This window comes from Pseudomonas persica (assembly GCF_900291015.1).
Lineage (GTDB): Bacteria > Pseudomonadota > Gammaproteobacteria > Pseudomonadales > Pseudomonadaceae > Aquipseudomonas.
This window is the reverse complement of record NZ_OLKL01000025.1, coordinates 57,672-111,905: the sequence shown is the minus strand read 5'-3', so window position 1 is coordinate 111,905 and position 54,234 is coordinate 57,672. Positions and strand designations below refer to the sequence as shown.

Genomic DNA, 54,234 nt, shown 5'->3' with positions numbered 1-54,234 from the left:
GCCCGACGATGCCGCCCGCGAGGCCGTGGCGGCGATCCACAACCCACAGGTGCGGGTGATCGACGCAAGTTCCGCTCACCGCACCACCCCAGGCTGGGTCTATGGCCTGCCGGAGCTCGACGAGCAGCAAGCCGAACGCATCGCGCACAGCAAGCGTGTCAGCAACCCCGGCTGCTACCCCACCGGCGCCATCGCCCTGCTGCGCCCACTGGTCAAGGCTGGCCTGCTGCCAGCGGATTACCCGCTGAACATCCACGCCATCTCCGGCTATTCCGGAGGTGGCCGCGCCGCAGTCGAACGGCATGAACAGCCCGGCACCGGCAAAACCCCGGCCCTGCAACTGTATGGCCTGGAACTGGCGCACAAGCACGTGCCGGAAATCCAGCAGCACGCCGGGCTGTCGGCGCGGCCGATGTTCATGCCCGGCTACGCTGCTTACCGCCAGGGCATCGTGCTGAGCATCCCGCTGCAGTTGCGCCTGCTGCCCGGCCAGGTCAGCGCCGAACAGCTGCAGGCTTGCCTGGAGCAGCACTACCAGGGTGCCCGCCACGTCCAGCTGATGCCCCTGCATCAGCACGGCGCAGCGGCGAACCTCGACCCCGAGGCGTTGAACGACAGCAACGACCTGCGCCTGGCGCTTTACGCCAACCCGGAGCATGGCCAGGTGCTGCTGACCGCAGTGTTCGACAACCTCGGCAAAGGAGCCTCCGGCGCGGCAGTGCAAAACCTCGACCTGATGCTCGGTGCATTACAGCTACAAGGCTGAGCGGCAAAACCGGTTAGACTGTACAGCCCGCGCCTGCACGGCGCGAGCTGACTATCTACCCGCCGGAGCCCGCCCCCCGATGTTCATCCTGAGCCGCCTCGACAGCGTGCCGCCTGAATCTTTCCAGAACCAGATCCGCGAGCTGGTGATCCACCACGTCGGCGAACTGAGCAGTGTCGCCATCAGCGCCGACAACCCGCTGTACCCGCTGTACCAGTACGGCGTCGGCATGGAGGTGCACCAGTACCTGCAAGCGCTGGACGGCACCCGCGGCCTGGCCGTGGCGCTGACCCTGGCGCTGGATGCCGAGGCACCGGACCAGTTGCTGGGCTTTGCCCTGTCGCTGCTGGCCGAGGACGATCAGCAGGCGTGCGCCCTGGCGTTCCTGGCCGTGCGCGCCAGCCATCGCCGCCAGGGCATCGCCCGCGCCCTGCTGGGCGACCTGCAGGCACGCCATGCCTGCGTCGAGCTGAATGCCTTTGCCAGCCAGGTGCCGTGGTTCGAGGCGATGGGCATGCAGGTGGTGGCCGCCAATGGGCCGCAGGTGCTGATGAGCAGTACCGGGCAGGCTAGCGGCGCACTGATCGGGCGGCTGGATATTGCGCCGATCTACCAGACCGCGGAAGTGATGCAGATCCATACCTACCTGCTCAACCAGCAGGGTGAGGATGCGATGATCGAGGCGGAACAGATGCGTGATGAGCGGCTGGACGAACTGACCGCCCAGGCCCAGGAGTGTGTACGGCAGCGCAAGACCGTGCATTGATCCAAGGGCCTGTTCGCGGGCGCGCCCGCTCCCACAGGGGTATCACAAGGCCAAAGGGCGGTAGGGTGCCTGTGGGAGATGGCCCAGCCCTTTGGTCTGCGCTGTCGCATAGAGAACTGAATTCGCAAGCGGTCCGTGCATCCTGTGGGAGTGGCTTTAGTCGCGAAGAATCCAACGCGGTGCATGGCACCGGCTGCGCCGGTGTTCGCGGCTAAAGCCGCTCCCACAGNTGTGGGAGATGGCCCAGCCCTTTGGTCTGCGCTGTCGCATAGAGAACTGAATTCGCAAGCGGTCCGTGCATCCTGTGGGGCTTTAGTCGCGAAGAATCCAACGCGGTGCATGGCACCGGCTGCGCCGGTGTTCGCGGCTAAAGCCGCTCCCACAGGGGCCCTGCTAATTCAACGAGTTATGTGCAGTTCTATGAGAGCGGGCAAGCCCGCGAAGAAGCCCCCACTGGCCCTTCAGCCATGCACCCAACGCCGATGCAGCCCACGCGCCAGGGCATCCAGCACAAACCCCAGTACCCCGATCAGCAGCACCATTGCCATCAGCTCGGAATACGCCAGCCGGTCACGGGTATCGAGGATGAAATACCCCAGCCCCGCACTCACCCCGAGCATTTCGCACGGCACCAGCACGATCCACAAAATGCCGATGGCCAGGCGCACGCCGGTCAGCACGTGGCCGATCACCCCGGGCACGATCACCTTGCACAAGGTCTCCCAACGCGTGGCACTCAAGCTGCGGCTCAACTGCAACCAGCGCGGGTCCAGTTGCCTCACCCCGGCCGCCGTGTTCAGCAAGATCGGCCACAACGCGGCAAACGCCAGCAGGAAGTAGATGGGCTGGTCCCCCACGCCCATCAGCATCACCACCACCGGCATCCACGACAGCGGCGAGATCATGCGCAGGAACTGGAACGCCGGCGTGGTCGCCGCCTCCAGGTGCCGGTAGCTGCCCACCAGCAAGCCCAGCGGCACCCCGATCAGCAGCGCCAGCAGCAGCCCGACCAGGATACGCTTGAGGCTGACCCAGATATGCCCATAGACCTCGCCCTGCCCCAGCAACTCGACCAGGCTTGCCAGGGTCGCCGCCGGCGAAAAGCGCGCCGACAGACCATCGGCCTGGCCGAACACCGCGACACCGGCCCACCACAACAGCAACAACCCCAGCAACCCGGCCAGCCCCAGGCCAGCATGAACGACATGCGTGCGCATCAGACCGCGAACTCCTCGCTACGCTCGAAATTGTCAGCGATGCCGAACACCGACGGCCCGCCAACGGTAGCGATGGCGTTGCGCACGAAGCGGTCGTCGACCAGGTCGCGGGCGGTCTGTGCCGGGTCCAGGCCGGCAAGGAACGCATTGTCGCCCTCGATCAGGGTGGTTTTCAGGCGCTTGACCAATTCTTCGGTGTAGCTGGGGAACGGGTATGGCTGGAAATCGATGCGCTTTTCGTCCCACTGCTGGTGGCGAATGGCGCCACTGGCAATATAACCGGCACGGTCCTCGGCAGCCGGTGCCAGCACTTTGCTGAGCACTGCGGGTTCATGCGGGGTGTACTTGTTGGGGCCGGCCTTGGACAACAACGCGGCGGCCTCGGCGCGGTGATCGCGGGTCCAGTGCTGGGCCTTGACGATGGCGTTGACTACCTTCTGCGACCACTGCGGGCGGTTGTTCAGGTCGTTCTCGTGCATGAACACCACGCAGCAGGCGTGGTTGCGCCACACATCGCCGGTAAAGCGCTGCACGCGGCCAACCTTGAGGTTCTCGGCCAGGGCGTTGAATGGCTCGGCGACGATATAGCCAGCGATACGCTTGCTGGCCAACGCCGGCGGCATGTCGGACGGTGGCAGCACCAGCAGGTTGACTTCGTTGCCGGCCAGTGGCGCATTGGCCGGTTTCGACACCGGGGTCAGGCCGTTGTCGTCGAGCATCTGCTGCAGCACCACGTTATGGATGGAGTACCAGAACGGGATGGCCACGGTCTTGCCACCCAGCTGTTTCATGTCGCTGATGTCCGGGGCCACGGTCAGGCCTGAACCGCCCACGTGGTTCCAGGCCACCACCTTGGCCGGCACCTTGCTGCCGTAGCGGGCCCACACGGTCATCGGCGACAGCAGGTGGATGACGTTGACCTGGCCGGAAATGAACGCCTCGATCACCTGCGCCCAGCTGCGCAGCAGCACCGGGCGCTCGGCCTTGATGCCTTCGGCCTCGAACAGGCCGTTGTTGTGCGCCACCAGCAGCGGCGTGGCGTCGGTAATCGGCAGGTAGCCGATACGCACCGGCGCGTCCGGCTCGACAGCGGCACGGGCCTGCAGGCTCGACAGCAGCGGCAGCGCACCGGCGGCCGTGAGCATGGCGCCAAGCTTGAGGAAATCGCGACGCGAAGAAGAGGAACAGCAGTCATCCATGCACATGGACAGCCTCCGACGGCAAAGGGGTTGGAGTAGGTTCGACTGTGCGGCTTGCCCGCCGAAGGGTTTTGAGGATTTCGATGCGCAAGGCGCCCAGTTCCTCGACCCGCTGCGTCCGTGGTTGCGGCAGGTCGATGTGCCACTGGCCGAGGGTGTGCGCTGGGTGGTTGCCCAGTAGCAGGACCCGGTCGGACAGCAGCAAGGCTTCGTCGATATCGTGGGTGATCAGCACCGCCGCCGTGTTGTGGGTAGCGATCAGTTGCAGCAGCAGTTGCTGCATGTCGGCCCGGGTCACTTCATCCAGCGCGCCGAACGGCTCATCGAGCAGCAGGACTTCGGGCTGGCGGGCCAGGCAGCGGGCCAGCGCGGTGCGCTGGGCCATGCCGCCGGACAACTGCGCCGGGTACTGGCCGCGGGCATGGGCCAGGCCCACGGCGGCAATCGCATGGTCGATGCGTGCGCGCCGTTCGGCAGCGGCCAGTCTGGGCTGGCGGGCGAAGTCCAGGCCGAAGGCGACATTCTTCTCCAGGCTCAACCAGGGCAACAGGCTCGGGTCCTGGAAGGCCACCGCCAGGCGTGGGTGCGGACCGTGCAGCGGCTGGCCGTGCAGGGTCACGCTGCCACCGCGGGGCTGCTGCAGACCGGCCAGCACCCGCAGCAGGCTGGACTTGCCGACCCCGCTGGGGCCGAGGATGGTCACTACTTCGCCCGGTGCCAGTTGCAGGTCGAACTGCGCCAGCACCGCCTGCCAGCCAGCCCCGCGGGGGTAGCCCAGGCTGATGTCGCGGGCTTCGAGCAACACTGGGCTCATGCCGCGCCCGCCTGGCGTTGCAGTTCGGCGCGCAGTTGCACCAGGCTGGGCGTGACGATCGGCACGAAGGCCGACTCGCGCCAGCGACGGGCAAAGCCTTCACCGTACTCGCTGAGGTAGGCCTTGCCACCACTGGCCTGCAACTCCAGTTGCACGGCGTCGGCAGCGCTTTCGGCCAGGGTAATGCGCAGCTTGAACAAGGCGGCCGGCTGCTGCTGGAAACGGCCATCGAGCAGGCCCTGCTTGAGCTCGCTCACGGTGTTTTCCAGGCGCTCGCTGAGCACCTGGCGTGCTTCGTCGAGGAACGAGGCACGGCCATGCAGGTGTGCCTGCACTTCCGCCAGCGCCCGCCGCGCCAGGCCAATGGCCATGCCGCATTGCAGCGCCAGGAACGCCGGGCGTACCCGAGGCAGGAATTCGCGGGCATTCTCGTGCAGTAACCAGCCACGCTGCAATTGCACCTGGTGGAAGGCCAGTGCCGCAGTGTTGCTCGACTGCAGGCCCATCAGTCGCAGGTCGTCGGAGCGCTCCAGGCCCTGTGCGTCGGACGGAATGGCCAGCACGAACGGCGCACCACCGGCTTCGTCTTCGATAGCCGCAGCTACCACAAAGCCGCTTTTGCGCAGGTTGGTCACCCAGTGCAGGCGACCTTCCAGGTGCCAGCCATCGGCTGCCGGGCGGCCACGCACCTGCAACGCTTCGATGCCGGACAGGAACTTCATGGCATTGGACAACCCGGTGGCGCCGGCCAGTTCGCCAGTCAGCAGGCGCGGCAGCAGGCGTTCGCGCAGGGGCTGGTTGGGGCTGTGCAACAGGTATTCGATGAAGGCGCGCTGCCCCCAGCAGACGAAGGCCGCTGCCAGCGAGCGGCTGGCGATCGCGGCGATGGCCTCGACCGCGTCGCTCACCTGCCCGCCCGTGCCGCCCTGGGCCGGCTCGATACCGATGCGCAGCAGCTGCGATTCGGCGATTTGCGCCAGCACCAGCTGAGGCTCGCACTGGCCCCGGTCAATGGCCTCGGCATTGGCATCCAGCCAGTGTCGAAATGCACAATCTTGCATGGTCTTGCTCCTTTTAGGACGCCGGGGCCGCTTTGCGGCCCGTTCGCGGCGCAAGGCCGCTGCTGCAACGACCGCATCATGGCCGCTGTCATATACGAGCTATGCAGAAGGTTGCCAGCGGTACTTGCCAAGCTCGTCGTTGAGCGGCGTCTGGGCGAACACATTAGCAAAGTTGCACAGGGTTGCGAGGCTCACGCCCAAGATCACCTCCAGGGCGTTGCCTTCGCTGAAGCCGACTGCGCGGAAGGCCTGAAAAGTGGCCTCGCTGACATTGCCACGGGTGGCGATCACTTCGCGGGCGAACGCGGCCAGGGCTTCATAACGGGCATCGGGCAGCTCGCCACGGGCACGCAGGGCATCGACCACCTCCTGTGGCAGCTTGGCCTTGTTCAGGGCCACCGCCGTGTGGCCGGCCACGCAGAAGTCACAGCCATGCTGGGTGGCGGCAATCAGTTGCACCACTTCGCGCTCGGCCAGGCTCAGTTCGGATTTGCCGTTGAGTGCCGAAACGGTCACGTAAGTTTCCAGTGCCGCCGGGGCATTGGCCAGCACGCCCAACAGGTTGGGGATGAAGCCGGAATTCTTCTGGGCGTTCTCGAGGAACGGGCGGGCCGCTTCCGGGGCGCTCTGCAGCGTGTGTAAAGTAATGCGCGAGGACATGGAGTGGTCTCCTTTGATGGGTGTCACTACAGTCTGTTGGTTATAAGAACTACCCTCCATATTCATCAGTCGCCTTTCCTTGCTCTTGAGTCTTTGCATTAGATGATTTCGTCCAGCTGCCTTGTCGATTGGTTATTAGAGGGCCTGGAGCTCGATGCCAGCCTGTTCCATGTGGGCCGCTACTGTGGCGGCTGGCACGCCAGCACCCAAGGCATGGGCCGGGCCAGCTTCCACCTGGTGGTGCAGGGGCATTGCTGGCTGCACATCGACGGGCAACCCGAGGCACTGCGCCTGGAGGTCGGCGATGCGGTGTTCCTGCTGCGCGACTTCGGCTATCGCCTGGCCAGCGAGCAGGACCCGGCCAGTGCCTGCGCCCAGCCGCGCCAGCGCATGCAGGCCATCGACGCCGAGGCAGTCGATGGCGTGGGGTTGGTGTGTGGTTTCTTCCACTTCAAACCGGGCTTGTCGGCGCTGATCGTCGACGGCCTGGCCGACTGGATATTGCTGCGCGCCGATGAACCGGCCGGGCATGCGGCGCGGGCACTGTTCGAGCTGATTTTGGAGGAATGCCGGCGCGCCGCCGGGCCGTCGCAGGCGTTGCTGGAGCGGCTGACACACTTGTTGTTCCTGTATGCGCTACGCCAGCAGGTGCATGCCGGGCAATCGCTGGGCGGGCTGGTTGCCCTTGCCCGGCAACCGGCGTTTGCCGGGCTGCTGGAGCAGTTGATCGAGCAACCGGGGCAAGCGTGGACGCTGGAAAGCATGGCCGCCTGCACCAGGTTGTCGCGGTCGGCGTTTTTCAAGCGTTTCAATGAACTGGCGGGGCAGTCGCCAGGGCAAGTACTGCTGGCGTTGCGCATGCGCCATGCCAGCCAGTTGCTGCGGGCGGGGCATACCGTGGAGCAGGTGGGGGCGCAGGTGGGATATCAGTCGGTGGCGGCGTTTACCCGGGCGTTTGCCAAGGCGGTGGGGATGCAGCCGGGGGCGTATCGGCGGCAGCATGAAGGGCGCTGACCTGCACTGGCCTTTTCGCGGGTAAACCCGCTCCCACAGGGGTATCACAATCTCTGAAACTTGTGGGGTACCTGTGGGAGCGGGTTCACCCGTGAAGAGGCCGGTACAGGCAACCGATTCAGACCTGACTGACCGGAATATCCCCTGCCCCTTTACCCTCCCGCCGCTCGCCCATCCAGGCATTGACCTTCTGCCCGAACTCGGCCGGCGCCTTGCGCCCGAACCGCCGCGCCAGATCGAGGATGGTCTGCTGCGCCAGGGCCTCTTCCATGCGCTTCTGCGCACCCAACATCACCGCATGGATCGCGCAGGTGCCCTCGGTCGCCCAGCCCGGCGGCGCACCCTCGAACAGGCTGCAACGCTCGCGAACTTCGCGGCAGTCGAAAATCTTCTTCGGTCCGTCGATGGCATTGACGATATCCAGCACGGTGATTTCATCCGACGGCCGCGCCAGTCGGAAGCCTCCGCGCACGCCCTCGGTGGCAGCCACCAGCCCGGCACGGGCCAGCTTGGTGAAGACCTTGGCCAGGTACTCCTGAGGCACCCCCTGCAACTCCGCCAGGTCGCGCACGCTGGACTCGCGCGAATCGCCCCGCTCGTCCACCAGGAACAGCAGGCAATGGATACCGTATTCAACGCCAGCACTGTAGAGCGACATATCTATCTCCGACCAGTCTTGTCGCAAATAATACGCCCGATGCAGCTGCGCCGCAAAGCGGGCAGCTACCGCCGATCGGCCTGCCTCGTCCATTCACCCCAGTGAATACGGCTATTCAAGCCAGAAACCGGTGACATGAAGTATCGCCCTCCTGACGAAAAGACTTGCGCATACAAACTACGACCAATAAAGTCGTAGTTATTCGAGAGGCATACAACCTGCCCTCGAAGACCCTCTTCGAACCTTGCGGAGCACCTTCATGAAATCGAACATCCTCATCATCGGTGCCGGCTTTGCCGGTGTCTGGAGCGCCCTGAGCGCCGCGCGCCTGCTAGACCAGGCCCGGCGCGCCGACATCAGCATCAGCGTCCTCGCGCCACAGCCTGAACTGCGCATCCGCCCGCGTTTCTACGAGGCCGACGTGCACGGCATGAAGGCCCCGCTGGGCGAGCTGTTCGAAGCCGTGGGCATTCGCTTCATCCCGGGCAACGCCGACAACATCGACACCGACGGGCGCAGTGTCAGCTACACCGACGCCCAGGGGCTCCGCCAATCGATCGCCTACGACCGCCTGATCCTCGCCGCCGGTAGCCAGGTCGCACGCCCGGCGGTGCCTGGCCTGGCCGAACATGCATTCGATGTCGACCAGATGGAATCGGCGATGCGCCTGGAGCAGCACCTGGTCGGCCTGGCCACCCTGCCCACTTCACCGGCACGCAACACTGTGGTGGTCTGCGGTGGTGGCTTCACGGGTATTGAAACCGCTACGGAAATGCCTGCCCGCCTGCGTGCCATCCTCGGCGCCAATGCGGCGTTGCGGGTGGTGGTGGTCGACCGCGGTGCGCAAATTGGCGCGGCACTGGGCGCGGGTATCACGCCGCCGATCGTCGCTGCCTGCGAACAGGCCGGGGTCGAGTGGAAGGCCGGGGCCTCAGTGGTGGCCGTCGATGCCGGTGGCGTTACCCTGGACAACGGCGACCATATCGCCAGCAACACCGTGATCTGGACCGTTGGCGTCAAAGCCAGCCCGCTGACTGCACAGGTTTGCGGCGAACGCGACAACTTCGGCCGGCTGAAAGTGGACGGCCACCTGAAGGTGCTGGGCCAGGACCATGTGTACGCCACGGGCGACACCGCCTGGGCCGCGGTGGACGAACTGGGCAATCACGCCCTGATGACCTGCCAGCACGCCATTCCCATGGGCCGTCACTGCGGCAACAACGCCGCGGCCGACCTCCTTGGCCTGCAACCGGTGGTGTATCGCCAGCCCAAGTACGTCACCTGCCTGGATCTGGGCGAATGGGGTGCGGCGTACAGCGAGGGTTGGCAGCGCGAACTGAAACTGCATGGCCAGGAGGGCAAAGACCTCAAGCGCCAGATCAACTCGGTGTGGATCTATCCGCCAGCGGCTGATCGCACCCTGGCCCTGGCCGCTGCCGACCCGTCGATCGCCATCGCCTGACGCAATGGTCTCTGAACTGCCGGGGCCACTTTGTGGCCCCAATTACTGCAGCAGTTTTCTATCAGTCACTGACACTCACGACCCGCCCCGCCTTCTCGGCAGCCTTGCCCCGAGTCGCCAGGCAGTAATACAGCGGCACCGTCACCAGCAAGCCGAACAGCCACGACAGGTCAGCCCCTTCGACGATACTGGAATACGGCCCCACATATAGCGACGTATTGGCAAACGGCAGCTGCACCAGGATGCCGCAGGCATAGGCAATGATCGCGTGGTGGTTGTAGCGGCCATAGATGCCGCCGTCGGCACTGAAGATCGAGGTGATGTCGTACTGGCCCTTCTTGATCAGGTAGAAGTCGATCAGGTTGATCGACGCCCACGGCACCAGCACCAGCAGCAGCGCCAGGATCAGGCCGATGAACTGGCCGATGAAGTCCGCCGAGGCATTCAGCGCCACCATGCCGCAGCCCACCAGAATCACCGAAGCCAGCACCACCCGCACCTTGATGCTCGGCGTCCACTCGGCGGCGAAGGTCTGGATCGCGGTGACGATCGACAGCACCGCGCCATACAGGTTGAGGGCGTTGTGGCTGATGATGTTGAGCAGGAACAGCACCATCAGGATCGGGCCCAGCCAACCGGTGGCCTGCTTGACCGCATCCATCGCATCGGTGCCTTCCGGCACGCACAGCACCGCCACCGCACCAAAGCTGAAGCACAGGATGGTGCCCAGGGTCGCGCCGAAGTAGGTGGCCCAGAACGGCTTGGCAATGCCCACTTCACGCGGCAGGTAGCGCGAGTAGTCGGAGGTATACGGCGAGAAGCTGATCTGCCAGATGGTACCCAGCGACACGGTGGCGATGAAGCCCGACAGGTTGAACGCGCCACGGCTGAAGAAGTCGGCCGGCAGCTCCCGGGCGAACATCATGATGAAGCCGGCCAGCAGCGCCGACCCCATCACCCAGGTACCGATGCGGTTGAGGATGTGGATGAAGCGGTAGCCGATCACGCCAATGGCGGTGGCACTCAGCGCACCGATCACGATCGCGCCGGGCATCGGCACGCTCGGGGTGATGCCGTGGATGGTCTTGCCCGCCAGGACGATGTTGGAAATGAAGAAGCCGACATAGATCAGCGCGGTGAAGAACACGATCAGCAAAGCGCCATAGCGGCCGAACTGGCCACGGCTCTGCACCATCTGCGGAATGCCCAGTTGCGGTCCCTGCGCAGAGGCAAGGGCAATGACCACGCCCCCGAGCAGATGGCCCAGCACGATGGCAACCAGGCCCCACAACAGGTTCAGGTGGAACACCTGGACCACCATGGCGCCGGTGACGATGGGCAGTGGCGCAATGTTGGTACTGAACCAGAGGGTGAACAGGTCACGCGCCTTCCCATGGCGCTCGGCAGGTGGAACGTAATCGACCGTGTGATTCTCGACAAACTGGTGTTGCGACGACGGTTGGGACATAGGACTCAGCTCGAAAGGTCATTTTTATCTTTGTAAGGAAACCGCATCCAGGCGGCCTCTCAGCTGCAGACCATATTATGGTATTCCAAACTTTTGACAACACTGATCCGCTGGAAAACCCGCCCACTGATCCGCTTGCGCACCCCATGCGACAAACCGTCTCACCGCTCAAACCCCCGTTATTCGTGGGCTTTAGCCGTTCATCGCGCAATACCCGTGCTTGAAAATTCCGCTTGCAAAATAGGTATTACGGTATACCATCAGACACATCAACGATAAAAACCGCGGACCACCGCAGCCCTTTCGAGGTACACCAGATGATTGACGCAACCGTCTACAAGCACGTCCTGGGCTCTTTCCCGTCCGGCGTTACCGTCATCACCACCCTGGACGACGACGGCTCGGTCGTCGGCCTGACCGCCAGCGCCTTCTCCTCCCTGTCGATGGACCCGCCGCTGGTGCTGTTCTGCCCCAACTACAGCTCCGACTCCTACCCTGTGCTGATCAGGCAGAAGCGCTTCGCCATTCACCTGCTGTCCGGTGAACAGCAGGCCGAGGCCTATGCCTTCGCCAGGAAGGGCAAGGACAAGGCCAGCGGTATCGAGTGCTCCCTGAGCGAACTGGGCAACCCGATCCTGGCCGGTGCCACCGCTGTGATCGAATGCGAACTGTGGCGCGAATATGAAGGTGGCGACCACGCCATCATGGTCGGCAAGGTGCACAACCTGATCGTCCCTGCAGAGGCGCCACGTCCGATGGTGTACTGCCGCGGCAAGATGGCCAGCCTGCCGGCCTTTGCCTGAAGCCTATTCTGAATCGAGACCGCTGGTGCCGACCCTGCCAGGTGCCAGCCCCTTTCAAGCGTTGAGGAAAGCCCCATGAAATTTTCGTTGTTCGTGCACATGGAACGTTGGGATGAACAGGTCAGCCACCGCCAGCTGTTCGAAGACCTGACCGAACTGACCTTGATGGCCGAGAACGGCGGTTTCAGCACCGTGTGGATCGGCGAACACCACGCCATGGAGTACACCATTTCGCCAAGCCCGATGCCGCTGCTGGCCTATCTGGCTGCACGCACCGACAAGATCCGCCTGGGCGCCGGCACCATCATCGCGCCGTTCTGGAATCCGATCCGCGTGGCCGGCGAATGTGCCCTGCTCGACGTGATCAGCAAGGGCCGCATGGAAGTGGGCCTGGCTCGTGGCGCCTACCAGTTCGAATTCGACCGCATGGCAGGTGGCATGCCGGCCACCGATGGCGGCAAGGCCCTGCGCGAAATGGTGCCGGTGGTGCGCAAGCTGTGGGAAGGCGACTACGCCCATGATGGCGAAGTGTACAAGTTCCCCACGTCCACCAGCGTGCCGAAACCTTACAACGCCGTACCGCCGATGTGGATCGCCGCCCGCGACCCGGACTCGCACAACTTCGCCGTGGCCAATGGCTGCAATGTCATGGTCACCCCGTTGATGAAGGGTGACGAGGAAGTGCTGGACCTGAAGAACAAGTTCCAGGCTGCCCTGGACAACAACCCGGGCATGCCGCGCCCGCAACTGATGGTGCTGCGCCACACCCACGTGCACAGCCCGGCCGAGCCGGAAGGCTGGAAAGTCGGCGCCCAGGCCATCTCGCGCTTCTATCGCACCTTCGATGCCTGGTTCGGCAACAAGACCACCCCGGTCAACGGTTTCCTCGAGCCAAGCCCGGAATCGAAGTTCGCCGAAGTGCCGGCGTTCGAGCTGGAGAACATCCGCAAGAACACCATGATCGGCACCCCGCAAGAGATCATTGCGCGTATCAAGTATTACCAGGAGCTCGGCGTCGACGAGTTCAGCTTCTGGTGCGACAACAGCCTGCCCCACGCCGAGAAGAAGAAATCGCTGGAGCTGTTCATCAAGGAAGTGGTGCCTGCGTTCGCCTGAATTCCCATCGCCTGAAACATTGCGGGACGCAGCCCGCTCACGTGGGCCCCTGTGGCCCGCGTGAGCGGGCTTTTTTTGGGGATTGATCCGTTGCCTGTACCGGCCTCTTCGCGGGTGAACCCGCTCCCACAGGTATGGCGCAGACCATGAAACCTGTGGGGTACCTGTGGGAGCGGGTTCACCCGCGAAGAGGCCGGTACAGAACGCCACAAAAAACCCGATACACAGCGCCTTTCGTCCCCTCGCAAGAGAAATTTCCAGCCACCTCTTGCACAACAAATATTATGGTATACCATCAGACAACAAGAACTGATAACCCTCACCAGGAGCCACCCATGAGTTTCGAAATCCGCAAGATCGTCACCTACTCCGAAGAGACCCGCATCGAAGGCGGCAAGGCCACCGACAAGCCGGTGACCATGGTCGGCCTGGCCGTCGTGATCAAGAACCCATGGGCCGGGCGCGGTTTCGTTGAAGATCTGAAGCCGGAAATCCGTGCCAACTGCTCGGACCTGGGTGCCCTGATGGTCGAGCGCCTGACTGCTGCCATCGGCGGCGCCGACAAGATCGAAGCCTACGGCAAGGCCGCAGTCGTAGGCGCCGACGGCGAAATCGAACATGCCTCGGCGGTAATCCACACCCTGCGCTTCGGCAACCACTACCGCGAAGCGGTACAGGCCAAGAGCTACCTGAGCTTCACCAACAAGCGCGGCGGCCCGGGCACCTCGATCCAGATCCCGATGATGCAGAAGGACGACGAAGGCCTGCGCTCGCACTACATCACCCTGGAAATGCAGATCGAAGACGCCCCGCGCGCCGATGAAATCGTCGTGGTCCTGGGCGCCTCCGACGGCGGCCGCCTGCACCCGCGCATCGGCAACCGCTACATCGACCTGGAAGAACTGGCTGCCGAAAAAGCCAACGCTCAATAACAACAACCAAGACGGGCCGGGGCGTGGCGTGCTTACCCGCCGCGCCCGACCTTCAAGGAGCGCCCTCCATGATTCAGCCTGTCGCTGAACGCACCTCCGCCGGCACCAGCTACCTGTCCGTCGGCCAGGGCCACCCCGTGGTACTGATCCACGGCGTGGGCTTGAACAAGGAAATGTGGGGCGGTCAGTTCGTTGGCCTGGCCAACGACTACCGCGTCATTGCCTACGACATGCTCGGCCACGGCCAGAGTGCCCTGCCGGCCGCCGACATCGGCCTGGAAGGCTATGCCGCCCAGCTCGCCGAACTGCTCGACCATCTGCAGATTCCGCAGGCCACGGTGATCGGCTTCTCCATGGGCGGCCTGGTGGCCCGGGCGTTCGCCCTCAACTACCCGCAGCGCCTGGCTGCACTGGTAGTGCTCAACAGTGTGTTCAACCGCACCCCCGAGCAGAGTGCCGGTGTTATCGCCCGCGCCGCCCAGGCGGCACAGCTGGGCCCCGACGCCAACGTCGACGCCGCGCTCGACCGCTGGTTCAGCCGTGAATACAAGGCTGCCAACCCGGCGCAGGTCGCCGCCATTCGCCAGGTGCTGGCCAGCAACGATCCGCAGGGCTACCACACCACTTATTCGCTGTTCGCCACCCAGGACATGTACCGCGCCGCCGACCTGGGCAGCATCCAGGTGCCGACGCTGATCGCCACCGGCGAACTCGACTCGGGCTCCACCCCGGCCATGACCCGCCAGCTCGCCGCCAGCATCCCTGGCGCGCACAGCGTGGTCCTCGCCGAACAACGACACATGATGCCGGTGGAAGCACCGCGTGAAGTCAACAAGATGCTGCTGGACTTCCTCGCGCAAGCCCGCACCCTCACCGAATCCGCCAAGGGGATTGTTGCATGACCCTCGTTCGTTTCCAGATGTGCATCGACGGCCAATGGCGCGATGCCCAGAGCGGCAAGACCTTCGACAGCCTCAACCCGGCCACCGCCCAGGCCTGGGCGCAACTGCCCGACGCCGACGAAGCCGATGTGGAGCTGGCCGTGCAGGCCGCCCAGCGTGCCTTCGACAGCAAGCAATGGCGCAGCATCAGCGCCACCGCGCGCGGCAAACTGCTGCGTCGCCTGGGTGACCTGATTGCCGAAAACAAGGAACACCTGGCCCAGCTGGAAAGCCGTGACAACGGCAAGCTGATCCGCGAAACCCGCGGCCAGGTCGGCTACCTGCCAGAGTTCTTCCACTACACGGCGGGCCTTGCCGACAAGCTTGAAGGCGGCACCCTGCCGCTGGACAAGCCCGACCTGTTCGCCTACACCGTGCACGAGCCGATCGGCGTGGTGGCCGGGATCATCCCGTGGAATAGCCCGCTGTACCTCACCGCAATCAAACTGGCTCCGGCCCTGGCCGCCGGCAACACCATCGTGCTCAAGCCGTCCGAGCACGCCTCGGCGACCATCCTCGAACTGGCCCGCCTGGCCCTCGAGGCCGGCTTCCCGGCCGGTGTGGTCAACGTGGTCACCGGCTACGGCCCCAGCACCGGCGCGGCGCTGACCCGCCACCCGCTGGTGCGCAAGATCGCCTTCACCGGCGGCGCCGCCACCGCCCGCCACGTGGTGCGCAGCAGCGCCGAAAACTTCGCCAAACTGTCGCTGGAGCTGGGCGGCAAATCGCCGAACATCATCTTCGCCGACGCCGATCTGGACAGCGCCATCAACGGCGCCGTGGCCGGCATCTATGCCGCCTCCGGGCAAAGCTGCGTGGCCGGCTCGCGCCTGCTGGTGCAGGACGAGATCTTCGACGCGTTCGTCGAGCGCCTGATCGCCCGCGCCAAGCGCATCCGCATCGGCAACCCGCAGGACGACGCCAGCGAAATGGGCCCGATGGCCACCGCGCAACAGCTGGCCGTGGTCGAAGGCCTGGTGGCCGCGGCCAAGGCCGAAGGCGCCAAGCTGCACATGGGCGGCAAGCGTGCCGAGGTCGAGGGTGACGGCTGGTTCTACGAGCCGACCCTGTTCGAGTGCGACAGCAACTCGATGACCATCATGCAGGAAGAGGTGTTCGGCCCGGTTGCCGCGGTAATCCGCTTCAAGACCGAGGAAGAGGCCCTGGCCATCGCCAACGACTCGCAGTTCGGCCTGGCCGCCGGCATCTGGACCCGCGACCTGGGCCGTGCCCACCGCCTGGCCCGCGACGTGCGGTCGGGGATCATCTGGGTCAACACCTACCGCGCCGTGTCGGCCATGGCACCGATCGGTGGTTTCAAGAACAGCGGCTACGGCCGCGAGAGCGGCATCGATTCGGTGCTGGCCTATACCGAGCTGAAGACCGTGTGGATCAACCTGTCCACCGCGCCGATGCCCGACCCGTTTGTGATGCGCTAAGAGGTAGCACGAGATGATCGAACCAGGCATCTACAAAGACGTGATGGGCTCCTTCCCGTCCGGCGTCACGGTGGTCACCACCCTGGACGCCGACGGCGGCATCGTCGGCATCACCGCTAGCGCGTTCAGCGCGCTGTCGATCGACCCGGCGCTGGTACTGTTCTGCCCCAACTACGCCTCCGACACCTACCCGATCCTGCGTGACAGCAAGCAGTTCGCGATTCACCTACTGTCCGCCGACCAGACCGCCGAGGCCTATGCCTTCGCCGGCAAGGGCAAGGACAAGGCCAAAGGCATCGACTGGCACCTGAGCGAGCTGGGCAACCCGCTGCTGGCCAAGGCCACGGCGATCATCGAGTGCGAACTGTGGCGCGAGTACGACGGCGGTGACCACGCGATCATCGTCGGAGCGGTGAAAAACCTGGTGCTGCCGGCCGAGCCGGTGACCCCGATGGTGTACCACAAGGGCAAGCTGGGCGCCCTGCCGCCATTGGGCTGAGAGACTTCATTGGCTTCTTCGCGGGTAAACCCGCTCCCACAGGTACAGCACAGGATTCAGCCTCTGTGGGATCCCTGTAGGAGCGGGTTTACCCGCGAAGAAGCCCACACCGATACCCTGTTTTTGCCGGAGGTACTGCATGAGCACTGAAAAGTACGAAAAAGGCCTGCAGATCCGCACCCAGGTGCTGGGTGCGGATTACGTGAACCGCTCGATCCAGAATGCCGACGACTTCACAAAGCCGTTGCAAGAGTTGGTCACCGAATACTGCTGGGGCCACGTCTGGGGCCGCGAAGGCTTGTCGCTCAAAGAGCGCAGCATGATAAACTTGGCCATGATTTCCGCGCTCAACCGGCCCCACGAGCTCAAACTGCACATTCGCGGCGCCTTGCGTAATGGCCTGAGCCGTGAACAGATTCGCGAGATCCTGCTCCAGGTCGGCATTTATTGCGGCGTGCCCGCGGCGGTGGACAGCTTCCGCCTGGCCCGCGAGGCGTTCGCTGAGGCCGATGCGGAGTCAACCCGTTAACACCGGGCTGTTCGAACCCACGCAAGGAGCACCCCAGGTTCGTGGTGCTGTTGCGGTTGCGGCCGGGCAGCCTCTTTAAGAGCGCACTTGATGAAACGCCAGCCACTCGACGACAGCTTCAAGGTCAACCGCAACCCCGTTACCCTGCGCGAAATCGTGCTCGACAAGCTGCGCGCCGCGATCATGAACTTCCACCTGCTGCCAGGCGACCGCCTGGTCGAGCGCGACCTCTGCGACCGCCTTGGCGTCAGCCGCACCTCGGTGCGTGAAGCACTGCGCCACCTGGAATCCGAAGGTCTGGTGGAATTCGCCGACGCCAAGGGCCCGCGCGTGGCCATCATTACCCTGGAAGACGCCCGCGACATCTACGAGCTGCGCTGCGTGCTCGAAGGCCTGATCGTGCAGCTGTTCACCCTCAACGCCAAGGCCAAGGACATCCGTGCCCTTGAGCGCGCGCTGGAGGTCAACCGCGAAGCCCTCGAAGAAGGCGAGCTGCAACAGGTGCTGGATTCGGTACAAGGGTTCTACGATGTGCTGCTGGAAGGCTCCGGCAACCAGGTGGCGGCCCAGCAGCTGCGCCAGTTGCAGGCGCGCATCAGCTACCTGCGCGCCACTTCGGTGTCGCAGGAGAACCGCCGCGGCGCCAGCAACCGCGAAATGGAAAAGATCGTCGAGGCGATCAAGAGCGGCGACCCGCTGGTGGCCCACCAGGCCTCGGTCGACCACGTCCGCGCTGCCGCCAAGGTGGCCCTGGACTACCTGCGCCAGAAGCAGGATGACAACGTCAAGGTGCGCGACATGGTCGAGCCCCTGGCCCTGAAGGATCCACGCATATAAGCCACGCATAGGCCACTGATCATGCCCACCGCCCCGCGCTACTGCCCACACTGCACCAAGGAACTGGCCCGGGGCGTTCCCACAGGCGACACCCACGAACGCCTGCACTGCACCGGCTGCGGCTATATCCACTACATCAACCCGAAGATCATCGCCGGCTGCATCATCGAGCGCGATGGCAAGTACCTGCTGTGCCAGCGCGCCATCCCGCCTCGCCCCGGCACCTGGACCTTGCCGGCCGGGTTCATGGAGGCCGGCGAGACCACCGAGCAGGCGGCCCTGCGCGAGGTCTGGGAAGAAAGCGGCGTACGCGCCGAAATCGTCTCGCCGTACTCGATCTTCAGCGTGCCTAGAATCTGCGAGGTGTACATCATCTTCCGCGCCATAGCCACCGAGGAAACCGGGCAGTACGGGGCGGAAACGCTGGCGTACAGGTTCTTCGAGCCGGACGAGATCCCGTGGGAGGAAATCTATTACCCGGCAATCCGGCAGATTCTCGAGCGCTATATCCTCGAGCGGCAGGCCGGGGTTTATGGCATCTACATGGGCAATGACGACACTGGCAAGGTGCACTTCATTCGCTAGCCTGTAGCGGCCTCTTCGCGGGTAAACCCGCTCCCACAGGGATAGCACTTTGCTCGAGGTGCACACCGCACCTGTGGGTGCGGGTTTACCCGCGAAGAGGCCCGTACAGCCACCCAAAATTCTCGCCAAACGTCTATTCTGCATGCACCCTAAAGGCCTTACGCAAAAGGACCAGCAGAGCACATGGCAAAATGGCTAGACGGCGGCGGGCTGATGGCCGAGCGCATCCGCAACCACGATTGGGCCGCCACCCCGCTGGGCCCGCTACAGCACTGGCCCGACCCGCTAAAGACCAGCCTGGCCCTGTGCCTGGCCTCGCGCTTCCCACAAGCCGTGCTTTGGGGCCCTGATCTGCTCACCCTGCACAACGACGCTTTCTCACAGATTCTCGGGCAAAAGCCCTCAGCCCTGGGCATCCCCTTCCGCGCCGTTTGGCAGGAAGCCTGGGCCGACATCGGCCACATGGCCGACCGCGCCCTGGCCGGCGAGGCGGTGTACATCGAAGACTTCCCGCTCACCATCGACCGCAGCGGTGGCCCCGAACGGGCCTATTTCACCTTCTGCTACAGCCCCATCCGCGACCATGACGGCGAAGTGCTGGGCATGCTCGACACGGTCACCGAAACCACCGCCAGCGTGCTCGCCAATCAGCGCCTGAACTTCCTCGACGACCTGGGCCGTGCTGTGGCCGACGCCACCGACCCGGACCAGATCCTCGCCATTACCACGCGCATGCTGGTCGAGCACCTGCAACTGTCGAGTTGCGCCTACGCGGTGATGGACCCCGACGAAGACGGCTTCACCATCTGCGGCGACGCCGTGGCGCCCGGCTCGCCGCATCTTGTGGGGCAGTACCAGTTGCACGATTTCGGCAAGCTGGCGCTTAGCCGCCTACGCAGCGGCCTGGCCTTGGTAATCCATGACAACCTGAGCGAGCTGCCCCCGGAGGAAGCTGCCAGCTTCCAGGCCATCGGCATCACCGCGACCATTTGCATGCCACTGATCAAGGGCGGCCGACTGACCGCGCTGATGGCTATACACGACAAGGCGCCACGGCAGTGGACCCACTATGAACAAGTGTTGATCAGCGAAGTCACCGAGCGTTGCTGGGCGCATATCCAGCGAGTACAGGCCCACGCCGAAGTTCGCGAGGCCATGGCGGCACTGGCGGCGCTGAATGCCACCCTCGAACAGCGCGTCAACGAGCGCACCAGCCAGTTGCTGCACACCGAAGCTGTGCTGCGCCAGACCCAGAAGCTCGAAGCCATCGGCCAGCTGACCGGCGGCGTGGCCCATGATTTCAACAACCTGCTGACCATCATTCGCTCGTCGTTGCATTTTCTGCAGCGCCCCAACCTCGACGCACAGCGCCGCGAACGCTACCTCAAGACCATGTCCGACACCGTCGAGCGCGGTACCAAGCTGACCGGCCAGTTGCTGGCCTTCGCCCGCCGCCAGGCCCTGAGCCCGCAAGTGTTCGAGGTCGGGCCACGGCTGGAGGCCATGGCCGACATGCTCGACACCGCCACCGGTGCGCGGATCCAGGTCGAGCTGCAGTTGCCGCAGGCGCCTTGCCATATCCGCGCCGACCTCAACCAGCTGGAAACCGCGGTAATCAACCTGATGCTCAACGGCCGCGATGCCATGGCCGGCGAAGGCACCTTGCAGCTGCGCCTGCAGGCCGACCAGCGCCTGCCTGCCCTGCGCGGCCATGCGCCCCAGCCGGGCCCGTTCGCGGCGATTTCGGTGAGCGACAGCGGTATCGGCATTGCCGCCGAATTGCTGGAGCGCATCTTCGACCCGTTCTTCACCACCAAGGCCCCGGGTGAAGGCACCGGACTGGGGCTGTCACAGGTGTTCGGTTTTGCCAAACAGTCCGGGGGCGATGTGCAGGTGAACAGTGTCCCGGGCCAGGGCACCACATTTACCCTGTACCTGCCCCAGGTACCGCCGCCTGCGGCCTAGGCGGTCAACGCCGTCCTTCGGCCAGCATGCGCACGGCCAGGCCCGCCAGCACCGTGCCCATCAGCCAGCGCTGAACCTGCTGCCACAGCGGGCGGCCAGCGAGGAACACGGCGATGGACCCGGCCATGATCGCGATCAGCGCATTGACCGAAACGCTGATGGCGATCTGCGTCGATCCCAGCACCAGCGACTGCAGCAGCACGCTACCATGCCCCGGCTCGATGAACTGCGGCATCAGCGACAGGTACATGACGGCGATCTTGGGGTTGAGCAGGCTGGTGGCAAAGCCCATGGTGAACAGCCGCCGCGGGCTGTCGGCCGGCAGCTCGCGAACCTGGAACGGCGAACGGCCGCCAGGTCGCAGCGCCTGCCAGGCCAGGTACAACAGGTACAGCGCGCCACCGATGCGCAGCGCGTCGTAGGCAAAGGGCACAGCCATCACCAGGGCGGTGATGCCCAGCGCGGCGCAGAACATGTAGATGACGAAGCCCAGGGCCACTCCACCCAGCGAAATCAGCCCGGCCTTGCGGCCCTGGCAGATCGAGCGGGAGATCAGGTAGATCATGTTCGGCCCCGGGGTCAGGACCATGCCGAGGCAGATGAGGGCGAAGGTGAGCAGTTGCGCGGTTTCGGGCATGGAGCACGTCCTGGTTGTGCGTTGAAGTGGTGCGAGTTTATCCGAGGCTTGGTCTGTCGTCTGTACGGGCCTCATCGCCGGCAAGCCAGCTCCCACAACTACCCCGCACGACTCAGGCCCTGCAGTGGACCTGTGGGAGCTGGCTTGCCGGCGATGAGGCCACTGAGTTCAGCTGATTTGGCCGGCTATCAAGCCCAGGGCCACGGTGATCATCGCCCCCCCCGACACCCGCCCGACCAGTTTCGCCGCCCCTGGCCGGGAGCTCAGCACGGCTTTGGCACCATAGCCGACCAGCGAGTAGATCACCAGCGAACTGCACAGGTGCACCAGGCCCAGCAGCAAGATCTGCAACGGCACCGGCCAACTCGACTGCGGGTCGGTGAACTGCGGCAACAGCGCCAGGAACAGCAGGAACACTTTCGGGTTCAGGCCGCTGACGCAAAACCCCTTCAATGCCCAGCGCGAACCCGACTCCCCCGCCCCATCCTGCCCGGCCGCGGGCAGTGCCGGGCTCAGCAACAGGTTGCCACCCAGCCACAACAGGTAGCTGCACCCCGCCAGGGTCAGCAAGGTCAGCGCCAGCGGGTGGCCGGCCAGCAGGCTGCCGACCCCGGCAGCCACCACCAGGGTCGCGAGGAAATGCCCCGACAACATCCCCGCCACCGCGGGCATCACCCAGCGCCCGCGCATGCCGGCCGAAATGGCATAGGCCCAGTCCGCGCCGGGGGTAATCACGAACAGCATCGACACGGCCCAGAACGCCGTCAGAACACTGAGAGCCACTTGAATCGTCCTTTTTCCACTGCTTGGGGATGACGAAAGATTACGGATTCCGCCGAGGGATTTTCTTCCGTATATTCCCCGCCAACCCTCAATGACTGGAAGATCCTTCTCAATGGACAGAACTGATCGAAAAATACTTGCCGAGCTGCAAAAAGATGGTCGGTTATCGGTGACCGAGCTGGCTGACCGTGTGGGGCTCAGCCTGTCGCCCTGCCATCGGCGCCTGAAGGCACTGGAGGAATCCGGGGCGATTCTTGGCTATCACGCCCGCTTGGCGCCAAGCGCCCTGGGGCTGAACTTTGCCGCGCTGGTGTTCGTGACCCTGCGCGAAGTCACCCGTCAGCCGGTTGCGGACTTTGAAGCGGCGCTGGCCGAGATCCCGCAGATCGTCGAGGCGCAGCGGCTGTTTGGCGACCCGGATTACCTGCTGCATGTGGTGGCCAAGGATTTGCCGGCGTTCCAGAAGCTGTATGACGAGCAGCTGACCAGCATTCCCAATGTGAAGCGGTTGAGTTCGACGCTGGTGATGAAAGAGGTGATTCAGGATCGGTTGTTGCCGATGTAGCGTTGCTGCTGTACCGGCCCGTTCGCGGGCTCGCCCGCTCCCACCTCGACCGCATCGATTTCAAGTCAGCCTTAGGTTTTTTAAGGCTTATGGGTACATATTTACTAATTTCTCGTTATCCCCGCGCCCCGCATCATCGCTCCAACAAGAACGCGTCGCCCTTCGTCGGCACGCCCCCGGGCAGCTCCCGATGCCCTATCTTGCCTTGGAGTCAGTCATGACCAGTGCAGCCAATTCGGCACCCCTCATAGAAAAACACACGATCGGCTACGTCCCCCCGCAAGACCGCCATGGAAAGGTAAGGGATCTGTTCACACTGTGGTTCGGCGGCAACATCGCGCCGCTGCCCATCGTCACCGGCGCACTGGGCGTGCAGCTGTTCCACCTGAACCTGGTATGGGGCATCGTCGCCATCCTGGTCGGCCACCTGGTTGGTGGCGTACTGATGGCGCTGCACTCGGCCCAGGGCCCGCAGATGGGCATCCCGCAGATGATCCAGAGCCGCGCCCAGTTCGGCTCGCTCGGTGCGCTGCTGGTGGTGGTGATTGCCGGGGTCATGTACATCGGTTTCTTCGCCTCCAACATCGTCCTCGCCGGCAAGTCGCTGCACGGTGTGGTCGATGCCGTGCCGGTACCGGTAGGCATCGTCATCGGTGCGCTGGGCTCGGGCATCATCGGCATCATCGGCTATCGCTTCATCCACGTGCTCAACCGCATCGGCACCTGGGTGCTGGGTATCGGCATCGTGGTCGGCTTCGGCTACATTTTCAGCCACGTGCAGAGCGACGACTTCCTCACCCGCGGCGGCTTCAACCTGGCCGGCTGGCTGGCTACCGTGTCGCTGGCGGCGCTGTGGCAGATCGCCTTTGCGCCCTATGTGTCGGACTACTCGCGCTACCTGCCGGCTGACGTGAAGGTCAGTTCGACGTTCTGGACTACTTACCTGGGCTCGGCCCTGGGTTCGAGCCTGTCGTTCATCTTCGGCGCCGTGGCGGTGCTGGCGATCCCGGCCGGCATGGACACCATGGACGCGGTCAAGCTGGCCACCGGCACCCTCGGCCCGATCATGCTGGTGCTGTTCCTGCTCAGCGTGATCAGCCACAACGCCCTTAACCTGTATGGCGCAGTGCTGTCGATCATCACCCTGGTGCAAACCTTCGCCCACCGCTGGATCCCCACCGCCAAGAGCCGAGCCGTGCTGTCACTGGTGGTACTGACGGCCTGCTGCGTGGTGGCGGTATTCGCCTCGGCGGACTTCATCGGCCACTTCGTCGACATGGTGCTGGTGCTGCTGGTGGTGCTGGTGCCGTGGACGGCGATCAACCTGATCGACTTCTATGCCATTCACAAGGGTGAGTACGACATCCAGTCGATCTTCCAGGTCGATGGCGGCATCTATGGACGTTACAACCCGCAGGCGCTGATCGCCTATGCGCTGGGCATCGTGGTGCAGATCCCGTTCATGAACACGCCGCTGTATGTCGGGCCGATTTCCGAGCACATCAACGGCGCTGACCTGTCGTGGCTGGTGGGGCTGGCGGTGACCTCACCGCTGTATTGGTGGCTGGCCAGCCGGGACAGTGCCTACCGTCGTCGACAGATGAATGCCAAGCTGGCCATGGGGCGGTGATTGTACAATGCGTCATGTGTACGGCAGCTAGACGCCTTCGGGCAGCAGGCTACGATCGAACATGAACGCCCGTGCGCCCTTCGGGGTGTACTGGTACAACTGCTGCGGCCGCCCCAGCCTAGGCTGGTTCCTCTCCCCGGTATCCCTTACCCACCCGTGTTCGCGCAAGCGCTCCAGGCGTTTGCGCAGCGAGGTGTTGTTCACCGCCTGCCCCAGGCACGCCTGCACTGCCCCCAGCGCATCCAGCACGGTGAATTTTTCCGCCAGCAAGCACAGCGGCAGGCTGCTGTATACCGTCTTCGCCGCCAGCCGCTCACGCGCGCGCTCGACCAGCAGGTTATGGTCGAACGGCAACAGCACCTTGCGCCCTGACACACTGTCCAAATCGAAAAACGCCAGTTGCTCACCCTCGACCTGCTGTTGCGGGTCGAGCAGGGCCAGGTAATAGGTACTCAATGACCAGCCTCGCGGATCGCGGAAGGCATTGCCTTCGGTACCCACCTGCTCCAGGTAACGCGGAAGTACCCGAGCCTTCTCCCGCAAGGCCCGCTCGGCGGCGCCTTCCAGGCTGGTGTCAGGGGTGCGACCATTGACGATGACGCCCGGCAAGGCCCACTGGCCGGCATGTGGTTCACGCTCACGACGGTGCAACAACACTTGCAGCTGCTGGGCTTCGGCGGCCATGCGCAAGGCGACGATATCGACGCTGGCCAGGACTTCGGTGGTACTCACAGGGTGGCTCCGTTCTTGAACGCTTCTATATTTCACCAGGCTTATTAAGTAGCACAAGCCTTTAATCCTGATGGAAAACAAGCTTGACACACTTATTCCACCAGATGAATTATATAAACATTCCAGCGAGGAGCACCGCCATGAAGATCGCCAGTTTCGATGTCGACGCGCAAAACGGTTTCACCGCCAATGTGCCGCAGGAGCTACCGGTCCCCGAAGGCGACGAAATCGCGGCTGATCTGAACACCATGGCGTTGCGCGCCGACCTACGCCTGGGCAGCAAGGACGCCCACCCGGCCAATGCCGCCTGGGTTGTCGCCGACCCCGCGCACATGCTGCAACCCCTGCAACTGGCCAATGCCGACCTGACCTGGGTCAGCCACTGCGTTCCCGGCACACCAGGCTTCGAGTTGCTCCCCGGCCTGCCGGCCCCAATCGACTACGACTATTTCGTGTGGAAAGGCGTCGAGCCCGACCTGCACCCCTACGGCGCCTGCTACCACGACCTGGCCGAGCGTCGCTCCACCGGGGTGATCGAGTACCTCAAGGTGCAGCAGGTGGGCGCGGTGATCGTCGGTGGCCTGGCCCTGGACTATTGCGTCAGGACCACCGCCCGCCAATTGCGCCAGGCCGGTTTCCAGGTGCTGTTGTACCTGCCGGCCTGCCGCGCCCTTACCCAGGCAGGTGCCATCGAGGCGTGTGGCTCCCTGGCCGCCGAAGGCGTGATCCTCTGCGGCGACGAAGCCGCGCTGGACTACCAGCTCTCTCTGATCAAGGAAGACCGCCCATGAGCGACAGCGGACAGTTTCGCCAATTTTCTCTAGACCCAGTGCCGGGATGAGAACTTCGTGGCTTATCTGAAGCATGTGTTTCAGGTGGGTTGATCATGCCTGTACCGACCTCAAGAACGGTGAGAAACCTGTGGGAGATGGCCCAACCCTTTGGGCTGCGCTGTCGCATAGAGAACTGAATTCGCAAACGGTCCGTGCATCCTGTGGGAGCGGCTTTAGCCGCGAAGAATCCAACGCGGTGCATGGCACCGGCTGCGCCGGTGTTCGCGGCTAAAGCCGCTCCCACAGGGGCCCTGCTAATTCAACGAGTTATGTGCAGTTCTATGAGAGCGGGCAAGCCCGCGAAGAGGCCGGTACAGTCAATCCACTTCTTGCAGACCGACACATAACTCAAGAAACCGCGTCGCCGCCCGTGACGGCGAAGCCGCATGCGGCACCAGGATGGAAAACCGCCGCACCAACGCCTGCGGCACAACCTGCAACCGTTGCAACGCCCCATCCTCATGCCGGATCGACATCGCCGACACAAAACCGATCCCCATCCCGGCCCGCACCGCCTCCTTTACCCCTTCCACTCCGGCAATCTCCAGCGCCACGCGCATCGCCACGCCACTGCGGGCAAATGCCCGCTCGACGATCTGCCGCACACCCGAGCCGCTCTCGCGCAGCACCAACGGGTAGGCCCCCAGCGATGCCAGTGTCTGCCGGTCACTGCCAGCCAGCGGATGACCACGCGGCACGATAGCCACGATCTCGTCTTCCCGCCACGCCGTCACCGCCGTACCCAATGGCAGGTCCTGCCCAGGCGGCCCTTCGATCAGAGCGATATCGACACTGTCCAGCGCGGCGACGATTTCCGCCGTATTGCCGTTGGCAGTGCTCACCAGCACCTGCGGGTAGCGGGCATGGAAATCGGCGATCAGGTACGGCAGCAGGTAGCTGGCCGGCGTGGTACTGGCGCCGATGCGCAAGGTACCGCGCTCCAGCCCGCGCATGGCCTCGCGCAATGCCTGGGCCTGGCGGAAGGTTTCGCGCAGGCGCTCGGCATGGGCCAGCAACTGCTCGCCGGCTGCTGTCAGCCGCACACCACGGCCGGCGCGCTGATAGAGGGGCTCGCCGAAGGCCTCCTGCAGCAGCTTGAGCTGGCCAGACACCGCTGGCTGCGACAGGTGCAGGGCCTGGGCTGCATGGCTGATGTTGCCGTGCTCGGCGACGGTGGCGAACGTTATCAGTTGTTCTGGGGTCATGATTGAAAAATATCAGTTTTACGGATATTTTCCATCCTAAATTACGATTTTTTATAAGCTTATAACCAGATTAACGTAGGCGATGTCGAAATACCTTTCCGGAGGACTCACATGGCCACGGCTCCGTCCAATCCCGCCTTTGCGCCTACCCTCTCCACCCGAGGGCGGCTCAACGGCATCCTGTTCGTCGCGCTGTTCGCGCTTGCGGTAACCCAGCTGGCCGCCGTGCCCGCCATCGCCCAACTGGGTATCAGCCCGCTGATCGTCGGTATCGTTGCCGGTGCGCTGTATGGCAATGCACTGCGTGACGGCGTACCGGCGAGCTGGGCGGCGGGCATCAACTTTTCCGCCCGCGGCCTGCTGCGCATTGCCGTGGCCTTCTTCGGCCTGCGGGTAAGCCTGCAGGAAATCGCCGAAGTCGGCTGGTCTGGGCTCATCGTGTCGCTACTGGTGGTGTCCAGCACCCTGCTGATCGGCCTGTGGTGCGGCATGAAGCTGTTCAAGCTGGACCGTGATACCGCCTTGTTGACCGCGGCCGGCAGCGCCATCTGCGGCGCCGCCGCGGTACTGGCCTTCGAATCGGCCCTGCGCAGTGCGCCGCACAAAAGTGCCATGGCAGTCGGTAGCGTGGTGCTGTTCGGCACCCTGTCGATGTTCCTCTACCCATTGGCGATCAATGCCGGCTGGCTGCACCTGGACACCCTGGGCGCCGGGCTGTTCCTGGGTGGCACCCTTCACGAGGTGGCCCAGGTGGTCGGTGCGGCCAGCAACGTCAGCCCCGAGGCCACGCATATCGCCACCATCGTCAAGATGACCCGGGTGATGCTGCTGGTACCGGTGCTGCTGGTGGTGGGCCTTTGGATCAGCCGCACGCGCCAGCCGGGCCAGGCACAGGGCAACGGGCGCATCGCCATGCCCTGGTTCGCCTTCGGTTTCCTCGCGCTGGTGCTGGTGAATTCGCTGCAGGTGCTGCCGGGTAGCGTGACGCAGGCGCTCAACAGCCTGGATACCTTTGCCCTGACCATGGCCATGACCGCGCTGGGGATGGAGACGCGCTTCAGCCAGATTCGCCAGGCCGGGCCACGGGCGCTGGCGACCGGGGCGATTCTCAACCTTTGGCTGGTGGGGGGTGGGCTGGCGATTACCCTGGGTGTACAGAAGCTGTTGGGCTGACTTGAGACCAGGTTGGCTTCTTCGCGGGCTTGCCCGCGAAGAAACCAATCTGGTCGCAAGCTTTTTCCGCGCCCCCCTCGTTGCCGCCCGCATTTCTCGGTATGGTGTTGTCAAAGAAGGATGTTTTACCCGCACAGGAAAGACTTAGATGCCCCAACGCCATGTCATCAATGCATCCGTCAGCCCCAAAGGCAGCCTGGAGACGCTGTCACAACGTGAAGTGCAGCAACTGAGTGAAGTCGGTACCGGTAGCCTTTACACCCTGTTCCGCCAGTGCGCCCTGGCCATCCTCAACACCGGCGCCCATGTCGACAATGCCAAGACCATCCTCGAGGCCTATCAGGACTTCGAGGTACGTATTCATCAACAGGACCGCGGCGTGCGCCTGGAGCTGCTGAATGCCCCGGCCGACGCCTTCGTCGATGGTGAAATGATCGCCAGTACCCGTGAAATGCTGTTCAGCGCCCTGCGCGACATCGTCTACACCGAAAGCGAGCTGGCCAGCCAGCGCATCGACCTGGAAAGCTCCCAGGGCATCACCGACTATGTCTTCCACCTACTGCGCAACGCCCGCACCCTGCGCCCGGGCGTGGAGCCGAAGATGGTGGTGTGCTGGGGTGGCCATTCGATCAGCAGCGAGGAATACCAGTACACCAAGAAGGTCGGTCACGAACTGGGCCTGCGCAAGCTGGACGTGTGCACCGGCTGCGGCCCGGGCGTGATGAAGGGCCCGATGAAGGGCGCCACCATTGCCCACGCCAAGCAGCGCATGCACGGCAGCCGCTACCTGGGCCTGACCGAGCCGGGCATCATCGCCGCCGAAGCGCCCAACCCGATCGTCAATGAGCTGGTGATCCTGCCGGACATCGAGAAGCGCCTGGAAGCCTTCGTCCGTGTCGGCCACGGCATCATCATCTTCCCCGGCGGTGCCGGCACGGCCGAGGAGTTCCTCTACCTGCTGGGCATCCTCATGCACCCGGACAACCAGAACCTGCCGTTCCCGGTGGTACTCACCGGCCCGCGTAGCGCCGAGCCGTACCTGCAACAGTTGCACGCCTTCGTGGGCGCCACCCTGGGTGAAGCGGCGCACCGCTTGTACCAGATCATCATCGACGACCCGGCGGAAGTCGCCCGGCACATGGTCGAAGGGCTCAAGGCGGTGAAGCAGTTCCGCCGCGAGCGTAACGATGCCTTCCACTTCAACTGGCTACTGAAGATCGAGGAGAGCTTCCAGCGCCCGTTCGACCCGACCCACCAGGCCATGGCCGACCTGGACCTGCGCCGCGAACTGCCGGCCCACGAACTGGCCGCCAACCTGCGCCGGGCCTTCTCCGGCATTGTCGCGGGCAACGTCAAGGACAAGGGCATCCGCCTGATCGAGGAGCATGGGCCGTATCAGATCCGTGGTGACAGCGCCGTGCTGGACCCGCTGGGCCGGCTGCTGCAGGCATTCGTCGACCAGCACCGGATGAAGCTGCCCGGCGGCGCGGCGTATGTGCCGTGCTATCAGGTGGTGACCTGATTTTCGCTGTCTGAATTGCAAGTTTGTCGTCATGCCCTGTGGGTTGGCCATCGATAGCCTGAGTGCCGAGCTGACTGACCTGCAGAGGTTCGACGATGAACACCGTCCTTACTGCCATCTTCACATAATGCCCGTCACCTCCCTCCGCAAGCCCTTCGCTCGGCCTCCTGAAGTCGCATCGGCGGCTGAGGGCGAAATGTCAGATTGACATCAGCAGGTCAATTGCACCACACCAACCGCTGTCGAAATGACAACGCCCTGGCGCAACCTCCCAATCTGCAAGGGCTGGCCAGCTGGCACGAAAGCTGAACCATTCGCTTTCGCCACTACTTGCCTTGCGGAATGACGCTCATGAAAAATCTAATCCTCCCTCTGGCGATGACCCTGTCCATCGCCCTGCCCGTCTGCGCCGCCGAGGTGCTCTCGGAAAGCCCCGACAACACGGTGGGCTATGGCGCGGGCGGCGTCAGCGGCCTGATGGTCGGCGCCGCGCTCGGTGGCCCATTCGGCGCCCTCGCCGGCGCTGCCCTGGGCGCATTTGGCGGTGCCGCCGTGCAACAAGGCAGCGGCCACAGCGACCCGGCCTATGTGGTGCGCCATGACGACGGCAGCACCCAGCGCTATCGCTCGCCCAATGCGCGCTTCAAACCCGGTGATCAGGTACAGGTGAGTGGTATTCGTCTGGTCCCGGCGCAGTAAGCCGTAACCCGGACAAAAAACTCACCAGTTGCCGCCCGTGTGAACTCAAACGCTCCCAGTCACGGCAGCACAGGCGCAACTCCAGAGTGGCCCAGCTTTACGCCAGGGCCACCCGACGCACCGGGAGCTCCTGCTCGGCGCACACGGCGGCTGTTTCAGGCAGCATGGCCACGCCTGCGCGCTGCGCCACCAGCTGCGCAGCCCTGGCCCTGTCGTCGGCAAGCCAGAACCGGCTGTATCAGAGCACCCGTTTGATCAACGGTTCCAACCGGCTGTAGCGCAGCCGCCGCAGGAACCTGCGCACTTCCTTGGGGTGTTCGGCCTTGCCCCCCAGCGCCTCTGCCGAGCCGATCTTCGGCGCATGCCGGCGCAGCTCGGCCAACTCTGCTTCCCGTGGCGCCAGCCATTGCCCTTGCGGGTCATCGATCAGCAGGCCGTTCTCCAGGTCCAGGTTGAAGCCGCGCGGGTTCAGGTTGTTACCGGTCAGCAACGAATAGCGCTGGTCGATCCACACGCCCTTGGCATGGAAGGTATGCCCGGGGTCGTTCCAGATCCGCACCTGCAGCTGGCCACTGGCAATCGCGGCGTGGCGACGTCGGGTGAAGGCGCGCAGGTTGTCTTCGTACAGGTAGGGCAGCGCGCCGCTGGCACTGAACGGCTCGCCGGGGGCGATATAGAAGTCGTTGGCCGTGCGGTCACCAACGATCAGTTCCACCCGCACACCACGCGCCAGAGCATGGTCGAGCTCGCGCATCAGCACCCGGGGCGGGTTGAAATACGGCGTGCTGATAATGACCTGCGTGCGCGCCGCCGCGAGCAAGGTGCACAACGCCCGGTTCAGCGGGTTGCCACGGCCCACACCCAACAGCGGGATCACCCGCAGGCCATGCCCCGCCACGCTGAGCGGAGCCGCATAGGCCATGCGCCGCAGCCGCGCGCGCAAGCGCCGGATGTCGCTGCGCAGGCTGCGGGTTGAGGGTGGCGCCGGCAGGTCGAGGCGCGGCGTGGCGGTGTGGTGCAGCAGGCGTCGCACCAGGTCGACCATGGCGTCGGCCAGCGCCGGCGACTGGAACAGGTGGTAGCGGTCCAGGCGGTAGCGGTCGAAACGGTGCAGGTACACGTTGTTCAGGCTGGCACCGGTGTAGATGACGCAATCGTCGATGACGCTGCCCTTCAGGTGCAACACGCCGAACAGCTCGCGGGTCTGCACCGGTACGCCGTGGATGACGATGTCCAACCCATGGTGCTGGCGCTGGGCCTGGTACCAGGCGGCATTACCCGGCTGACGCCCGGCGCCCAGCAGGCCGCGCCGGGCACGGAACCAGTCGACCACGATGGTGATTTCCAGCTCCGGCCGCGCGGCTTTGGCCTGGTACAAGGCATCCAGCACTTCCTGGCCGGCCTCGTCTTCCTGCAGGTACAGCGCGACGATGACGATGCGCCGGGTTGCGCCGCGGATGCGCTCGAGCAGGCAGGCGCGGTAGGCCTTGGCATCGGGCAGCACCAGGATCGACTCGGCCGACATGGCGAAGCCTGGCAATGCCGCCAGCATGGATTCGGGGTTCACAAACGATCACCTTCTGTGTGCAATCACTGTCGTGCATCAGCTTGCACAGGAAGATCGAAATGGTCCAGCCCCGCACTGTGGTTCTCGGCAAAGGGTCGCGGGTTGAAGTGCAAAAGTTGTACAACTTGTTGTTGCCGCTGCGAACTTTTTCCTGTTTACCGGTCTATGTGGGAGGCACAGAAAGGTAGCGGAACGTGAGACAAGGTTCGCCGACCACCTGCTGGCCAGATGGCTCAATTGTTATCAGAGGTTGGCTTCGCTCATGAAAATACGTGTCGCAAGGTTGATGCTGCTCGGCCTGTTCTCGTTCGCGGCGATGGGCACGGCGTCGGCAACACAAATGAAGGCGCCCGTAGTGGCTCCCCCGGCGGTTCAATCCCCGTTGCAGCCTGCCGACAACCCCTGGTCCAGGGTGGCCAGTGTGGCCGATGCACAGCCGGCCACGCTGCTGGCCCACGATGACGACCGCTGGCATGACCACCGCAGCGACTGGCGCCGCGAACAGTGGCGCCGCGAGCAGGCCCGCCGTGATTGGGAACGCCGGCGAGACTGGGAGCGCCGCCGCGACTGGGAACGGCGCCGCGATTGGGAGCACCGCCATGAGCGGGCCATGCATCACCGCTACAATGATGACCACCGCTACTACCGCCGTTGATCGTAAGCAGCCCGCGCGATCCCTGCAGGAGATTGCCCAGCCCTTTAGGCTGCGCTGCCGTGCAGAGAACTGAGTTCACAAACCATTCGCGCACCTGTGGGAGCGGCTTTAGCCGCGAACACCGGCACAGCCGGTGCCATGCACCGTGTTGGATTGTTCGCGGCTAAAGCCGCTCCCACAGGGTACGCGCACCACTTGCAAACTCAGTTCTCTACGCGACAGGATCTCCCTGCACCGTCTGCGCCAGTCGGTCAGGCGGGTGTATCCGCTGCTGCTTCGGCCTCCATCTTCAACCGGTCGGCCTTGCAAATGTACTTGGGCTTGCGCGGCGCCAGTTTGGCGCTGGCCTTCTTGGCATGCGCCTGCAATAGCTGCTTGATCTTCTTGCGACGGTTCATTCTCACTCGACCTGTCAGTACGGTTTGACGAACACATCATACCTTGCCTGGGCCAGCGTCTCGTTGACGTTATTTTCACACCTGGCAGATTAGCTTCACGCCCTTTCCGGTCACGGGTACATCCGCTGGCCGCCGAGCTACGACGAGGCATACGTGTCACACACTCCATCCCCCTCCTCGCCCAAGCGCGTGGACTGGGCCGGCCTGGGCTGGCTTTTGCTGTTCTTCTGGTACTTCTCGGGCGTGACCCAGGCGTTGCTGCTGTTCAGTGGTACCACCGGGTTCGCCGGTTTTCGCGATGCATTGTTCCTCAGCAGCCTGTGGCTGGCCCCGGTGCTGCTGCTGCCTCGCTTCACCCGCGCCACAGCCGCGCTCATCGGCCTGGTGCTGTGGGCCGCTTCGCTGGTGGGCCTGAGCTACTTCGGCATCTATCGCCAGGAGTTCTCGCAAAGTGTGATCTTCGTGATGTTCGAGTCCAACACCGCCGAGGCCGGTGAGTACTTCAGCCAGTACTTCAGCGTCTGGCTGGGCCTGGCGTTGCTGCTGTACACCCTGGTGGCGGTGCTGCTGTGGAAGCGCGTACGCCCGGTCAGCCTGCCGCCGCGCAGCCGCCTGCCGGTAGTCGCCCTGTTGCTGCTGGCCAACCTGGTGTACCCGTTCTACAAGCAGATGGTCACCCAGCAGCGCAGCTTCGCCGACGCGGCCGAAAAGGTGCAGCAGCGCATGGAGCCCGCCGTGCCCTGGCAACTGCTGGTCGGCTACCGCCAGTACCGCCAGCAGCTCGACAACATGCAGGAACTGCTGGCCCGGAACGCCGCGTTGCCACCCCTGCAAAACCTGCATGACAGCAGCGGTGCAGCGCCACGCACGCTGGTGCTGGTGCTGGGCGAATCGACCACCCGCGAGCACATGCACCTGTACGGTTACAACCGCGACACCACGCCCAACCTCGACGCACTGGCCGCTAGCGACAAGAGCCTGACGGTGTTCCGCAACGTGGTGTCGCCACGCCCGTATACCATCGAAGTGATGCAGCAGATCCTCACCTTCGGCGACGAGCAGAACCCGGACCGTTTCCTCACCGCCCCGTCGCTGATCAACCTGATGAAACAGGCTGGCTACAAAACCTTCTGGATCACCAACCAGCAGACCATGACCAAGCGCAACACCATGCTGACCACCTTCTCGCAGCAGACGGACGCACCGGTGTACCTCAACAACCAGCGCAACCAGAATGCCAGCCAGTACGACGATGTGGTGCTGGCGCCGTTCGAGAAAGCCCTGCAGGACCCGGCGCCGAACAAATTCATCATCGTGCACCTGCTGGGTACGCACATGGACTATCGCTACCGCTACCCGAACGACTACGCGCACTTCAACGATCGCCAGGGGGTGCCCGGCAAGCTGACGGCCGACCAGGTGGAAACCTACAACTTCTACGACAACGCGGTGCGCTACAACGATTACGTGGTATCGAGCCTGATCAAGCGTTACTCGGCCAGTACCCCCAATGGTTTCCTGGTGTATCTGTCCGACCATGGCGAAGATGTATACAGCTCTGGCGACCACGACCACCTGGGGCGCAACGAAGGCGCGCCGACCCGGCCGATGTACACCATCCCGTTCCTGCTGTGGACCTCGCCCAGCTGGCAGGCCGAGCACCCACGCGACTTGCCGGCAATGGCCGAGCGCCCCTACAGCAGCTCGCACCTGATCCATACCCTGTCCGACCTGGCCGGGCTGAGCTATGACCGTTACGAACCGGCCAAGAGCCTGGTGAGCCCGCAGTTCGTGGTGGCCCCGCGCTGGATTGGCGACCCGTACCGCAAGGATGGCTTGCGCGAGTTCGACCACCTGCCGCTGGACAAGGTCGAGCAGGAGACGGTCAGTAGTGGCAAGACACAGGGTGCTGAAAGCCTGAACTGACTGTTTTGTAGTCGAGATTGCCGGGGGCGCTTTGCGCCCCTATCGCGACACAAGGCCGCTCCCACAGGTACCGTGCATCGGTCAGCCCATCAGCCAGGTTGGGCACAGCTGCCCTGCCTGGCACTCCCCCGCACTGCCTCGGCCAGTTTGCGCAGGTTGGCTTGGTGGGCATTGACCAGGCTGGCGATGCTGTTGTCCGCCGGCGTCTGCAGCGAGGTACGGCAGGTCAGCTCGGCCTCACCCGCGCGCATCAGGCGCCATACCGCTTCCAGCGAGGCGTAGCGCCCCGGCACGGTATCGAAGCGCTGTACATCCACCCGCAGCAACGCCTTGCCACCCCCCACAGGCCCGCCCAACTGGTCCTGCAAGGCGCTGCGGAACTCATCCACCAGGTTGGCCCCCCACCACTCCGTCTCGAGGATGGCCAGGCCACTCTGTCCTTGCCGCACCACCAACTGCGGGCGGTCCACCTGCGGCGGCACGGCCACCCTCGCCACCTGGATGCGCTGGCCGCTGTCGCGCACCGGCTCGCTCGGTACCAGCGTGTGATAGTTGTTCGGGCTACTGCTACAGCCCCACAGCACGGCCAGCAGGCCGGCGCCACACACATTGCGCAGTCGATGCATCGGCGGTCTCCTCAGGGTTCAAGGTCTGCAGCACTGGCCGCTTTCGGCCGGCCACGTATCAGCGATTCGGGGTGCCGGCCCAGGTAATCGGCAAGGTCACGCAGCGAACGTGACATGCGCTCCAGTTCATCCAGGGTTTCACCCATCCGTTCGCGCTGTGGCGAGTCCTCGGAGATGGCCGAATTGGCCGTGCGCAGGGTCTCATGCACTTCGTCCAGCGCCACCTTCACGTCCGGCAGCGTCTGGCCATTGAACTGCTTGAGGCTGGCGCGCAACTCACGCAAGCTGCCGTCCAGGTTGTTGGCGATGCTCTCCAGCGGCAGTTTGCTGATGCGCTCCACTACCCGCTGCAGCTGTTCTTGCAACTGCTCCAGGCTGCCCGGCAATGTGGGGATGGTGATGGGGTTGGCGGTCTTGTCGAAGGCCACCTTGGGGGCATCCGGGTAGAAGTCCAGGGAAATGAACATCTGCCCGGTGATCAGGTTGCCGCTGCGTGCCTGGGCCCGCAGCCCGTGCTCGACGAAGGTGCCGATCAGCCGCCGTGCGCCGTCCATGTCGCCTTCGGCATGCTTGAACACGGCCAGCATCTTGCGGTGCACCGGCCCCAGCCGCTGCGGGTAGATCACCGCATCGACCACCACCGGAAAGCTCTGCCGGGTGGCATCGTAGTCGAGCTGGACCGAGGTGACCCGGCCAAACTCCACCCCCTTGAACTCCACCGGGGCTCCCACCGACAGGCCGCGCATGGCCTGGTCGAAGCGCAATTGCAGGTACTGCGCCTGGCCACTGGGCGGTGCCAGGGCGGTATCGCGGTCGGCAAACAGCTGGAAGCGCGCCTGGTCGGCAGCGGGCTCGGCTTGCGGGGCGAAGTCGGGCGAGCCAAAGGCCAACCCGCCCACCAGGATCGACGACAGTGATTCGGTATCGATCTTCAGGCCGTTGGCACCGATCTGCATGTCGACACCACTGGCGTTCCAGAAGCGGGTATCGGCGCTGACGAAGCTGTCGTAGGGGGCCTGCACGAATACGCCAATCTCCACACCCTTGCCATCGTCCTGCAGGGCAAAGGACACCACCTCACCCACCGGAATCTTGCGGTAGTAGATCGATGAGCCAATATCCAGCGACCCCAGGTCGCTGGCGGTCAGGACAAAGCGCTTGCCCTTTTCGTCATAGGTGATTGGCGGTGGCAGCTCCAGGCCGACAAAGGACTTCTCCGGCACGTTCGACTCGCCGGAATCCGCCCCGATGAAACTGCCCGACAGCAGCGTGTCCACGCCGGACACGCCGCCCACCCCAATGCGTGGCCGCACCACCCAGAAGCGCGCCCCCTGGGTGGCGAACGCGCGGGCGTCGTTGGACAACTGGACCTTGGCGACCACGCTCTTCTTGTCGTCGGCCAGGTCCACCGTAGTGACTTCGCCAATCACCACGCTGCGGTATTTGACCTGGGTCTTGTGCGCCACCAGCCCTTCCCCGGTGTGAAAGGAAATGGCGATGACCGGGCCCTGCTGCATCCAGTTGCGCACCACCAGCGAAGCGCCGATCAGGATCGCCAATATCGGCACGATCCATACCAGCGACACACTCCAGCGCCGGGTGCGCACTTCAACCTGCCCCGCGCCCTCGCGCTTGTCAGTCTGTTGCACCATCAATACGGCCTCCCTCGTTGGCCCGGCTATCCCAGATCAGGCGTGGATCGAAGCTCATCGCAGAAAACATGGTCAGGACCACCACCATGCCGAAAAACAGGATGCCCACTCGCGGCTCGATGGTGCCCAGCCCGCGCAGTTGCACCAGCGCCGCCACCAGTGCCACCACCATCACATCGAGCATCGACCAGTAGCCGATCAACTCGACAAAGCGGTACAGCTGCGAACGCTGCCGGCAGGCCCAGGTGGAACCGCGCTGGGCGGTAAGCAGCAACAGCCCGAGCGAGAAGAACTTGATGGCCGGCACGCCGACACTGGCAATGAAGATGATCAGCGCGATGTCCCAGGCACCGGCCTCCCAGAACTCCAGCACGCCACCGCCAATGGTGCTTTCGCTGCCGCTGCCAAGCATTTCAGTGTGCATCACCGGCAGCAGGTTGGCGGGAATGTAGAAAATCAGCGCCGCCAGCAGAAACGCCCAGCCGCGGCTGATGGCATTGGCCTTGCGCCGGTGAATAGCGGCACCACAGCGGTCACAGGTGTGCGCGTCGCGGCCCAGTTCGCAGGCCTGACCGCAGCCATGGCACAGGCAAAGGCCCATATCGTCGGCGTTGGCCGGGGTATTCATACCTGTTCCCACAAGTCGCGGATGTCCTTGCCGGCGATATGGATAATCAGCATGCTCAGCGCGGCCAGGGCCAGCAAGCCGATGCCGGGGATCACATCGAGCAACCCCGCCAGCTTGATCACCGCCACCATCGCCCCCAGCAGGCATACCTCCAGCATGCTCCATGGCCGCAGGCTTTCCAGGCTGCGCATGCACAGGGCAAAACCGGGGGCGCGCTGGCCGGCCAGGGCGAAACTCAATAGCCAGCACAACACGGTAATCTGCAGCACCGGGGCAAAGATGATCGACAAGGCCATGACCAGGGCGATGAAGGTGATACTGCCGTGGCTGAGGATCTGCACCGAGTCCCATAATGTCGCCGAGTGGGTCAGCCCTTGCATGCCGATTGTCATCACCGGGTAGAAGTTGGCGAACACCAGCAGGATGCCACCCGTCACACTCAGGGCCAGCCGCTGCTGCACGGTCAGCGAGGTGTGCCGGTACAGCACGCCGCCACAGCGCTGGCAAACGGCGCGCTGGTGCTTGAGCAGCGGCGCACGGTGGTACACCGTGTCGCAGTACTCACAGATGATCAGGTGCTGGGTCTGGCTCATGGTGCGTCCACAAGTAGCCCGGATCCGGGCCAGGATACGCTGGCGAGCAACGCTTGATATCCGGTTTAGACCATTTGGGCAAAACTGCCATCCACTGCAGCACAGGCGAACTATCCTGTGAAGCGGGATCCCGCCCGCTGGAGGTGTGCCATGCGTAGGTTCACGTGGAGTTACCTGCTGGTGCTGCTGTACGCGGCATCGACAGCCCAGGCGCAGTCGGTGGTGCCGCTCAAGGGCCAGAGCAGCCAGCAGATGCAACTGGATATCAATGATTGCACTACCGTCGCGACCAATGCCGCGAACAGCGCCGCGACCTCCAGCGACCCCCATGTCGGTGGCCGCGTGCGCGGTGCCGCTGCCGGCGCGGTTGCCGGTGCGGCAGGCGCGCAGGTGCGCGGCAACCAGCACGACGAGTTGTATGACCGGGTCGGTGACGATGCCAAGCAGCAATACCGGCAGAACCGCGCCGGTGAAGTGGCCGCCGCCGGTGCTGCGGTCGGTGGCATGCGCCAGCGTCAGGACCGCCGTCAGGACCGACGCGGCCAGGACGACGCGAAAGCCCAGGCCCATGCCAGTGCCTACGCCGGGTGCCTGCAAGGGCGCGGCTATCAGGTCAACCCCTGAGCAACAGGCACGCCATGCCACGACAGGAGGAAGCATGGCGTGCCCGTTTCAGAACCTGGCCAGTTCTTCCCGGCAGAACTCGACGAACAGCTGCGCCGGCTTGGTCAGTTGCACCCGCTTCAACCACGCTGCCGCCAACCCTGACAGCGCCACTGGCTCGGCGATATCCAGCATGGCCAGGCGTTGCCCGTCGTAGGTGTACTCCGAATGCGGCCGCGTCACCAGCAGCGAAAAGCCGAAGCCCTGCCCGACCATCCCACGCACCATTTCGATCGACGGCGAACTGAAGACAATGTTGGGCGTCAGGCCCATTTCGTTGAACAAGCTGACGAAGTAGGTGCGGCTGGGGGCAACGTCCAGCAGGATCATCGGCTCCGGGCACAGGTCGCGCAGCGACACCTGGGCCTGGCCGGCGAAGCGGTGGTTCTCGGGCAGCAGCACATAGGGCTTTTGCGGCGACATCAGCGGCTCGGCCTCGATGGTGCCGTCCAGGTCATGGTCGTAGAGAAACGCCAGGTCGAAGGTACCGGCGGTCAGACCCTGGATCAGGTCCTGCTGCTCGCCATCGCGCAGGCGGATATCCACCCCCGGGTAACGCTGGCGAAAGCCGGCGATCAGCCGCGGCAGGTACAGTGGTGCCACGGTTTCGAAGCAGCCGATGTCGATTTGCCCGGCCACGGTGTCGTTGTCGGCCAGGGCATTCTGCTCGAATTCGTGGGCCATCTGCAGCAGCGACTTGGTCTTGGCATAGAAACGCTTGCCGCTGGGCGTCAGCGACACGCCCTGGGCGTGGTGGCGGATGAACAGCTGCACGCCGAAGCTTTCCTCCAGGCTCTTGATGGCCGTGGAGATGGACGGCTGGGCGATGTACAGCTGGCGTGAAGCCTCGGCCACACTGCCGGCCTCCACGGTGGTGACGAAGTACTTGAGTTGTCGCAATGTGTAGGCCGCCACGGGCACCTCTCTGACGCCGGTCTGGGCGCGCTGGGATCATGCCTGTCACTTTACCCTTGGCAGCGGCTGGGTGGGGGTTGGGTAATGAAGGATTTACCTATGGCTTGAGCAGGTTTTTACGAGGGGACGCCGTGCGCCCCCCCTTTTGCTTTACTCGAAATCGATATTCGCGACGACACAGTCATCACCGATCAGTTTGTGCCCTGGCGCGCAGGGCATGCCGCACACAGGCCCTACTCCACGCTTGTGCCTGGACAGCTTCACCTGAGGCTCTGCATTTTCCAACTTATCGTCGCCGAGAGTGTCTGGCAGTTCGTTCATCGGTTCTTCTTGCATGGGGTTCACTCCTGGGTTGGGTTGTGTGGCCCGATCAACGCTACAGACCGTTGCGCCACCAACCCATCTGGAACTTTGCCCACGCAGAGGCGTTCTGTCAGCACAGCAAGGCCCGCTGGTCAAATACCCCTGATTGTCTTTACTAGTACTCATCGGCTCCAGGCATAGGGTGTGCGCTTATGAAGATCGTGGTCACCAGCATCCTCGTCGACGACCAGGCCAAAGCCTTGGCTTTCTACCACTACGTACTCGGTTTCGAGCCCAAGCATGACATCCCCATGGGCCGACACCGCTGGCTGACCCTCACCTCGCCCAACGACCCCAACGGTGTCGAGCTGCTGCTGGAGCCCGACGTTCATCCGGCAGCCAGGGCGTACAAGGCCGCGCTCAAACAGGACGGCATCCCCGCTACCTCGTTCGGCGTGCGTGACATCAAGGCCGAATACACCCGGCTGTGCGCTGCGGGTGTGCAGTTCACCCAGCCGCCCACCCCCATGGGGCCGGTCACCGTGGCGGTGTTTGACGACACCTGCGGCAACCTGATCCAGATCGCCCAAAAGCACTAGCGCTGTTCACGGCCCCACGGGCAGGCGCAGGGTTGCGCGCAACCCGCACGGTAGCTGGTTGCGCAACTGCACGCTGCCGCCCAGGCGCGTGATGATGGTGCTGACAATCGATAACCCCAGCCCGGCACCATTGGCCGAGCCCTTGCTATAGAAACGCTCGAATACTCGCTGTTGGTCGGCCGCGGCGATGCCCGGCCCTTCGTCGTCGACGCTGACCAGCAGGGCCTGCCCTTCGCGCTGCAGCGTCACGGTGACCCGACCGCCCACCGGCGAATGGTCCACGGCATTGGTAACCAGGTTCTGCAAGGCAATGCTCAGCGCGCCAGCGTCGGTGTGCACGTGGTAGTCGCCGGCGGCGATGTCCAGCGAAGGCTCCAGCCCGCGCTCCAGAATCCAAGGGGTCAGCTCGGCCAGGGTCTCGGCCACCACACCCTCCAGGTCCACCTGCGGCCAGTCACGCCGGCCTGGCCGGGGCTCCAGGCGGGCCAGGGTCAACAGCTGGTTGACTACCCGGGCAAGGCGGTCGACACCGCCCATCAGGAACTGCAGAGCCTTGTCCCGCTCGGCATCGCTGGCCGCATTGAGGGCGTTCTGCGCATGCAGGCGCAGGACGGCCAAGGGCGTGCGCATCTCGTGGGCGGCGTCGGCGATGAAACGGTGCTCGCGGCGCAGCAGATCGTCGATCTGCCCGAGCAGACGGTTGATCGCCGCCTGCATCGGTTCCAGTTCCTTCGGCAGCGGTACCAGTTGCAACGGCTCGAGTGACTCGGCGTGGCGGGCACGGATCACCCTGGCCATGTTCTGCAACGGCCGCAGCCCCCAGCCAATGGCCGCCCACACCAGCAAGGCCAGGGCCAGGCTGCCGAACAGGAATGGCAACAGCGTGTGCCGCACGATGCGCTCGATCAGGTCGTCACGCACGTCGTTACGCTCGCCCACCCAGATCACCCAGTGTTTTTCCGGCACCGGCAAGACGAAACTGCGCCAACGGCGCCCATCCACCACCATGTCGGCAAACCCCGGAGTCCGAGGCGGCTGCCCCAACTGCGGGGCGCTGGGCGTGTGTACCAGCAAGCCGTCGTCGTCGGCCCATACCTGGAAGGCCAGCTTGCTCTCGTAGCGGTGCCCCACCTTGTGGTGCCCGGCCTTGCTCAAGGCCTCGTCGAAGGCGCGATACAACTCGCCACGGCTCTGCTCCTGCACCGGCAGACTCAAGATGCCCTGCAGTAGCCGGGCATTTTGCGCCAGGTGGGCGTCGTACACCTCGTTAATTTCGTGGCGGCTGTCGTGGTAGTTGTACAGCGCCAGCAAGCCGCTGCCGACCAGCAACAGCAGCATCACCCGCCACAATGTGCGTTGGCGCAGCGAGCTCATGCCTTGCCTTCCACCAGGTAGCCGATACCGCGCACGGTACGGATCAGGCCGTTGAACAGCTTCTTGCGCAGGTGGTAGATGTTCACTTCCAGGGTATTGCTCTCCGGCTCTTCATCCCAGCCATACAGCAACTGGGTCAGGCGTTCGCGAGTGAACACCTTGCCCGGCTGGGCCAGCAACTCGTGCAGCAGCAGGTATTCCTTGGGCGTGAGTACCACCGGCTGGCCCTGGTAGTGCACCTGTTGGCTGACCGGGTCCAGGCATACCCCGGCGTGCTCGATCAACACCCGCGCACGGCCACTGCTGCGCCGCAACAAAGCCCGCAAGCGGGCCTTGAGTTCGTTGAGGTCGAAGGGTTTCACCAGGTAGTCGTCGGCGCCGGCATCCAGCCCGGCGATGCGGTCGTCGGTGGCGTCGCGGGCGGTCAGCACCAGCACCGGCAGGCTCTTGCCGGCCGCGCGCAGACGCCGCAGCAGCTCGATGCCGTCCAGGCGCGGCAAGCCCAGGTCGAGGATGGCCAGGTCGAACTCCTCGTGGCACAGGGCATGCAGGGCGCTGGCGCCATCCTGCAGCCAGTCGAGGGTATAGCCCTCGCGGCGCAGGCCGTCACAGATACCTTCCCCCAACGCAGCGTCATCTTCAACCAGCAGCAGGCGCATGCTCAATCCTGTTTGTCCTTGATCGCTTTGAGTAAAGCAGCTATTTCACCGCGGCGGCCCTGGTCCGCCAGTTCCCGCCCGGGCCGGGGCGGTGCCTGCAACGCCTTTTGCAAAGCGGCGCGGGCTTCGTCGTAACGGTTCTGCCGGTACAGATGATCGGCCCAGAAGTAGTTGCTGTCGATACCATCGGGGTTGATCGCCAACGCCTGGCGCAGCATGGCTTCGGCCTTGGCCTGGTCACCGAAGCTCAACGGCCAGCCGGGCACCTGGTCGTACAGTGCGCCCAGGCTGGTGTAAGCCGAGCCCTGCAGCGCCTTGGGGTCCATGGCCAGGGCCTTTTCCAGGCTGGCGCGGGCAGCCTTGACCTTGCCCAGCGCGCCCAGCCCGCCGGTGGCACCGGCCCAGCTGCTGTTGACGATGCCGTCCCAGATCAGCGGTTCGGCCGAGCCAGGGTGCTGCTGCACCAACGCCGCCGACTGTTCCGCCAGGGCCTCGAACGCCCCGGCACGCTGGGCTTCGGGCAGGTTGTAGCGGATCACCGCCCAACGCTGCTGGATGGCATTGAGTTGCTGGGTGCCGTTCTGGTCGAGGGCCCAGGTGAACGGGGCGATGGCCAGCAGACTGGCCAGTATCAGGCGCTTCATTTGCTCGACTCCTTGCTGTGCCAGTTGCTGTAGCGGCGGATCAGCGGCAATTGCTTGCGCAGGGCGCGGTCGACCACGCCCGGCAGCATGCCGTTAAGGCGCACGAAAAGTTTTTCCGGCCAACCCAGGTACAGTTCGCTGCGCTCGGCCTGCACCGCGGCGAGCACTGCCCGGGCGACATCCTGCGGGTCATCGACGCCCACCTTCAGCGCCTGGTTCAGGGCCTGCGCGGCGCTGCTGTTCATCGCCGTGCGGGTGGTGCGCGGTGCGGCATACAACACGTTCACCGAGGTGTCGGCCAGCTCGCGGCGCAGCGCCTCGGAAAAGCCGCGCAAGGCAAACTTGCTGGCGCAGTAGGTGGCATAGCCCGGGTAGCCGATCGAGCCGTAGATCGAACCCACGTTCACCACCAGCGCACTGGGCTGCTCGCGCAGCAGCGGCAGGCACAGGCGAGTGAGCTGCACGGCGGCCTTGATGTTGAGGTCGAACAACTCGTCCAGGGCCGCCTCGTCCATCTGTTCAAGCAAGGCGAAGCGGTTGACCCCGGCGGCGTTGATCAACAGGTTGCAACAGCCCATCGCCCGCGCCGCTTCCAGCACGTCGCGGCGGCCTTCGGCGCTGCGCAGGTCGGCCTGCTGCCAACGCAGTTGTCCGGGGTAGCGCGCCATCAGCCCGGCCAGCTTGCCCTGCTGCCGGCTTACCGCCAGCACCCGGGCGCCGGCGCTGCACAGTTGGTCCGCCAGTTCCAGGCCGATGCCACCGCTGGCACCGGTGAGCACCGCCACGCAATCAGGCAAGCGCATGCTGTGCCTCCCGCTGCGTGGCACGCGGCAGCCCTTCGAACATGGCGGTGTACAGGCGATACACCACCTTGGCGGCGTGGATTACCGCCTGCTGGTCCTCGGGCTGGTCCAGACGGTTCATCAGGCCACGGTAAGTGGCCATGTGGTCCTGGTCCAGGGCGCCGTGGGAACTCAGGTAGCTGAACGCCTGGTCCGGCAGGCCAAGGCTGCTCTGCAGGGTACCGGCAGCCTGGGTCGCCAGGGCAATGCTGGTGCCTTCGAGCACATTGACCATGCCGAACAATCCGACCGGGTTGCCACGGGCAATCTGGTCGTAGAGAAATGCCACCATCAACTCGATGGGCAATGCCGGGCGGCCGCCCGCCACTTGGTGCGGGTCACCTCCGCAGGCGGCGATGTCATCGAGAATCCAGCGCTCATGGCCGTACTCCTCCTCGATGTACTCGCACACTGCGCCGCGCAGCCACTCCAGCCGCACCGGCAAACGGGCCCCGCAGGCCATCATCAACGGCACGGTGTGCCGCACGTGGTGATAGGCCTGGGTGAGAAAGGCCACATAGGCCTCGAGGCTGGCCTTGCCGGCCAGCGCGTCACGGATGACCGGGACGCTGAACAATGCCGTACGCTCGTCGGCGGTTTCCTGTTGCAGCATATCGAAGAAAAGCATGGCAACCTCGTGGGTCATTGAAGATCGGATAACAGGGACTGGTAACACCGCAGGATCTGTTCGCGGCGTGGCCGGCCGTTGGCGGTCAGGGTTTGCCCGGCGGCACTCAAGGGCTCGGGCAGGCGCCGCCAGGCATGTACCCGGGCATAGTCCGGCAGCCCGGCATTGGCCTGGCGGACGGCCCGTTCCAGGGTGTGATCATCGGCCTGCGGGTCCAGCGGCCATACCAGCGCCAGGTTGTGCTCCAGGCCCTCGCCGTGGACGAACGCCTGGGCGATCACCCCGCCCTGGGTCAGTTCGGCCTCGACCCACTCGGGGTTGACGTTGCGCCCGAAGCTGGTGCTGTACTGGTGCTTCTTGCGCCCGGCCAGGTACAGGAAGCCGTCGCTGTCGAAGTGCCCCAGGTCACCGGTCGACAACCACGGTTCGCTGAAGGCTGGCTCGCCCAGGTAGCCGAGCAACGCCGAGCCGGCCACCTGCACCTCGCCATCTTCGGCAATGCGCACCTGTACATGCGGCAGCGGCCGCCCGACACTGCCCGGGCGCTGGCCGCCAGGGCGGTTGAGGCATACCACCGAGGCGCATTCGGACAAGCCGTAGCCCTCGAACACCGGCAGCCCGACGGCCTCGGCACGGGCCAGCAAACTCGGCGCCACCCGTGCGCCGCCCACCGCCACGAAGCGCAACGGGCCAACCCGCATCAGGCCGCGTTCGATGGCGGTGACCAAGCCAAGCAGCAGTTGCGGCACCAGGATCAGGCTTTCGGCACCGCTCAAGGCGATGGCGCCCAGCAATTGCTTGAAGTCGACCTGACTGGCACCGCGAAAACCCAACTGCGCCTGCGGGTACAAGGCAATGCTCGCCCCGGCCAGCAGGGCCGCGTACAGGCCCAGGTTTTCCAGCAGCACCGCCAGCGGCAGGACCGCCAGGTACTTGCCTGGTGCCGTAGGCCGGCTGGCGGCCTCCAGTTCACGCGCTACCCGCAGCATCGCATCGGCGCTCAGGCATACGCCCTTGGGTGCACCGGTGCTGCCGGAGGTGTAGGTAATCTTCGCGGTACCCGCTGGCAAGGGCACGCTGACTGACGGCTGGCGGCTCCAGAAGCGCTCACCGGCACTGAAGCCGCTGGCGTGCAAGTCGTCAGCGAAGGCCTCATCGGCCAGCGCCAACAGCGCCCCGCTCTGTGCCAGGCAGTGGCGCCGCTGGGCACTGCTGAAAAACGCCGGCAGGATGACGATGGGGCGCGCCGCGAACAGCGCCGCCAGGTCCCAGAACAGCGCCTCGGGGCCGTTATCCAGGGCCAGGGCGAAGGTGCCCGGTGGCTGCGCGCTCAGCCAGGCCTGGCGTTGCTCGACCTCGTCCAGCAACTGTTGATAGGTGAATGGCCCGGCAAGGCCCAGCAACGCCGGTTGCGCCCCTCGGTGGCGGGCATGCAGTTGCAACACTTCCCTGAACAGCTGGCATTCATGCGGCATGGCCGGCCTCCTGCAGGCTCGCGGGCAAACCCAACCGCTCGAACACTCCGCCGCGGGCCAGGGCCTCATGGCCGTAACCGATGCTACCGACGAACACCTGCGGATGCTGCGCGTAGTAACTGCCCCAACTGCCGGCGTCGCCGTTCAGCCGACCAGGGTCGGCCACCGCCAGCGCCGTGGGCACCAGGCCCAGGCGATGAAAGCTGTTGACCAGGGTCGCGGCCCCGGTAAAGGCCACCCACTGCAAGCCGCGGGCGGCCAGCAACCAGGTCACGGCAATGATCATGATCCGCGCGCTGCCGGCGCTGAGCGCGGCAAGGTTACCCACTTCGACCAACTGCGCACGGCTCACGGGGCTTGCCGACAGCCGGGTCACGGCCACCTCCAGCGGTTCATCCAGGTAACGCTCGATGAAGGTCGGGCCACTGCTGGCCAAGCGTATGCCAGCGGCCGCCACCAGACGCCCATGGCTGTCATGCAAGCCGAGCAGTTCGGGCAGGTAGTGCTGCACGTCGGCGTGGTGCGCGCAGGCAAAGCGAGCATGAATGAACTGCTCCATCTCATCGCGCCCCGGTTCCCCCGGCTGGTTCAGCTTCAAGTGGGCGAGGCGATCGCCGTGGCTGCCGATAGCCAGTGGAAACAGGCTGTTGATGTCTGCCTGGGTCATGGCTGTCCCCCTTTCAAGTCCAGTGTTGGGGGCAGTATCCGGGGGTAATCTGAAGCCAATCTGAAGTGCTACATTTGCCATTGCCCTCACGCGCACCAACAAGGAAAACAGATGCGCCACGAATTCAGCGAAGTACTCAATGACCTAGTCGACTACTTTCTGCTCGGCGATATCCAGCTGCTCGAGCGCTTCAAGCAGGAACATGAGCTGCCCGACGACCTGGCCCATGCGTTCACCCACGGCGACAGCGGCGACCAGGCCGTGCGCGAAGGTATCGTGCTGCCGCTGGCCGGGGTCGATAACCTGCCCTACCGCATCCTGTTCACCCTGGACAGCCACACCCCGGCCCTGCGCGAACCCGGCAGCCGCCTCAAGCACCGCCGCAATGGCTATGTGCTGCAGGTCGAGCACGGTGCGCTGATGCTGTACACCTGGCGCATCCTGCAGCACTTCACGCCCAAGACACTCGGTGACCTGATGGCGCGCTACCAGGTGCCGGGGCGGCCAATCATCGAGCTGGACAATGGCTGGTATGACGTGGAGGTGCTGGCAGGTGCGCTGGTGCGGGACAGGCTGTACGAGCCGGCGTTCGAGTTTGTGCTGAAAAAGCGCTGGGGCCGGGGCGAGGCTGCCGGGGTGGATACCGGGTATGCCTTTGGGTTGCGTGGGTACTTTGACTGATTGGGTGCCTGTGCAGGCCCTTTCGCGGGTTAACCCGCTCCCACAGGTTCCCCGCTGCCCTCAGGTGCAGTGATATCCCTGTGGGAGCGGGTTTACCCGCGAAGAGGCCAGTCCTGCCTATTTCAATCTCAAGTGTGGTTGATATCCCGGTCCTTGGTCTCCGGCAGGAAGAATATACCCAGCACTGCCGTCATCGCGGCAATCACGATCGGGTACCACAAGCCGTAATAGATATCCCCGGTCGCCGCCACCATGGCAAACGCCACGGTCGGCAGGAAGCCGCCAAACCAGCCGTTGCCGATGTGGTAAGGCAGCGACATCGAGGTGTAGCGGATACGCGCCGGGAACAGCTCCACCAGCCAGGCGGCGATCGGCCCGTAGACCATGGTCACATAGACCACCAGCAGGGTCAGCAGCAGCAGCACCATCGGGTAGTGGATCTTCGCCGGGTCGGCTTTCTCCGGGTAGCCCGCCTCTTTCAACGCCCCGCTCAGGGTCGCGGTAAAGGCGTCGCTCTGCGCCTTGAAGTCCGCTGCCGCCAGGCTGCTGCCATCAAAGCTTGGCAAGACCCGTTCACCAATACGGATCTGCGCCACGCTGCCAGCTTCGGCCGCTTCGTTGGTATAGGGTATGGCCCGCTTGGCCAGCAGGCTCTTGGCAATATCGCAGGAGCTGGTGAATTTGGCCTTGCCCACCGGGTCGAACTGGAACGCGCACTGCCCAGGGTCGGCCATCACCACCACCGGGTTCTGCTCCTGGGCGACGAACACGTCCGGGTTGCCGTACTGGGTCAGTGCCTTGAAGATCGGGAAGTAGGTCAGTGCGGCGATGATGCAACCGGCCATGATGATTTTCTTGCGGCCGATGCGGTCGGACAGGCTGCCGAAGAAGATGAAGAATGGCGTGCCGATCAGCAGCGAACCGGCGATCAGCAGGTTGGCGGTTTGCGGCTCGATCTTGAGCATCTGCAACAGGAAGAACAGCGCATAGAACTGCCCGGTGTACCACACCACAGCCTGGCCGGCGGTACCGCCGAGCAGCGACATGATCACCACCTTGAGGTTGTCCCAGCGGGCAAACGATTCGGTCAACGGCGCCTTGGACGCCTTGCCTTCAGCCTTCATCTTCATGAACACCGGCGATTCGTTGAGCTGCATGCGGATGTACACCGAAATCGCCAGCAGCAGGATCGACAGCAGGAACGGCACTCGCCAGCCCCAGGCCTCGAACACCTCGTTACCCATGGCGGTGCGGCAGGCCATGATCACCAGCAGCGAGAGGAACAGCCCCAGGGTAGCGGTGGTCTGGATCCAGGCGGTGAAAAAGCCGCGTCGGCCCTTGGGGGCATGTTCGGCCACGTAGGTGGCCGCGCCGCCGTACTCGCCACCCAATGCCAGGCCCTGCAGCAGGCGCAGGGTAATGAGGATGATCGGCGCAGCCACGCCGATCGTGGTGTAGCTGGGTAGCAGGCCCACCACGGCGGTGGACAGGCCCATGATGACGATGGTGATGAGGAAGGTGTACTTGCGCCCGATCATGTCGCCCAGGCGGCCGAACACGATGGCGCCGAATGGCCGCACGGCTAAGCCGGCGGCAAAAGCCAGCAAGGCGAAGATGAACGAAGTGGTTTCATTGACCCCGGCAAAGAAATGCTTGGCGATGATCGCCGCCAGTGATCCATACAGGTAGAAGTCGTACCATTCGAAGACCGTGCCCAGGGACGAGGCGAAGATGACCTTGCGCTCCTCCCGGGTGATACCGCGTTGGGGCGCGCTGCCCGTGGATGTGCTGTCGAGAACCGCCATGGGGTGCCTCCGTCTTGTCGTTGTGCAGGCCGGGAGCACCTCATACCTGTTTCACCATCGCACCCAGGCCCAGGGGGCTTGCTTTGGTTACGCGAAGCACGACGAGGCAGGCCGCCTCGGATCGCAGCAAGGTTACTGAAGCATAATAGGCTTTGCCGGGATATCCATTCGTCCGGCCACGCGCAAGAGGGCGGCATGAACGACAAGGCAACACAGGGATGGCAAGGCGATATCTGGTTGGCAGGCGATCACTGCCTGCTGCTGGCGACGCTAGGCCGGACCGCCAGCCACGAGCACTACGCGCATCAGGTGTTGATCGGCCTCGGTGCGGATGTCGAGGTTTGCCTCGGCGGGCAGCGCTACAGCGGCCCGCAAATGGTCATTCCGTCGCAGCAACCCCATGCCATTCTCAGCCATGGCGTACCCTGCATTACCCTGTTCGCCGAGCCGCTGGCGTTCGAACTGGCAGACCTTGCCCTGGCCTGCGAGCAGGCCGGCAGCAGCCCCGAGCAACTCGCCGCGAGCCTGCGGCACTGGCCCCGGCGCCTGCTCGACCCGCGCCTGGTGAAAGCGCTCGAACGCATTCGCAGGCTGGACGAGCAAGCCTTGCCGGCCAAGGAACTGGCCAGTACCGCAGCGCTGTCGATCAGCCAGCTGGAGCGCCTGTTCAGCGGCACACTGAAGCTGTCGGTACGGCGCCTGGTACTGTGGCAACGCCTGCGCGTGGCCCTGCAACTGGCGCTGGGCGGCGCCAGCCTGACCGAGGCGGCACTGGTGGCGGGGTTTGCCGACTCGGCGCATTTTACCCGCAGCGTTCGCCGTCAGTTCGGCCTGAGCCCAGGTACTGCATTGCGCCAGTTGCGCCTACGCACGCTCGGCTAGCGCCTGGCGCAGCGCCGCCGGCAATACGGCAGGTGAGTCAGCGTTGCCGTTCACCCAGGGCTCACGCAATTGCGCCAGGTACGCCTGCGGATAGTCCGGCCGGTCGCCGATGCCCATGTCGTCGTCCGCCAGCGCATAGCCCGGCAGGTACAGCGCCGTACCCAGCAAGCGGTCCCAGATCGGGAAGAACAGCGCGAAGTTGACGTCGCCGGTGCTGCCGTACTTCAGGTGATGCAGGCGATGCACCGGTGCCCAGGCGAACACGTGGCGCAAGCCACCGATGCGCATCGCCACGTTGCTGTGCTGCAGCAACAGCTGGATCGACACGCTGAACGCCAGCAGCGTCGCCACCTCGATGGGCAGGCCGAGCAACAGCAACGGCAAGGTTCCGCCCAGGGTTTCGAGCATCTGGTGCACAGGGTGCTTCATCAAGCCATTGAAACCGTACAGACGGGTGACACTGTGGTGCACGGCATGCAGCCGCCACAGTAGTGGGCTGCGGTGGCTGGCGTAGTGCACCAGGGTGATGCCCAGGTCCGCCACGACGATGGCCAACAGCAACTGCAAGGCCAGCGGCCATTGGCCGGGCCACAGGTTGGTTGCCGGAAGCCAGCTGGCCAGCAGCGGGATGGTTGCCACACTGGAGAGGGTCAGGCACTCGTTGACCAGGGCATGGCAAAGGTCACGCCGGCCCTCGCCTCGTGTCTGGTTCCAGGCGGGCTTGTAGGGGATGAGCCGTTCGCAGGCAAAGGACAGCAACACAGCGCTGGCCAGCAGTGGCAGCAGCCATAACGGGCGGGCCGCCAGCGACAGTGCGGCGGCAATGAAACCGAAGAAGAACAGCGGGGCATAAAGTGTGCGCATGGGCGACTCCAGGCAAGTTGGAGCCGCCAGTGTTGGCCCGGGGGCCAGGTGGGCGATTGAACGAACGGCGCATGTGAGGCCACGCGTCCCTTGTAGGAGCACGTCGGTTTCAAGAGCACCTTCAGCGCAAGAACTGCGCCTGCAGCGGCGGCCATTCCAGGGCGAACAGCTTGCCTTGCGCGGTGTCGATCCAGTGCTCGCGGGTGTGCCGGTTACTCATGGCGCCTCCGCTGCCGGTACCGGCCCCTTCAGCTCGACCTGGTTGCCATCCGGGTCGTAACAGTACAGCGACAGCCCCTCGCCTTCCGCGCCATAGCGCTTTTCGGCAGGTTCAACCTTGACCCCCGCAGCTTGCAGGTAGGCCGTCAGTGCCGGCTCGTCGAACGGCTCGATGCGCAGGCAGAAATGGTGCAGGTTGCGCCCCTCGGCCCCCGGCGCAGCCCCACCAGGCAGCCCCAAGGGGCCGTCCAGGGTCACCAGGTCGAGCATCGCCGTGCCGGTGGCCAGGTGGACCATGCCCAGGTCTTCGCGCACACGGCTGACCGTGCAGCCGAGCAGCTCGGTGTAGAAGGCAATGCTGCGCGGCAGGTCGCTGACCCGCAGGACGAGGTGGTCGATGTGCTTGATGGTGAACGGTCGCATGCCGGGACTCCTTGTGGCCGCTGGATTCCTGTAGAGGATCGCCCAGCCCTTTGGGCTGCGCTGTCGTAGAGTGCTCAATTCGCAAGCGATCCACGTACCCTGTGGAGCGGCTTTAGCCGCGAAGAATCCAACGCGGTGCATATGGCACCGGCTGCGCCGGTGTTCGCGGCTAAAGCCCCACAGCCACCTTAGCCCAGGTCCGTATGGCGTGACCAGAATCACCTACTCGTTCACCAACCGTTGCAGCACGCCGCCTTCATGGCGGGCCAGGATGCGCAGCAGTTGGTCGACCAGCGCCCGGTCCGGCGCATCCAGGTGGAAGTGATGCCCGCCCGGGTGCCAGGAGACCTTCGCCTGGCGGGGCAAGGCCGCCTGGCGCCGGGTAAAGGCGTCACCGGTAAAGGCCCCCTGACGGCCGAACAGCAGATACAACGGGCAACGGATCTGGCTGAGCAGGTCGCAGGCTTCGCGCTCGGTCAGCGGCATGGGTTCGGGCAGCACCAGGCGCGGGTCGTGGCGCCAGCAGTAACCCTCGCCCAACTGCAGCAGATCGCGCAGCGCCAGCAGCCGTGCCGCCTCTTCCGACAGCCCGGTGTCCAGGCGCTCGCGGCGTTGCTCCAGGGCCGTGTCCAGGTCCTCGAAGCGGCCGACGTCCGGCTCGGCAAAGCCCTGCAGCTGGCTGCGCTGCACCATGCGTTTGAGCCGGTAGGCCCGGGCCAGGTGTTGCACGCGGTCATCCTCGGCCACCGTGAACGGTGCGCCCATGCCGTCGAGGAAGGTCATGCTGGCGATACCGCTAGTCATGGCCGCCAGCAGCGACGCTACCCCAGTGCCCATGCCATGGGCCAGCACGTGGAATTGCGCCAGGCCCAGGCTGTCGGTCACCGCCAGCATGTCCTCGGCATGTTCCCACAGGTAATAGCCACTGTCGTGGCGGCGATGGTCCGAGCGGCCGTGGCCGACCAGGTCGGGGGCGACCACGAAGCAGCCGTCGAGCATCGGTGCCAGGCGCTCGAACGAGGCGGCGTTGTCCAGCCAGCCATGCAGGGCCAGCACGGGAATGCCGTCTTCCGGCCCCCAGCAACGCACGGCAATTTCAATGCCGTTGAGGTCAAGCAGATGATCCTTGGGTGTCGATGAAGAACGCATGGGTACGCTTCCTGACTGAAGCCTGGTACGACCACACCAGGCCGAATACGCCGCCGGCCCCTTCGATTCCTGTCACCAGCGGCAACCCTTGCGCCGGGCCATGCAAGGCTCCGACACGTTACCTTGGCGCAACGTCAGACACACCACTGGCCCGTCACCGACTGTGACTTAACCGTCACCGACCCTCACTGCCCGCGCAGGTCCTCGAAGAACGCCTGCTTGCCATCCACCTGGCTGGACGCACGCGGCGCCGCTGCAGTTTCACCGTTGGCGGCCTCCACGTGCCAGTAGCAGTGCTGCACCGCACGGGTCACCGCCACGTAGGCCAGGCGCTGCACCTCTTCCTTCTGCGCGGTATCGAACGGCTGGGCATCACCGGCCTTGCCCAACCCGGCCTGGCGGTACACCTGGTTCTTGTAGGGCGAACTGGTCAGGTACTGGCAGTCGCCCAGCATGAACACGGCATCGGCCTGCAAGCCCTTGGCACTGTGGTAGGTCAACTGACGCAACCGGCGTTGCTCGGCCGGCAACGCCGCCTCGGCATGCAGCACGCTTTGCAGGTGGTCGTTCATCAGCGCCCTGTCGCTGCCCTTGCGGTACAGCATCATCACCGTCTCACCACGCTGGTAGTGCTCGATCAGCGTTTCACCGAGGGCGGCCTCGTCACGGTCGAATACCTTGACTGGCGAGCCCGGCAACTCGGCCGCCGGGCCACTGGCGCGGGCTTTCTTGCCGGCAATCGCCGGGGTGCCCTTGACCAGGTGTTCGGCCGCGTCGATCACCTGCTGCTGGCAACGGTAGTTGTCGACCAGCATCACCCGCGTGTTGGCCGGCGACGGGAAAGCCTTGGTGAACTCCATGAAGTACTTGGGCGAACTGCCACGCCA

57 protein-coding genes (2 of these 57 running past the window's edge) are annotated in these 54,234 nt (G+C 64.5%); 26 read left to right on the top strand and 31 right to left on the bottom strand.

What is annotated here, in order from left to right:
- Together argC and FQ664_RS12910 are read left to right on the top strand one after the other, a co-directional pair.
- A protein-coding gene (argC, locus tag FQ664_RS12915) for an N-acetyl-gamma-glutamyl-phosphate reductase (RefSeq protein ID WP_144172250.1) crosses the window boundary here: on the top strand, positions 1-766 show its 3' portion. The gene continues 176 nt to the left of window position 1, outside the view; the window shows 766 of its 942 coding nt (coding positions 177-942); the start codon falls outside the window, past its left edge; it ends in the stop codon at positions 764-766.
- 79 nt (positions 767-845) lie between these two features.
- Complete coding sequence (locus tag FQ664_RS12910; RefSeq protein ID WP_144172249.1) at positions 846-1,532, top strand: GNAT family N-acetyltransferase; 687 nt, start codon at positions 846-848, stop codon at positions 1,530-1,532.
- Positions 1,533-1,993: 461 nt separating this feature from the next.
- Here the strand turns inward: FQ664_RS12910 and FQ664_RS12900 are convergent, their stop codons facing one another.
- From FQ664_RS12900 to FQ664_RS12880, 5 genes are all read right to left on the bottom strand, one after another.
- Positions 1,994-2,749: an ABC transporter permease gene (locus FQ664_RS12900; RefSeq protein ID WP_110743149.1), complete on the bottom strand. Its 756-nt coding sequence runs from the start codon at positions 2,747-2,749 to the stop codon at positions 1,994-1,996.
- Entirely contained in the window at positions 2,749-3,954 is a 1,206-nt protein-coding gene (locus FQ664_RS12895; RefSeq protein ID WP_144172248.1) for an ABC transporter substrate-binding protein, read from the bottom strand. The genes FQ664_RS12900 and FQ664_RS12895 overlap by 1 nt, the downstream gene beginning before the upstream one ends.
- A complete protein-coding gene (locus FQ664_RS12890; protein WP_144172247.1) occupies positions 3,941-4,762 on the bottom strand; it encodes an ABC transporter ATP-binding protein in 822 nt (273 codons plus the stop codon). The genes FQ664_RS12895 and FQ664_RS12890 overlap by 14 nt, the downstream gene beginning before the upstream one ends.
- On the bottom strand, positions 4,759-5,823 hold the full coding sequence (locus FQ664_RS12885) for an acyl-CoA dehydrogenase family protein (RefSeq protein ID WP_144172246.1): 1,065 nt from the start codon (positions 5,821-5,823) through the stop codon (positions 4,759-4,761). The genes FQ664_RS12890 and FQ664_RS12885 overlap by 4 nt, the downstream gene beginning before the upstream one ends.
- A 99-nt stretch (positions 5,824-5,922) precedes the next feature.
- Positions 5,923-6,483, bottom strand: a complete 561-nt coding sequence (locus FQ664_RS12880; RefSeq protein WP_144172245.1) for a carboxymuconolactone decarboxylase family protein — start codon at positions 6,481-6,483, stop codon at positions 5,923-5,925.
- Between the two features lie 102 nt (positions 6,484-6,585).
- Between FQ664_RS12880 and FQ664_RS12875 the strand changes: the two genes are divergently transcribed.
- Entirely contained in the window at positions 6,586-7,497 is a 912-nt protein-coding gene (locus tag FQ664_RS12875) for an AraC family transcriptional regulator (RefSeq protein ID WP_144172244.1), read from the top strand.
- A gap of 118 nt (positions 7,498-7,615) precedes the next feature.
- On the opposite strand, the gene FQ664_RS12870 is transcribed toward FQ664_RS12875, so the two are convergent.
- Entirely contained in the window at positions 7,616-8,155 is a 540-nt protein-coding gene (locus FQ664_RS12870; protein WP_087501341.1) for an RrF2 family transcriptional regulator, read from the bottom strand.
- A gap of 259 nt (positions 8,156-8,414) precedes the next feature.
- Here FQ664_RS12870 and FQ664_RS12865 point away from each other — a divergent pair, with 259 nt between their 5' ends.
- A complete protein-coding gene (locus FQ664_RS12865) occupies positions 8,415-9,617 on the top strand; it encodes an NAD(P)/FAD-dependent oxidoreductase (RefSeq protein ID WP_144172243.1) in 1,203 nt (400 codons plus the stop codon).
- A gap of 61 nt (positions 9,618-9,678) precedes the next feature.
- Here the strand turns inward: FQ664_RS12865 and FQ664_RS12860 are convergent, their stop codons facing one another.
- The gene (locus FQ664_RS12860; RefSeq protein ID WP_144172242.1) at positions 9,679-11,085 is read right to left on the bottom strand and encodes a purine-cytosine permease family protein; all 1,407 of its coding nucleotides are present in this window, start codon (positions 11,083-11,085) and stop codon (positions 9,679-9,681) included.
- Positions 11,086-11,402: 317 nt separating this feature from the next.
- On the opposite strand from FQ664_RS12860, the gene FQ664_RS12855 reads away from it, so the two are divergent.
- The 10 genes from FQ664_RS12855 to FQ664_RS12805 all read left to right on the top strand — a co-directional run bounded on the left by FQ664_RS12855 (position 11,403) and on the right by FQ664_RS12805 (position 20,731).
- Positions 11,403-11,888: a flavin reductase family protein gene (locus tag FQ664_RS12855; RefSeq protein WP_144172241.1), complete on the top strand. Its 486-nt coding sequence runs from the start codon at positions 11,403-11,405 to the stop codon at positions 11,886-11,888.
- A gap of 75 nt (positions 11,889-11,963) precedes the next feature.
- Positions 11,964-13,004: an LLM class flavin-dependent oxidoreductase gene (locus tag FQ664_RS12850; RefSeq protein WP_144172240.1), complete on the top strand. Its 1,041-nt coding sequence runs from the start codon at positions 11,964-11,966 to the stop codon at positions 13,002-13,004.
- Positions 13,005-13,339: 335 nt separating this feature from the next.
- Positions 13,340-13,936 carry an amino acid synthesis family protein gene (locus FQ664_RS12840; RefSeq protein WP_003258678.1) on the top strand — a complete coding sequence of 199 codons (597 nt, stop codon included), beginning with the start codon at positions 13,340-13,342 and terminating at the stop codon, positions 13,934-13,936.
- A 68-nt stretch (positions 13,937-14,004) separates the two neighbouring features.
- Positions 14,005-14,838: an alpha/beta fold hydrolase gene (locus FQ664_RS12835; protein ID WP_144172239.1), complete on the top strand. Its 834-nt coding sequence runs from the start codon at positions 14,005-14,007 to the stop codon at positions 14,836-14,838.
- Complete coding sequence (locus FQ664_RS12830; RefSeq protein WP_144172238.1) at positions 14,835-16,316, top strand: aldehyde dehydrogenase; 1,482 nt, start codon at positions 14,835-14,837, stop codon at positions 16,314-16,316. Before FQ664_RS12835 ends, FQ664_RS12830 begins: the two co-directional genes overlap by 4 nt.
- Before the next feature lie 13 nt (positions 16,317-16,329).
- Positions 16,330-16,815: a flavin reductase family protein gene (locus FQ664_RS12825; RefSeq protein WP_003258675.1), complete on the top strand. Its 486-nt coding sequence runs from the start codon at positions 16,330-16,332 to the stop codon at positions 16,813-16,815.
- A gap of 139 nt (positions 16,816-16,954) precedes the next feature.
- A complete protein-coding gene (locus tag FQ664_RS12820) occupies positions 16,955-17,344 on the top strand; it encodes a carboxymuconolactone decarboxylase family protein (protein WP_144172237.1) in 390 nt (129 codons plus the stop codon).
- A 90-nt stretch (positions 17,345-17,434) separates the two neighbouring features.
- Positions 17,435-18,181 carry a GntR family transcriptional regulator gene (locus FQ664_RS12815; protein WP_063913667.1) on the top strand — a complete coding sequence of 249 codons (747 nt, stop codon included), beginning with the start codon at positions 17,435-17,437 and terminating at the stop codon, positions 18,179-18,181.
- 21 nt (positions 18,182-18,202) lie between these two features.
- Positions 18,203-18,766, top strand: a complete 564-nt coding sequence (locus tag FQ664_RS12810; protein WP_144172236.1) for an NUDIX hydrolase — start codon at positions 18,203-18,205, stop codon at positions 18,764-18,766.
- Between the two features lie 183 nt (positions 18,767-18,949).
- On the top strand, positions 18,950-20,731 hold the full coding sequence (locus FQ664_RS12805) for an ATP-binding protein (protein WP_144172235.1): 1,782 nt from the start codon (positions 18,950-18,952) through the stop codon (positions 20,729-20,731).
- Positions 20,732-20,735: 4 nt separating this feature from the next.
- Here FQ664_RS12805 and FQ664_RS12800 read toward each other — a convergent pair whose 3' ends face one another.
- Both FQ664_RS12800 and FQ664_RS12795 read right to left on the bottom strand, forming a co-directional pair.
- Positions 20,736-21,368, bottom strand: a complete 633-nt coding sequence (locus tag FQ664_RS12800; protein WP_144172234.1) for a LysE family translocator — start codon at positions 21,366-21,368, stop codon at positions 20,736-20,738.
- 168 nt (positions 21,369-21,536) lie between these two features.
- On the bottom strand, positions 21,537-22,151 hold the full coding sequence (locus FQ664_RS12795; protein WP_144172233.1) for a LysE family translocator: 615 nt from the start codon (positions 22,149-22,151) through the stop codon (positions 21,537-21,539).
- 112 nt (positions 22,152-22,263) lie between these two features.
- On the opposite strand from FQ664_RS12795, the gene FQ664_RS12790 reads away from it, so the two are divergent.
- Both FQ664_RS12790 and FQ664_RS12785 read left to right on the top strand, forming a co-directional pair.
- The gene (locus tag FQ664_RS12790) at positions 22,264-22,716 is read left to right on the top strand and encodes an Lrp/AsnC family transcriptional regulator (protein WP_015270735.1); all 453 of its coding nucleotides are present in this window, start codon (positions 22,264-22,266) and stop codon (positions 22,714-22,716) included.
- A 217-nt stretch (positions 22,717-22,933) separates the two neighbouring features.
- A complete protein-coding gene (locus FQ664_RS12785) occupies positions 22,934-24,346 on the top strand; it encodes a purine-cytosine permease family protein (RefSeq protein WP_144172232.1) in 1,413 nt (470 codons plus the stop codon).
- Positions 24,347-24,373: 27 nt separating this feature from the next.
- Here FQ664_RS12785 and FQ664_RS12780 read toward each other — a convergent pair whose 3' ends face one another.
- Positions 24,374-25,078, bottom strand: a complete 705-nt coding sequence (locus FQ664_RS12780) for an NUDIX hydrolase (RefSeq protein ID WP_144172231.1) — start codon at positions 25,076-25,078, stop codon at positions 24,374-24,376.
- Between the two features lie 140 nt (positions 25,079-25,218).
- Here FQ664_RS12780 and FQ664_RS12775 point away from each other — a divergent pair, with 140 nt between their 5' ends.
- On the top strand, positions 25,219-25,869 hold the full coding sequence (locus FQ664_RS12775) for an isochorismatase family protein (protein ID WP_144172230.1): 651 nt from the start codon (positions 25,219-25,221) through the stop codon (positions 25,867-25,869).
- 359 nt (positions 25,870-26,228) lie between these two features.
- On the opposite strand, the gene FQ664_RS12765 is transcribed toward FQ664_RS12775, so the two are convergent.
- Positions 26,229-27,116 carry a LysR family transcriptional regulator gene (locus FQ664_RS12765; RefSeq protein WP_144172228.1) on the bottom strand — a complete coding sequence of 296 codons (888 nt, stop codon included), beginning with the start codon at positions 27,114-27,116 and terminating at the stop codon, positions 26,229-26,231.
- Between the two features lie 111 nt (positions 27,117-27,227).
- Here FQ664_RS12765 and FQ664_RS12760 point away from each other — a divergent pair, with 111 nt between their 5' ends.
- From FQ664_RS12760 to FQ664_RS12750, 3 genes are all read left to right on the top strand, one after another.
- On the top strand, positions 27,228-28,289 hold the full coding sequence (locus FQ664_RS12760; RefSeq protein ID WP_144172227.1) for a YeiH family protein: 1,062 nt from the start codon (positions 27,228-27,230) through the stop codon (positions 28,287-28,289).
- 148 nt (positions 28,290-28,437) lie between these two features.
- Entirely contained in the window at positions 28,438-29,811 is a 1,374-nt protein-coding gene (gene ppnN, locus FQ664_RS12755; RefSeq protein ID WP_144172226.1) for a nucleotide 5'-monophosphate nucleosidase PpnN, read from the top strand.
- Positions 29,812-30,162: 351 nt separating this feature from the next.
- Positions 30,163-30,510, top strand: coding sequence for a hypothetical protein (locus FQ664_RS12750; RefSeq protein WP_178090986.1), 348 nt, complete (start codon positions 30,163-30,165; stop codon positions 30,508-30,510).
- A gap of 238 nt (positions 30,511-30,748) precedes the next feature.
- On the opposite strand, the gene pssA is transcribed toward FQ664_RS12750, so the two are convergent.
- On the bottom strand, positions 30,749-32,077 hold the full coding sequence (gene pssA / locus FQ664_RS12740) for a CDP-diacylglycerol--serine O-phosphatidyltransferase (RefSeq protein WP_144172225.1): 1,329 nt from the start codon (positions 32,075-32,077) through the stop codon (positions 30,749-30,751).
- 286 nt (positions 32,078-32,363) lie between these two features.
- Between pssA and FQ664_RS12735 the strand changes: the two genes are divergently transcribed.
- Positions 32,364-32,732, top strand: coding sequence for a hypothetical protein (locus FQ664_RS12735; protein WP_144172270.1), 369 nt, complete (start codon positions 32,364-32,366; stop codon positions 32,730-32,732).
- Between the two features lie 251 nt (positions 32,733-32,983).
- On the opposite strand, the gene FQ664_RS12725 is transcribed toward FQ664_RS12735, so the two are convergent.
- Complete coding sequence (locus FQ664_RS12725) at positions 32,984-33,130, bottom strand: DUF2986 domain-containing protein (protein ID WP_144172223.1); 147 nt, start codon at positions 33,128-33,130, stop codon at positions 32,984-32,986.
- Positions 33,131-33,283: 153 nt separating this feature from the next.
- On the opposite strand from FQ664_RS12725, the gene FQ664_RS12720 reads away from it, so the two are divergent.
- On the top strand, positions 33,284-35,056 hold the full coding sequence (locus FQ664_RS12720; protein WP_144172222.1) for a phosphoethanolamine transferase CptA: 1,773 nt from the start codon (positions 33,284-33,286) through the stop codon (positions 35,054-35,056).
- Positions 35,057-35,145: 89 nt separating this feature from the next.
- On the opposite strand, the gene FQ664_RS12715 is transcribed toward FQ664_RS12720, so the two are convergent.
- The 4 genes from FQ664_RS12715 to FQ664_RS12700 are packed head-to-tail and all read right to left on the bottom strand — an operon-like array spanning position 35,146 to position 38,555.
- Positions 35,146-35,682 carry a PqiC family protein gene (locus FQ664_RS12715; RefSeq protein ID WP_144172221.1) on the bottom strand — a complete coding sequence of 179 codons (537 nt, stop codon included), beginning with the start codon at positions 35,680-35,682 and terminating at the stop codon, positions 35,146-35,148.
- A gap of 11 nt (positions 35,683-35,693) precedes the next feature.
- Positions 35,694-37,334 (bottom strand): PqiB family protein, encoded by a 1,641-nt coding sequence (locus FQ664_RS12710; RefSeq protein WP_144172220.1) that lies wholly within the window; start codon positions 37,332-37,334, stop codon positions 35,694-35,696.
- Positions 37,318-37,962 carry a paraquat-inducible protein A gene (locus FQ664_RS12705; RefSeq protein ID WP_144172219.1) on the bottom strand — a complete coding sequence of 215 codons (645 nt, stop codon included), beginning with the start codon at positions 37,960-37,962 and terminating at the stop codon, positions 37,318-37,320. The genes FQ664_RS12710 and FQ664_RS12705 overlap by 17 nt, the downstream gene beginning before the upstream one ends.
- A complete protein-coding gene (locus FQ664_RS12700; RefSeq protein WP_144172218.1) occupies positions 37,959-38,555 on the bottom strand; it encodes a paraquat-inducible protein A in 597 nt (198 codons plus the stop codon). Before FQ664_RS12700 ends, FQ664_RS12705 begins: the two co-directional genes overlap by 4 nt.
- A 150-nt stretch (positions 38,556-38,705) precedes the next feature.
- Between FQ664_RS12700 and FQ664_RS12695 the strand changes: the two genes are divergently transcribed.
- A complete protein-coding gene (locus FQ664_RS12695; RefSeq protein WP_144172217.1) occupies positions 38,706-39,179 on the top strand; it encodes a YMGG-like glycine zipper-containing protein in 474 nt (157 codons plus the stop codon).
- A gap of 48 nt (positions 39,180-39,227) precedes the next feature.
- On the opposite strand, the gene FQ664_RS12690 is transcribed toward FQ664_RS12695, so the two are convergent.
- Complete coding sequence (locus FQ664_RS12690; RefSeq protein WP_144172216.1) at positions 39,228-40,133, bottom strand: LysR family transcriptional regulator; 906 nt, start codon at positions 40,131-40,133, stop codon at positions 39,228-39,230.
- A gap of 150 nt (positions 40,134-40,283) precedes the next feature.
- On the bottom strand, positions 40,284-40,469 hold the full coding sequence (locus FQ664_RS12685) for a hypothetical protein (RefSeq protein WP_144172215.1): 186 nt from the start codon (positions 40,467-40,469) through the stop codon (positions 40,284-40,286).
- A 179-nt stretch (positions 40,470-40,648) separates the two neighbouring features.
- On the opposite strand from FQ664_RS12685, the gene FQ664_RS12680 reads away from it, so the two are divergent.
- On the top strand, positions 40,649-41,035 hold the full coding sequence (locus FQ664_RS12680) for a VOC family protein (RefSeq protein WP_144172214.1): 387 nt from the start codon (positions 40,649-40,651) through the stop codon (positions 41,033-41,035).
- 6 nt (positions 41,036-41,041) lie between these two features.
- On the opposite strand, the gene FQ664_RS12675 is transcribed toward FQ664_RS12680, so the two are convergent.
- The 7 genes from FQ664_RS12675 to FQ664_RS12645 are packed head-to-tail and all read right to left on the bottom strand — an operon-like array spanning position 41,042 to position 47,324.
- Complete coding sequence (locus tag FQ664_RS12675) at positions 41,042-42,409, bottom strand: sensor histidine kinase (protein WP_144172213.1); 1,368 nt, start codon at positions 42,407-42,409, stop codon at positions 41,042-41,044.
- Positions 42,406-43,068: a response regulator gene (locus tag FQ664_RS12670; protein WP_144172212.1), complete on the bottom strand. Its 663-nt coding sequence runs from the start codon at positions 43,066-43,068 to the stop codon at positions 42,406-42,408. Before FQ664_RS12670 ends, FQ664_RS12675 begins: the two co-directional genes overlap by 4 nt.
- Positions 43,069-43,070: 2 nt before the next feature.
- On the bottom strand, positions 43,071-43,712 hold the full coding sequence (locus FQ664_RS12665; RefSeq protein WP_144172211.1) for a tetratricopeptide repeat protein: 642 nt from the start codon (positions 43,710-43,712) through the stop codon (positions 43,071-43,073).
- Positions 43,709-44,515, bottom strand: coding sequence for an SDR family oxidoreductase (locus FQ664_RS12660; protein WP_144172210.1), 807 nt, complete (start codon positions 44,513-44,515; stop codon positions 43,709-43,711). The genes FQ664_RS12665 and FQ664_RS12660 overlap by 4 nt, the downstream gene beginning before the upstream one ends.
- The gene (locus FQ664_RS12655) at positions 44,502-45,182 is read right to left on the bottom strand and encodes an iron-containing redox enzyme family protein (protein ID WP_144172209.1); all 681 of its coding nucleotides are present in this window, start codon (positions 45,180-45,182) and stop codon (positions 44,502-44,504) included. Before FQ664_RS12655 ends, FQ664_RS12660 begins: the two co-directional genes overlap by 14 nt.
- 14 nt (positions 45,183-45,196) lie before the next feature.
- Complete coding sequence (locus FQ664_RS12650; protein WP_144172208.1) at positions 45,197-46,657, bottom strand: AMP-binding protein; 1,461 nt, start codon at positions 46,655-46,657, stop codon at positions 45,197-45,199.
- Positions 46,647-47,324, bottom strand: a complete 678-nt coding sequence (locus FQ664_RS12645) for a thermostable hemolysin (RefSeq protein ID WP_144172207.1) — start codon at positions 47,322-47,324, stop codon at positions 46,647-46,649. Before FQ664_RS12645 ends, FQ664_RS12650 begins: the two co-directional genes overlap by 11 nt.
- A 111-nt stretch (positions 47,325-47,435) precedes the next feature.
- Here FQ664_RS12645 and FQ664_RS12640 point away from each other — a divergent pair, with 111 nt between their 5' ends.
- Positions 47,436-48,005, top strand: a complete 570-nt coding sequence (locus FQ664_RS12640) for a hypothetical protein (protein WP_144172206.1) — start codon at positions 47,436-47,438, stop codon at positions 48,003-48,005.
- Between the two features lie 128 nt (positions 48,006-48,133).
- Here FQ664_RS12640 and FQ664_RS12635 read toward each other — a convergent pair whose 3' ends face one another.
- A complete protein-coding gene (locus FQ664_RS12635) occupies positions 48,134-49,810 on the bottom strand; it encodes an MFS transporter (RefSeq protein WP_144172205.1) in 1,677 nt (558 codons plus the stop codon).
- Between the two features lie 195 nt (positions 49,811-50,005).
- On the opposite strand from FQ664_RS12635, the gene FQ664_RS12630 reads away from it, so the two are divergent.
- The gene (locus FQ664_RS12630) at positions 50,006-50,692 is read left to right on the top strand and encodes a helix-turn-helix domain-containing protein (protein WP_144172204.1); all 687 of its coding nucleotides are present in this window, start codon (positions 50,006-50,008) and stop codon (positions 50,690-50,692) included.
- Here the strand turns inward: FQ664_RS12630 and FQ664_RS12625 are convergent.
- The 4 genes from FQ664_RS12625 to FQ664_RS12605 all read right to left on the bottom strand — a co-directional run.
- Positions 50,675-51,556, bottom strand: coding sequence for a sterol desaturase family protein (locus FQ664_RS12625; protein ID WP_144172203.1), 882 nt, complete (start codon positions 51,554-51,556; stop codon positions 50,675-50,677). The two genes, FQ664_RS12630 and FQ664_RS12625, sit on opposite strands and share 18 nt — an antisense overlap.
- 216 nt (positions 51,557-51,772) lie before the next feature.
- Positions 51,773-52,198 carry a VOC family protein gene (locus tag FQ664_RS12615; protein ID WP_144172202.1) on the bottom strand — a complete coding sequence of 142 codons (426 nt, stop codon included), beginning with the start codon at positions 52,196-52,198 and terminating at the stop codon, positions 51,773-51,775.
- Positions 52,199-52,420: 222 nt separating this feature from the next.
- Positions 52,421-53,347 carry an alpha/beta fold hydrolase gene (locus FQ664_RS12610; RefSeq protein ID WP_144172201.1) on the bottom strand — a complete coding sequence of 309 codons (927 nt, stop codon included), beginning with the start codon at positions 53,345-53,347 and terminating at the stop codon, positions 52,421-52,423.
- Between the two features lie 185 nt (positions 53,348-53,532).
- Positions 53,533-54,234, bottom strand: the 3' end of a protein-coding gene (locus FQ664_RS12605; protein WP_256675929.1) for a UvrD-helicase domain-containing protein. The gene runs 1,770 nt beyond the window's last position; 702 of the gene's 2,472 nt are visible here — the last part of the coding sequence; its start codon lies off the right edge, out of view — the gene reads right to left on this strand; the stop codon is at positions 53,533-53,535.

What these genes read in the sequence shown, in the direction of transcription:
- FQ664_RS12650 (WP_144172208.1), bottom strand. Translation starts at nt 46,657, where the DNA reads ATGCCGCATGAATGCCAGCTGTTCAGGGAAGTGTTGCAACTGCATGCC.
- FQ664_RS12710 (WP_144172220.1), bottom strand. Translation starts at nt 37,334, where the DNA reads ATGGTGCAACAGACTGACAAGCGCGAGGGCGCGGGGCAGGTTGAAGTG.
- FQ664_RS12750 (WP_178090986.1), top strand. Translation starts at nt 30,163, where the DNA reads ATGAAAAATCTAATCCTCCCTCTGGCGATGACCCTGTCCATCGCCCTG.
- FQ664_RS12910 (WP_144172249.1), top strand. Translation starts at nt 846, where the DNA reads ATGTTCATCCTGAGCCGCCTCGACAGCGTGCCGCCTGAATCTTTCCAG.
- FQ664_RS12840 (WP_003258678.1), top strand. Translation starts at nt 13,340, where the DNA reads ATGAGTTTCGAAATCCGCAAGATCGTCACCTACTCCGAAGAGACCCGC.
- FQ664_RS12680 (WP_144172214.1), top strand. Translation starts at nt 40,649, where the DNA reads ATGAAGATCGTGGTCACCAGCATCCTCGTCGACGACCAGGCCAAAGCC.
- FQ664_RS12860 (WP_144172242.1), bottom strand. Translation starts at nt 11,085, where the DNA reads ATGTCCCAACCGTCGTCGCAACACCAGTTTGTCGAGAATCACACGGTC.
- FQ664_RS12760 (WP_144172227.1), top strand. Translation starts at nt 27,228, where the DNA reads ATGGCCACGGCTCCGTCCAATCCCGCCTTTGCGCCTACCCTCTCCACC.
- FQ664_RS12790 (WP_015270735.1), top strand. Translation starts at nt 22,264, where the DNA reads ATGGACAGAACTGATCGAAAAATACTTGCCGAGCTGCAAAAAGATGGT.
- FQ664_RS12670 (WP_144172212.1), bottom strand. Translation starts at nt 43,068, where the DNA reads ATGCGCCTGCTGCTGGTTGAAGATGACGCTGCGTTGGGGGAAGGTATC.
- FQ664_RS12775 (WP_144172230.1), top strand. Translation starts at nt 25,219, where the DNA reads ATGAAGATCGCCAGTTTCGATGTCGACGCGCAAAACGGTTTCACCGCC.
- FQ664_RS12800 (WP_144172234.1), bottom strand. Translation starts at nt 21,368, where the DNA reads ATGCCCGAAACCGCGCAACTGCTCACCTTCGCCCTCATCTGCCTCGGC.
- ppnN (WP_144172226.1), top strand. Translation starts at nt 28,438, where the DNA reads ATGCCCCAACGCCATGTCATCAATGCATCCGTCAGCCCCAAAGGCAGC.
- FQ664_RS12870 (WP_087501341.1), bottom strand. Translation starts at nt 8,155, where the DNA reads ATGTCGCTCTACAGTGCTGGCGTTGAATACGGTATCCATTGCCTGCTG.
- FQ664_RS12660 (WP_144172210.1), bottom strand. Translation starts at nt 44,515, where the DNA reads ATGCGCTTGCCTGATTGCGTGGCGGTGCTCACCGGTGCCAGCGGTGGC.
- FQ664_RS12675 (WP_144172213.1), bottom strand. Translation starts at nt 42,409, where the DNA reads ATGAGCTCGCTGCGCCAACGCACATTGTGGCGGGTGATGCTGCTGTTG.
- FQ664_RS12835 (WP_144172239.1), top strand. Translation starts at nt 14,005, where the DNA reads ATGATTCAGCCTGTCGCTGAACGCACCTCCGCCGGCACCAGCTACCTG.
- FQ664_RS12810 (WP_144172236.1), top strand. Translation starts at nt 18,203, where the DNA reads ATGCCCACCGCCCCGCGCTACTGCCCACACTGCACCAAGGAACTGGCC.
- FQ664_RS12825 (WP_003258675.1), top strand. Translation starts at nt 16,330, where the DNA reads ATGATCGAACCAGGCATCTACAAAGACGTGATGGGCTCCTTCCCGTCC.
- FQ664_RS12850 (WP_144172240.1), top strand. Translation starts at nt 11,964, where the DNA reads ATGAAATTTTCGTTGTTCGTGCACATGGAACGTTGGGATGAACAGGTC.
- FQ664_RS12830 (WP_144172238.1), top strand. Translation starts at nt 14,835, where the DNA reads ATGACCCTCGTTCGTTTCCAGATGTGCATCGACGGCCAATGGCGCGAT.
- FQ664_RS12655 (WP_144172209.1), bottom strand. Translation starts at nt 45,182, where the DNA reads ATGCTTTTCTTCGATATGCTGCAACAGGAAACCGCCGACGAGCGTACG.
- FQ664_RS12615 (WP_144172202.1), bottom strand. Translation starts at nt 52,198, where the DNA reads ATGCGACCGTTCACCATCAAGCACATCGACCACCTCGTCCTGCGGGTC.
- FQ664_RS12665 (WP_144172211.1), bottom strand. Translation starts at nt 43,712, where the DNA reads ATGAAGCGCCTGATACTGGCCAGTCTGCTGGCCATCGCCCCGTTCACC.
- FQ664_RS12900 (WP_110743149.1), bottom strand. Translation starts at nt 2,749, where the DNA reads ATGCGCACGCATGTCGTTCATGCTGGCCTGGGGCTGGCCGGGTTGCTG.
- FQ664_RS12875 (WP_144172244.1), top strand. Translation starts at nt 6,586, where the DNA reads ATGATTTCGTCCAGCTGCCTTGTCGATTGGTTATTAGAGGGCCTGGAG.
- FQ664_RS12610 (WP_144172201.1), bottom strand. Translation starts at nt 53,347, where the DNA reads ATGCGTTCTTCATCGACACCCAAGGATCATCTGCTTGACCTCAACGGC.
- FQ664_RS12880 (WP_144172245.1), bottom strand. Translation starts at nt 6,483, where the DNA reads ATGTCCTCGCGCATTACTTTACACACGCTGCAGAGCGCCCCGGAAGCG.
- FQ664_RS12890 (WP_144172247.1), bottom strand. Translation starts at nt 4,762, where the DNA reads ATGAGCCCAGTGTTGCTCGAAGCCCGCGACATCAGCCTGGGCTACCCC.
- FQ664_RS12895 (WP_144172248.1), bottom strand. Translation starts at nt 3,954, where the DNA reads ATGTGCATGGATGACTGCTGTTCCTCTTCTTCGCGTCGCGATTTCCTC.
- FQ664_RS12645 (WP_144172207.1), bottom strand. Translation starts at nt 47,324, where the DNA reads ATGACCCAGGCAGACATCAACAGCCTGTTTCCACTGGCTATCGGCAGC.
- FQ664_RS12805 (WP_144172235.1), top strand. Translation starts at nt 18,950, where the DNA reads ATGGCAAAATGGCTAGACGGCGGCGGGCTGATGGCCGAGCGCATCCGC.
- FQ664_RS12815 (WP_063913667.1), top strand. Translation starts at nt 17,435, where the DNA reads ATGAAACGCCAGCCACTCGACGACAGCTTCAAGGTCAACCGCAACCCC.
- FQ664_RS12865 (WP_144172243.1), top strand. Translation starts at nt 8,415, where the DNA reads ATGAAATCGAACATCCTCATCATCGGTGCCGGCTTTGCCGGTGTCTGG.
- FQ664_RS12685 (WP_144172215.1), bottom strand. Translation starts at nt 40,469, where the DNA reads ATGCAAGAAGAACCGATGAACGAACTGCCAGACACTCTCGGCGACGAT.
- FQ664_RS12765 (WP_144172228.1), bottom strand. Translation starts at nt 27,116, where the DNA reads ATGACCCCAGAACAACTGATAACGTTCGCCACCGTCGCCGAGCACGGC.
- FQ664_RS12640 (WP_144172206.1), top strand. Translation starts at nt 47,436, where the DNA reads ATGCGCCACGAATTCAGCGAAGTACTCAATGACCTAGTCGACTACTTT.
- FQ664_RS12625 (WP_144172203.1), bottom strand. Translation starts at nt 51,556, where the DNA reads ATGCGCACACTTTATGCCCCGCTGTTCTTCTTCGGTTTCATTGCCGCC.
- FQ664_RS12630 (WP_144172204.1), top strand. Translation starts at nt 50,006, where the DNA reads ATGAACGACAAGGCAACACAGGGATGGCAAGGCGATATCTGGTTGGCA.
- FQ664_RS12700 (WP_144172218.1), bottom strand. Translation starts at nt 38,555, where the DNA reads ATGAGCCAGACCCAGCACCTGATCATCTGTGAGTACTGCGACACGGTG.
- FQ664_RS12695 (WP_144172217.1), top strand. Translation starts at nt 38,706, where the DNA reads ATGCGTAGGTTCACGTGGAGTTACCTGCTGGTGCTGCTGTACGCGGCA.
- FQ664_RS12820 (WP_144172237.1), top strand. Translation starts at nt 16,955, where the DNA reads ATGAGCACTGAAAAGTACGAAAAAGGCCTGCAGATCCGCACCCAGGTG.
- FQ664_RS12635 (WP_144172205.1), bottom strand. Translation starts at nt 49,810, where the DNA reads ATGGCGGTTCTCGACAGCACATCCACGGGCAGCGCGCCCCAACGCGGT.
- FQ664_RS12885 (WP_144172246.1), bottom strand. Translation starts at nt 5,823, where the DNA reads ATGCAAGATTGTGCATTTCGACACTGGCTGGATGCCAATGCCGAGGCC.
- FQ664_RS12735 (WP_144172270.1), top strand. Translation starts at nt 32,364, where the DNA reads ATGCTGCTCGGCCTGTTCTCGTTCGCGGCGATGGGCACGGCGTCGGCA.
- FQ664_RS12725 (WP_144172223.1), bottom strand. Translation starts at nt 33,130, where the DNA reads ATGAACCGTCGCAAGAAGATCAAGCAGCTATTGCAGGCGCATGCCAAG.
- FQ664_RS12785 (WP_144172232.1), top strand. Translation starts at nt 22,934, where the DNA reads ATGACCAGTGCAGCCAATTCGGCACCCCTCATAGAAAAACACACGATC.
- FQ664_RS12855 (WP_144172241.1), top strand. Translation starts at nt 11,403, where the DNA reads ATGATTGACGCAACCGTCTACAAGCACGTCCTGGGCTCTTTCCCGTCC.
- FQ664_RS12715 (WP_144172221.1), bottom strand. Translation starts at nt 35,682, where the DNA reads ATGCATCGACTGCGCAATGTGTGTGGCGCCGGCCTGCTGGCCGTGCTG.
- FQ664_RS12705 (WP_144172219.1), bottom strand. Translation starts at nt 37,962, where the DNA reads ATGAATACCCCGGCCAACGCCGACGATATGGGCCTTTGCCTGTGCCAT.